Source organism: Mycobacterium yunnanensis, assembly GCF_025823185.1.
Lineage (GTDB): Bacteria > Actinomycetota > Actinomycetes > Mycobacteriales > Mycobacteriaceae > Mycobacterium > Mycobacterium yunnanensis.
In genome coordinates this window covers 514927-572597 of sequence record NZ_JACKVK010000013.1, presented here as the reverse complement: position 1 = coordinate 572597, position 57671 = coordinate 514927, and the positions used below count along the sequence as shown (strand labels likewise).

Below are 57671 nucleotides of genomic sequence, written 5' to 3'. Positions count from 1 at the left end.
TGGGGCCCTGGGGCGTCTTCGCCCAGGGCCTGGCTGCCGCGGCCCCGAGCGTGGCCGTCGCGGTCGTGCCCTTCTCCCTGTTCGTCGCCGCGGGCAGCGGGGCGGCATGGGCAGCCATCGTCGGTCTCGTCATCGTGGTGCTGATCGCCACCACCATCAGCTTCCAGGCCAAGCGCACCGTGTCCTCGGGATCCCTCGGCACCTACACAGGCAACGGTCTCGGGCCCGGCTTCGCCTTTGCAGCGGGTTTCAGCCTGCTGTTCGGATACATCGGATTCGCGGTCACCGGAACGCTGGGCGGCGTGCTCTACCTCGACTCGTTCCTCGAATCGATCGGCCTCGGATCCCAGTCGGCCTGGTTTCGACTACTGCTGGTCGTCGTGGTGGTCGCCGCCGCGGTGTATCTGCCGTACCGCGGCGTTGCGGTGACCGCCAAGTACGAGCTGGCCTTCGAATTGATCGCCATTGCGTCGATCCTGGTCATCATCGTCGGCTCCTATGTCGCCTACGGTTGGCGGATCGACTGGGAGCAGTGGAACCTCAGTCATCTCGGCAGCAGCGCCACGTTCATCGCCGCCGTCACGGCGGTGGGCTCCTACGCAGGCTTCGAAAGTGTCGCCTCACTCGGGGCAGAGGCCAAGGACCCGCACCGCAACATCGCTCGCTCGCTGCTGCGGGTGGTGCTGCTGATCGGAGTGCTGTACGTCTTCGCCACGTACCCGCAGATCCTGCACTTCGGCGCCATCGACGGTGACAAGGCGGTGCTGCCGCAGCTCGCCGACACCGTCGGCGTGTCGTGGGTCAACTACGTCGTGAGCGTCGCAGTGGGCATCGCATTCATCGTCTTCGTGACGGCCGTGATCACCGCGGCGGCGCGATCGCTGTTCACCTTTGGTCGGGAGGGTGCCCTGCCCAAGGTATTCGGCAAGGTGCATCCGACGCACGAAACTCCCTGGGTGGGCGTGGTGTTCGTCGGTGTACTGGCACTCGTATTCGCCACGGTTGCGACGTTCAGCACCGCAGGGCGGCTGGTATTCGACGTGTACGGCGGCTACGTCGCCAACTGGGGTTTCCTCGTCAGCTATCTGCTCGTGGTCGTCGCGACGCCGATCTGGCTGCGACGGATCGGAGCGCTGACACCCGGCCGCCTGGTGGTGTCGGCCGCCGCCACGCTCGGTCTGGCCTACGTCATCTTCAGCAACTTCTACCCGGTGCCGGAGTATCCCTTCAACGTGCTGCCCTTCGTCTTTGGTGGATTCCTGTTGGTCGCGGTCGCGTGGTATCTCCATCTGAAGCGCACCAGGCCCGAGGTCGCCAAGCGGGTGGGCACCATCCAGACCCTGTCCGAGGAGGAGCAGCGCCGTTTGGCCGACGACGGCATCGAGGCGGTGCTGGCGGGCCGCTCAGGTGACGGCGGCTCGCAGCCCCGCGACGACGAACGGATCGCGCCGTGACACTCCTCGACGACCGCACCGTTCGGAACTGGTCGGCGGTGCCGCTCACCACCGCGCACCACGCCCGCATCGCGGACTTCCTCGCCACCACCGATGGGCTGCGTGGCCGCAAGTTCGCTGCCGACTCCCGCGACGTCGCAGAACAATTGGCCTCCAGCCACCATGCCGTGGCGGTCGTCGACGGATCGGACCGTGTGCGCGGTTACGCCGCCCTACATCGAACGCACGGCGTCGAACCGGAACTCATCGCCGACTTCGTCTTCGATCCCGCGACCCCCGACCAGGTAGTCGACGATCTCGTCGACGCAACGGTGGACCGCTTCCACGTCGAGGCACACACCGTTGCCGGTGCGTACCTGCGGGTGTTCATCGGCTCGGACCAAGGCCGGGTGATCGACGCGCTGCGTCGACGGGGTGCGCGCCGGGAAGGTCAGTTCATCCGCACTCGAAAGCCCTTGGGCGACGAAGATCCCGCATCGCTGGACGCCGCATCCGTCGACGGTGTTCGGGTCCTCGACTGGACGCAGGTACTCGAAGGCGGGTTGTCGGAGCGCGTCCGGCGACTGCAGTACGACACCTTCGACGAGCACTTCGGCAACATGTCCAAGACACCGGAGGAGTGGGAGCACCATCTGGGTAGTCGGGCGTTCACGCCCGACTTCAGCCTCGCCGCCGTCGACGACGACGATCACGTGATCGGGTACGTGCTGGGTTCGACCTACACCGCGGGGGCGGCCCCGACACGAGAGGTCAGCGCGCACACCGATTACATCGGAGTACACCGCGACCACCGCCGGCGAGGCATCGCCGAACTGCTGCTCGAGAAGGTCTGGCTCAAGGCGCTGCGGCGGGGTCTTCGAGTCGCCTCGCTCGGCACCGACGTCGACAACCGCAGCAAGGCCCACGTGCTGTACCAACGGCTGGGCTACGTGGCCGTCGAACACGAGTCCGCCTACCGCATCGATCACACGGAAGTCACCACATGACCGTCAAGACGACGTATCTGGCCGCACCCACGGCCTCGGACGGCGAGCTGACCGCCAAGTTCGCGCCGGTGTTCGCGGCTGTCGCCGAGGGCAACGCTGGACGCGAACGCGACCGCGCACTCCCGTTCGAGCAGGTGCGCCTGCTCAACGACGCCGGCTTTGGCACGTTGCGGATCCCTGAAAGCCATGGCGGCCTTGGCGCCTCACTCGAGCAGACCTTCGAGCTGCTGGCCCAACTCGGCGAGGCGGACGCCAACGTGTCGCACATCTGGCGCAACCACCTGGCCTTCGTCGAGGATCGGCTCAACGCGCCAGTGTCGGACGGTAACGACACGTGGATCAAACGGTTCCTGGCGGGGGCGTTCGTCGGCGGTGGATGGACCGAGGCCAACAATGTGACGTTGGCGAAGCTGGCGTCGACGGTCACCGTCGAGGACGACCACTGGACTGTCAGCGGCGCGAAATACTATGCGACCGGCAGCCTCTACGCCGAATGGCTCGACGTCCTCGGTCGCGGCGACGACGGCGAACTGTGGACCGCGCTGGTGCGCGCCGACGATCCCGGGGTGACCCTGACCGACGACTGGAAGGGCTTTGGCCAGCGCGCCACCGGCAGCGGCTCGGCCCACTACGACCGGGTCCGGGCAGACGCCGGCGACGTGTTTCCCGCCGCGGACCGGTTCAGCTACCAGGCGCACTTCTACCAGACGGCGATGCTGTCAGTACTGACCGGAATCACCCGCGCCGCACTGCGCGACGGCAGTGCGGCGCTCAAGGCCCGCGGGCGGAACTATCCGCAGGGCCTGTCCGAGACCCCCACCGATGACGCCCAACTGCTGCAGGTGATCGGCTCGGTGTCGGCTGACGCCTTCGCGGCCTCGGCTGCACTGAATCGGGCGACCCGCACGTTGGATGCGATCGTGGCGGGCCGCATCCAGGGCGACGACCAACATGCCCGGCGGCGGCTGATCGACGCCGAGGTCGCGGTGACCCAGGCCCAGCTGGTCGTCATCGCAGCGGCACTGCAGGCCACCACCACCATCTTCGACGCTCTCGGTGCCTCGGGAGTCTCGGAAACCCTTGGGCTGGATCGGCACTGGCGCAACGCCCGGACACTGGCGTCACACAACCCCCGGGTCTACAAGGCTCGCATCCTCGGTGACTGGCTGATCAACGGCAAGGACCCCGTCCCGGATCTGGCTGCTCGCGGCCGCGGCGGACAGGGCAACTGAGCCCGCCGTGTCAGACCCAGCTCCGATCATCCTGAACGGGTTCTCCATGAACTCGGTATCCCACGTCAACTACGGGCTGTGGCGGCATCCCCGCGATCAGACCCATCGGTACACCACCGTCGACTATTGGGTGGAACTCGCGGGCATCCTCGACCGCGGTCGCTTCGACATGTTCTTCCTCGCCGATGCACTCGGGCTCCTGGACACCTACGCCGGAAGTGCGGCCGCCTCGCTGCGGACGGGCACGCAGTCGCCAGTCGACGATCCGCTCCTGCTGATCTCGGCGCTGGCGGCTGCCACCACCGATCTTGGGTTCGGCGTCACCGTGTCGGCTACCTACGAGCATCCATACCTGCTGGCACGGAAGTTCAGCACCCTCGACCACCTCACCAGGGGCCGGGTGGCATGGAACGTGGTGACCTCGCAGCTCGACAGCGCCGCCCGAAACCTGGGACTCGACAAACAGATTCCGCATGACGAGCGCTACGACCGGGCCGAGGAGTTCCTCGACGTGGTCTTCAAGCTGTGGGAGGCGTCCTGGCAGGACGACGCCGTCGTGCGCGACGCCACCACGGGCGTGTACACCGACCCGGACCGGGTCCACGCGATCGGCCACCGCGGCCGGTACTTCACCGTGCCCGACGCGCACCTCTCCGAGCCCGGACCGCAACGCACGCCGCTGCTGCTGCAGGCGGGAGGTTCGCCTCGCGGTCAGCGGTTCGCCGCCCGCCATGCCGAGGTGGTGTTCGTCGCGGGCGCGGACGCCGACGGAATTCGCCGCAACGTCGCGCACATCCGTGCGTCGGCGGCCGAGCAGGGCCGTGACCCGCGGTCCCTGGACTTCGTCAGTGCGGTGGCCGTCGTCGTCGACGACACCGCACGCGGTGCCACCGCGAAGTTGGCGGACTACAAGTCCTTCTTCGACGTCGAGGGAGCGCTCGCCCACTACTCGGCGAGCACCGGCGTCGACTTCTCGCACCACGACCTCGACGGTGTCATCTCGCATCACGACACCGACTCCAACCGCTCCCTGCTGTCGATGTTCTCCGCGGCCGACAGGGACTGGACGCTGCGCGACGCACTGGCTCCGGCAACGGGATTCGGCCGTTCACACACCATCGTCGGCACTCCCGGCTCCGTGGCCGACGACCTCGAGGCCTGGTTGGCGGCCACCGACACGCAGGGAATCAACCTGATCGGCGTGGTGAACCCGGACAGCTACCGTGACTTCGCCGAGCTCGTCGTCCCCGAACTCGACCGGCGGGGACGTGTCAGGCCGCGGCCGACGACGGCGGCCACGCTGCGACGCCGACTCACGGGGCGCGACCACGTCGCCGACGACCATCCCGCCGCGATCCATCGCCGGGCCCGGCTCGCACGGCGTCACGAAGCCGCCATCCGATGAGTGCAGACATCCGCGTCCTGAGCGACGAGCCGGATCTCGTCGCCGCCGCGAACGTGTTTCGTGCGGCCATGGTCGGCTTTCGACCACTGAACGGAGCCGAGCAGGAGAGGGTCGGCAAGCTCGTCGAACCGGGTCGAACGCTCGGCGCGTTCGTCGACGAAAACTTGGTGGCCACCACGGACTCCGCAGCGAGCACGTTGACGCTCCCCGGGGGCCGGCGCGTCGCCCACGCGGCCGTGACCCACGTCGGCGTCCTGCCGTCGCACACCCGCCGGGGCATCGCCTCGGACCTCTTGACGCGGCAGCTGGTCGAGTTGCGGAACCGGGGAGAGGCCGTCGCCACTCTGCGGGCGTCGGAGGCCACGATCTACGAACGCTTCGGATACGGCGTGGCAAGCACCTCGCAAACGGTGGAGGTCCTCACCGCGCGGGCTGCCCTGCGCGCCGGCGTACCGCCTGGGGATGCGGTCCGCCTCGTTGATCCGACCGTGGCGTGGGATGCATTGCCGCGCATCTACGACCGCACGCGAGCCGTCCGAGCCGGCACCATCGATCGGCCCGCGGTGTGGTGGGAGAACCAACGCCTGCGCGCCGAGGGCGATTCGGCGCCACGCCATGTCGGGCTCATCGGCGAGCCGGGGGCCGAAACCGGTTTCGTGCGCTACCACCCGGTGGGCACCGACGGGTGGTTCACCAGCGGCGAGCGGACCGTGGTGGTCGACGACCTTCACGCACCGACTCGTCGCGCCTACCTGGGTCTGCTCCATTTCCTCCTGCATCTCGACCTGGTCGACAAGCTGGTGTTCACGTCGCTTCCGCTCGACGACCCGCTGCCCTGGTTGCTGAATGATCGCCGGGCGGCGCGGGTCACCGGCACCCGGGACGAGACGTGGCTGAGGGTCCTCGACGTGCGCGCCACACTCGAGGCGCGGGCGTTCGTGGGTGACGGCGCGGTCGTCCTCGCGGTGCACGACCAGATTCTCCCGGACAATTCGGCCACCTTCGAGATCTCCTGGCGTGGTGTCCGTTCCGTCGTGGCGGTCCCGCAGCTGACCGTAGGCGTGGCGGCGCTCGGCTCGCTGTTGCTCGGAGGGGTGCGCTGGGGGGATCTCGCTCTCGCCGGCCTGGTCGACGTTCACGACACCGCCGCCCTCTCCGCCGCCGAGGCGCTCTTCGGATCCTGGCCCGCGCCGCACGCCGGAATGTACTTCTAGCCATGGCACTGTTCGAGGTAACCGATTTGGCCGTGACCCTCCACACCGGAAGTCGCGCCCGTGGACGGCAGGTCGTATCCGCCGTCCGCTCGTTCAGCTTCTCCGTCGACCGTGGCCAGACGCTGGCGATCGTGGGGGAGTCCGGTTCCGGCAAGAGTGCTTCGCTGCTGGCGGCCACTCGGCTGCTCGGCGTCGACGCCGAGGTCACCGGCAGTGTCCGGTTCGACGACCACGACCTCCTGGCACTGTCACCAAAGGCGTTGCGGCGCATCCTCGGTAAGGACATTGGCTTCGTCTTCCAGGACCCGCAGAGCAATCTGCATCCGTTCAAGACCGTCGGCAAGCAGATCGAGGAGGTGTTCCGCGTCCACCGGGCTGCGACTCGACGTGAACTTCGGGCGCGGGTCGAGGGGCTACTCGACGAGGTCGGCATCGCCGATCCCAGCCATGCCTACCGGGCCTACCCCGCCCAATTCTCCGGTGGCATGCGGCAACGCGTCATGATCGCGATCGCGGTGGCGTTGAATCCGGCTCTGATCATCGCCGACGAACCTACGACAGCGCTCGACGTCAGCGTCCAGGCCGGGATCATCGCACTGCTGCGCAGACTCCAGCGGGACCACGGCACGGCGATCGTCTTCGTCAGCCACGACCTCGGCGTGGTCGCCGAGATCGCCGACGACGTCGTCGTCGTCAAGGACGGCCTCGTCGTCGAATCAGGTTCTCGGGAGGCCATCTTCGCCGCCCCTCGCGAGGAGTACACCCGTGAGCTGCTTGCTGCGTCGCGGTTGCACGGCGTCGACGCCGTCGCACCCGCGCCGCCCACGGCGACGCAGGCGGCCGCTCCGCTGCTGTCGGTGCGCGGACTCGCGAAGTCCTACCGCACCAGCATCCGCGGTGCGCGGCGCACGGCCATCGAGGGACTCGACTTCACCATCGGCACGGGTGAGATCGTGGCCCTGGTGGGGGAATCGGGGTCGGGTAAGTCGACGGTCGGCCGAATCGTGGCGGGTCTGCAGTACGCCGACAGCGGCGACATCAGCCTCGACGGCGTGACGTTCCCGACGGCCCTCGCCGACGGTGTCCCACGGCTGCCCGCCCAGACCCGTCGTTCGGTCCAGATGATCTTCCAGGACCCGTACTCCAGCCTGCATCCTCGCCGCACCGTGCGGGCCTCGCTCGCCGCACCCCTCATTGCCCAACGCGTCGCCCGATCCGACATTCCGGGGCGCGTCGACCGAGCCGCCGCCGACGCCCGCGTCGACCCCGGACTGCTGGACCGGTATCCCGCCGAACTGTCCGGCGGGCAACGGCAGCGCGTCGCCATCGCCAGAGCTCTCGTCCTCTCACCCGCCCTGATCGTCGCCGACGAACCGCTGTCGTCCCTGGACGTCACCACGCAGGCCGAAATCCTCGCATTGGTCGCCGATCTCACCCGTCGCAGGAGCACCGCATTCTTGTTCATCACCCACGACCTCGGCGTCGTGTCCTCGATCGCCCAGCGCGTCATCGTGCTCGGGCCCGACGGTGTGGAGGAGACCGGGACCACGGCCGACGTCTTCGGCCACCCGCAGTCCGCCTACACGCGGCGGTTGTTGGACGCCGTCCCGCGCCTGGACGGAGCGCGGGCGTCGTGAGTGAAGTACTTCTGCAGGCCGCAGCGCCTGCGGCGTCGCCACCGTCGGCGCCGGTGACACGCCGATGGCGGGCCGCATTCCGCGATCCCGGCCTGCTGGCCGGCGCGGTCCTGATCGGCGCGGTCGTCGCGGCTGCCCTGCTGGCTCCTCTCGTCGCCACGCTGGTCGGTCACGGTCCCAACGAGCAGTTCTCCGACGAGACCTTGGACGCCTCGGGTCTTCCCATCACCGGTGGCAACGGCTTCCTGCTCGGTGCCGACGGCAGCGGCCGCGACGTCCTCGTCCGAACCCTCTACGGCGCCAGGATCTCCTTGGCCATCGGCATCCCGGCGACCACCATCGCAATGCTCGTCGGAGTCGTGGTCGGGCTGACCGGAGGCTACTTCGGCGGCCGGGTCGACGCGGTGCTCGCCGAAGTGACCAACGTCGCGTTGGCGTTTCCGTTCCTCGTCACCGCGCTCAGCGTCGTCACGCTCAACCGGGGGACCGCAGGCAGCACGCTCGTCGACCCCGCGGTGGTGGTGGTCGGCGTGGTGGCCCTGTTCTCCTGGACCTACTTCGCGCGGTTGGTGCGCAATCTGGTCGTCGAGGTCAAGGCCAGGCCGTACGTTCTGGCGGCGATCGGATCGGGCGCGTCCCACGGTCGGATCCTCCTGCGCGAGATCCTGCCCACCATCCTGCCGACCATCGTCATCTACTGGGCGGTTCAGTTGCCCACCAACATCATTGCCGAGGCGTCGCTGTCCTACCTCGGGGTGGGCATCAGGCCGCCGACGCCCAGCTGGGGCACCATGATCGCCAACGCCCAGGACACCGCGCTGTATCAGACCCAGCCCTGGATGCTGATCGCACCGGCCTTCGCCCTGTTCGTCACCGTCGTGGGCTTCAACCTGCTGGCGACCCGGCTGCGCAGTCGCTTCGATCCGACGGCGTCGTGAGGTGAGCTCGTGACCCGCTTCGCGTTCCTGAGGACGCTCCGGATGATTCTCAACGTGGGCGTGGTCGTGCTGATCACCTTCGGTCTGACACGTGTCGCCTATCAGAATCCCGCGCGCATGCTCGCCCCCGAGAACGCCTCGGACGAGACGGTGTCGGCGATCGCGGCCAGCCTTCATCTGAACGATCCGTGGTGGGTGCAATTGTGGCACTTCGCGTTTCGCGGTCCCGACATCAAGGGCACGCCAACGGGCCTTCTGCACTGGCCACCGAGTTTGGGGTACTCCTACCGGTCGCAACGCCCGGTCACCGACCTGATCCTCGAGAAGATCCCGGTGACGGTCAGCCTCGCGGTGGGCGCACTGATCCTCTGGGCCGCCTTGTCCATCGTGTTGGGCGTCTACGCCGCGCGCAAGCCGGGCGGCGTCTTCGACACCGTCACCAGTGCATTCGCCTACGGCGCGCTCGCCGTGCCGACGTTCGTCACCGGCGTGATCCTGCTCTACGTCCTCTACTTCCAGCTCTCGTTGGCCGGGGTGAAGGTGTTTCCGGCCGGTGGGTACGTGGCGCTCACCGAGTCGCCGGTGCTGTGGGCGCAGCACCTCCTGCTGCCGTGGCTGACGCTGGTGCTCGCCGAGGTGGGCGTATTCCAACGGGTCGTGCGCGCCTCGGTGCTGGAGGTGGCGGGGCGGGACTACGTCCGCACCGCGAGGGCCAAGGGCGTAGCGCCGGGGCGGGTGTACTTCGACCATGCCCTCTCCGCCGCCCTGAATCCCATCCTGACGCTGGGCGGCATCGAGTTCGCCACGATCCTCGGCGGCGCGATCATAACCGAGCAGATCTTCGGACTCGACGGGGTGGGTCGGCTGGCGGTCAACGCCGCCAAGTCCGGTGACGCACCGGTCGTCATCGGCTGCACCCTTCTCGGCGCGGTGATCTTCGTGGTCACCACGTTCGCCGTCGACCTCGTCACCCATGCCCGCAGCGCCAAGTGAACCCCGCAAACGAAGGAGCACGATGAAGTACAGGACTGGCCGGCGAATCGTCGCCGTGATGAGCACATTCGCGGTGTCGATGACCCTGGCGGCGTGCGGCGGCAACGGAGGCACTTCGGCGCCGACTGATCCCGCGGCACTGCACGGCGGCACGTTGAAGATCGCCTCGGTGGGCGACGTCGACGCGCTCGACCCGCTCATCGCCTACTCGGCCGAATCGTGGCAGGTCATCCGCGCCACCACCCGGCAGCTCGTCACCTATGCGGGCAGCAAGGACGGCATTGGTGACGACACCAAGGTGGTGCCCGACCTGGCGTCGAGCTGGGACGTCAGTCCCGACCGCAAGACCTACACGTTCCACCTGCGCGACGGCATCAAGTTCTCCGGCGCGAGCACCCGGCCGATCACCGCCCGGGACTTCGTCTATGCCATCAAGCGATTCCCCGATCCCAACGCCCAGGTCAGTGCGATCACCTATTACAACGCGCTGTTCGCCGGATTCAAGGAGTACGCGGCCGAGTTCGCCAAGGTGCCCGCCGGTGACCTGAACGCGGTGAAGGCCTTCGTCGACACCCATGACATCAGCGGAGTGAAGGCGTTGGACGACAAGACCTTCCAGCTGACCTTGACCCAGCCGGCCAGCGACATCCTCGACATCCTCACGTTGAACTTCGTCACGCCGCTACCCGAGGAGGTGGTGTCGAAGTACTTCGCCGACAGTCTCGAGTTCCGCAAGAACTACGTGTCCAGCGGCCCGTACGAGATCACGTCCTACGACCAGGGCAAGCAACTGACCCTGTCGAAGGTGAAGGGTTACGACGCCGACGGGGACCCCCGCAAGGCCTATGCCGACCAGATCGTCTTCGACACCACCGTGGCCTCGGCCGACGCGGTGTCGCAGCAACTCCAGACGGGCACCGCCGACATCGGGCTGTACGTGAGGGCCTACCCGGCGAACGTCATCAGTCAGTACAAGCAGGGCAACCCGGACCATCTGCACAAGTCGGCGAGCGGGTCGGCGGTCTTCATCAGCTGGAACAATTCCGACGCCCCGAAGACACCTGCGCAGCAGGCGTTTCGGGACTTGCGTGTCCGGCAGGCGTTCAATTACTCCTTGAACCGCAGCGATGTCGTCCGTGGACTCGGCGGCCCGGACTCGGCAATTCCGAGCAACGAGATCCTCACCTCGACGATCGCCGGCTACGCCGACGAGAATCCTTATCCCACGACGGATGACAAGGGCGAACCAGACAAGGCCAAGGCGCTTCTCGCCGAAGCCGGTCAGCCAAACCCCACGGTGAACGTCGCGTTCCGCAGCTCACCGGAATTCGAGAAGATCGCCACCTCGGTGCAGAGCGCTGCGGCCCGGGCAGGCATCACCGTGAAACTGACGCCGATCCCCGCCGACGGGTTCGGTGCGTTCAACGCCTTCCTCAGTGACAAGTCCAAGCTGGACCAGTGGGACCTGGCCATCACCAACTGGACTCCGGACTGGCAGGGCAACAGCGCGCGCATGACCCTCGGTGGCTGGCTGGATTCCGACTTCGCCCCCGGCGGCACCTGGAACGGCGTCACCTACCGCAATCCCGAGCTCAACGCGGCCGTGAACCAAGCCTTCTCGGCCGAGGACTCCACCCCGCACTGGAAGGACGCCAACCTCATCGCGACGAAGGATTTGGCCTGGTTCCCGCTCATCGAACGGGTCAAGTCCATTCCCACGTCGGATCGCGTGACGAACTGGACGTGGCAGTCGTTGGGCAACGGCCCCGACATCACCAACATCGCAGTCAACGGCGGTGGTGAAGGCCGATGACCGCCAACCTTCTGCTAGGCCACGCCCAGGGTGTCGGAGACGGCGTCGTAGAGGTCGTGATACTCGGGGGTGAACCGAAGCTCGCGGGGGTCGCGCGGCCGATCCAACGACACGGTGAATTCCTCGAGGATTCGGCCGGGGCCCGGACTCATCACCACGACGCGGTCGGCCAGCAGCAGCGCCTCGTCGACGTCGTGCGTGACGAACAGCACTGTCGTGCGGAGCTGTTCCCATAGGCGCAGGAAGTCCGCGCCGATCTCTCGTCGGGTGAGTGCGTCGAGCGGGCCGAACGGCTCGTCCATGAGGAACACGGTCGGATCCGACGCCAGTGTCCTCGCCAGGGCGACGCGTTTGCGCATGCCGCCCGACAGCTGGGTCGGCAGGTAGTCGGCGAAGTCGGACAATCCGACCTTGCTCAGGAGGGCGCCGACGCGCTCGGTCTGCTCCGCGCGCGGCTGGCCGGCAATCTGCAGTGGCAGACGGACGTTCTCACCGACCGAGCGCCAGGGCAGCAGCGCATCGTTCTGGAACAGCATGCCGACCCCGACGGGCGGTGACGTCACGTCTTGGCCGCCCACGCGGACCACCCCGCCGGTGGGCGTCACCAGTCCTGCGGCGGTCTTCAGCAGCGTCGACTTTCCGCATCCGCTGGGACCGACGAGTGCGACGAACTGACCCGAGTCGACGGTCAGCGTGACGTCGTCGAGTGCCAGACGCCGTCCGGCGCGGGTGCGGTATGACAGGCTGACGGAGTCGAATTCGACTGCACTCACGGCGAACTCAGCAGACTGAAGTCGAAGGAGTCCGCGAATGACGGGGCGGTGCCCGGTTTCACCTGGCCGACCTGCTGTAGCAGGTCGACGGTGTCCTGGTACACGGCGGCGTCGACGACCAGGCCCGGGGGAGCTTGGTCGAGCGTGGTCTTGAGCACTTGGTCGAGGCTCTCCTGGCTCAGCCCGGGAGCCTGCTTCTTGGCGGTCTCCGCCGTGGTCTTGAAGTCGGTTCCGGCTCGCTCCTGAGTCGCGCGGATGCCCTTGACGAACGCGGCGAGGGTGTCGCGGTGCTGCTGGGCCCAGGACTCCTTGGCGATGACCGTCAGTGCGACGTAACGGAACTGGGGCTTCCACAGCACGCGGAAGTTGCCCGACTGCACCATCGTGGTCAGCAGCGGGTCGCTGACCATGCCTGCGGCGGCACCGCCCTTCTCGACGGTGGCTTGCATGGTGGCGCCCGTGCCGCTGCCGACCACCCGCAGTCCCTTGTAGTCGACACCGTTTTCTTCGGCGGCTCGCTGCAGTTCGGTGTCGGACAGGCTTCCCGGCGCCGTGACGGCCACGGACTGGCCGGCGAGGTCGGCAACCTTCTGAACCGTCGAGGACGACGTCGTGACCAACGAGTACGGCGGTACCTGGCTCGTCACGGCATAGCCCTTGACGTCGAGATCCTTGATGCGGTTGCGGATGATGTGTTCGCCGGCGCCGACGAAGGCGTCGATGCTGCCGCCGCTGAGCGCCTGGACGGCGTCGGACCCGCTGTCGAAGCAGATCTGCTCGGCCTTCGTGGCGCCCAATTGGCCCTCGTCGATGGTCAGTGTTGCCAAACTCAGTCCACCGCAGACGATTCCGACCTTGATGCCGTCGGCCTGCGAGTCGCCGGCGCAGCCGGTGGCGGCGAGCAGCGTGGTCAGCGCAGCCCCGGCCAAGGCCTTGACGGATCTCGTGATGGTTCGGGTCATGTCGACTCCTGGTGCAGAAGTTGGGGGAGCGGTCAGCGTGGAACGACGCGGCGTTCCAACGCCTTCAACAGCTGATCGAGCGCGATGGCCACGACGGTGATCACCGCGAGGCCGGCGAACACGCCGGTGACGTCGAGCAGATTCGACGAGTACTTGATGTAGTAGCCGAGACCCTCGCTGGCAGCGATCAATTCGGCGATCACGGCACCGATGAGCGCGATGCCGATCGAGAGGCGCAAGCCCGTGATGAGCCACGGCACCAGGGAGGGGAGGACGATCCAACGCAGCGTCTGAATGCGGCTGGCGCGCAAGGAGCGGGCAACGTCGACGAGGTCCCGGTCGATCTGCTGAACACCTTGGTAGACGTTGTAGAACACGACGAACACCACCATCGTGACCACCATGGTGACCTTGGACAGCAGGCCCACGCCGAACCAGATGATGAACAGCGGTGCCAAGACGACGCGCGGCAGACTGTAGAGCGCCATCATGTAGGGCAGCAGCCAGCCGCCGAGCAGTACGGACGTGCCCAACGCGATACCGAGCACCGCGCCGAGCGGCACGCCGATGGCCATGCCGAGACCGACCTCGACGAGCGTCTGAGTCAGGTGCGGCCACAACTCACCGGTGGTGACCAGCTCGAGCAACCGTTGGACGATGGCCAGAGGTGAGGACACGTAGAACGAGCGGACGAGCCGGTCCGACGACGCTTGCCACACCGTCACGAAGAGGACGGCGATGGCGATGCGCCCACCGACGACGACCAGGCGATGCCGTCGTTCCTCGCGGCGGTCCCGACGGGTCAACTCGTCGGGGTCACTGCGGTCCCCGGCGGGTGTCGCCGGGCGCCGTGCCTTGCTGCTCACGGGACGGCTCACGTGGCCCTCCCGAGTTGGCCGGCCGGGGTCCGCGCGACGGGGCGGACGGGGTCGGCACTCCAGGCGGAGAACGAACCGACGAACAGCGGCGCCGCGATACCGAGGTGAGCCAGTGTCGCCACCCCGTGCGCCGCCGCCACCCCGCCACCGCAGTACAGACCGGGCACGTCGGCGGCGTCGGACGTGATTCCGTAGAGGGCGCGGAGGGTGTCGGCGTCGCGCAACGTGCCATCGGCGTCGACCGTGTCCCGAGAGCTGGCCAGACCGGCACCCGGAATGTGACCGGCCTCGAAGGCGTCGGGAGTGCGAGCGTCGAGCAGGCGGCCGGCGTCGGCGAGCGCGGCGGCCTGCTCGGCGTCCAGCTGGGCGAGGTGGCCTCCTGTCACGGTGACGTCGCCGGGGCGGGTGTCCGTGGCCAGCGGCCCCACCGGGTGCCCGGCGGCCAGCCAGGCCGGCAGGCCGCCGTCGAGGATGACGACGTCACGGACACCGGCCCAACTCAACACCCACCAGGCGCGGGCGGCGACGAAGCTGCCGTCGTAGTCGTAGACCACCACGGTGGAGTCCTCGTCGACGCCCCACCGGCGAAGCGCGGCCTGCAGATCGTCGACGTGGGGCAGCGGACGCTTGCCCGCCGTCGGTGGCGCATCGGAGCGGGACAGGTCGCCGGTCAGGGTGGCGACGGAGGCGTTGGGCAGGTGGTGATCTGGGCCCGCCTCACCGTCGTCGCGTCGAACTTCGATGAAGCGCAACGTGTCTGGTTCGCTGCGCAGTCGTGCGGCGACGCGGTCGACGTCGACGAAGACGTCGCCGCTCACGACGTCACCGCCGCGCTGAACTGGCTTGCCGGGCGGGGCAGGCCGAGATGCTCCCGCAACGTCGTGCCCTCGTACTCGCGACGATGCAATCCTCGACGCTGCAACTCGGGGACGACGAGGTCGACGAAGCGCTCGATGTTGTAGGGCACCCGGGGTGGGAAGATCATGAATCCGTCGGCCGCGCCGGTGGTGAACCACTCCTCGAGCGTGTCGGCGACGCGGGTGGGGGACCCGACGACCTCCTTGAACATGCCCCCGCGCGCGACCGCGGCCGTCACCTCGGCCAACGTGAGGTCGTCGTGGCCGTACAGCTCGGCGGCATCGGTGAGCACGCGACTCGCGGTCGTCGAGAGGGCCGACGGGTCGAGCACGTCCGTGACGCGCGCGTCGTCGGGGTGCGCCGACAGGTCGACCCCGAGCGCATCGGACAGCTTCGCCCGCCCGGCGGGGCCGGTTCGCAGCAGGTGTTGCAGCGTCGAATATTGTTCGCGTGCAGCCTCGTCGGTCTCTTCGACGTAGACGGCGACCCCTGGGACGATGAGCTGGTCGGCGGGGGCCCGGCCGTAGGCGGGCAGCCGTGACTTGAGATCGGCGTAGTAGGCGCGGGCCCCCTCGAGTCCCAGCGTGGAGGAGTTGGTGAAGCGCAAGTCGGAGAATCGAGCGCCGAGTTCTCGGGATCGTTCCGAGGCGCCGGCGTTGACGACGGGAAGCCGACCTTGGACGGGGCGTTCGATGTTGAGGGGACCGTCGACGGAGAAGAACTCGCCCTTGAAGCCGATCTGGTGCACGCGGTCCGGGTCGACGAACTGGCCGGTGGTGGCGTCCGCGACCCGCGCGTCGTCCTCCCAACTGTCCCAGAGCAATTGCAGAACCTGGATGTATTCGGCGGCCCAGTCGTACCGACGATCGTTGTCCCAGTGCTGATCTCGACCGAAGTTGCGCGCGGCTTCGACGTTCTTGCCGGTGACGATGTTCAGGCCGACGCGACCGCCACTGAGATGGTCGATGGTCGCGGTGGCCCGAGCGACGTTGTACGGATCGGAATAGGTGGTGTTGACGGTGGTGATCAGGCCGATGTGCGTGGTGACCGCGGCGATGTGCGACGCCAGGGTGAGGGCCTCCGGGCGCAGCACCTCGTTGGGATTGGCGAACTGTGAATCCGTCAGCCCCACCAACCGGTCGCCGATGAAGAAGAAGTCGAAGATTCCGCGCTCGGCCGTTTGGGCGGCCGTGCGAAGCAGGGCGGGGTTGGAGTTTCCGTCGGTGAAGGAGCCGGGCAGTCTCCACGCAGCGGGGTGAAAGCCCGTGGGCCAGATGGTCAAACCAAGGTGCATGCGTCGATCGTCGGACATGGATGCTCGCCTTCGGCAGGGGTGGACTGCAACGCGACGGAACGGTCGCAGCGCGGAAGTCACTTCAGATCGCGGTCGTCTCCGAGCCCGATTCGGGCCGCGGCGTGACGACGCAGGTCAGTTAGGACAGAGACAGCTGTTGACCATGAGCAGGTCGACGTAGCGGCGACGAACCAGATCGGAGGCGTCGGCGAATATGCGAGGTACGCATGGCGTGACCAGCTGGCGGAAACCGCTCGACAGAGCGGCCAGATGCAGCCATCGGGTCACGTACACGAGCGTATACGCTGAGTCGAAACGGCGTCAACCGAGCGACGCGTGCGAAAGGAGTCGCCAGATCGCATGAATGCCAACGTCTTCACTGGTGCGACCCGAGCCGATGCCCACTACCTGCGGGTCAAGGGCGACCTGCTGGCGGGACGCTTCGAGCCGGGCACGGTGTTGCTGGAGACCACGCTGGGCCAGCTCTACGGGGTGTCCCGCACCCCGATGCGCGAGGCGCTGGCACGCTTGGCGCACGATCGGCTGATCGACCGCACCGAGCGTGGCTACGTGGTGCGCGAACGCTCCGCGGAGGAAATTCAGGCCATCTACGAGGCACGCATTCCCCTCGAGGGCTCGGCCGCGTCCCTGGCGGCCACGCGCCGTGGCACCATCGACGTCGACAGGCTCGACCACCTCCTCGCGTTGCGCCGCGACGAGCCCGACCATACCCGTCACCCCCAGCTCAACTCCGACTTCCACGTGGCCCTGCGTGACGCCGCCCGCAGTCCCGTGATCACCTCGACGCTCGGTCAACTCGACGACATGCTGACCGACTACCGCCCGGACCGCACGCCGTCGCCCACCACTCGACGCGGCTTGGACGAACACCTCGGCATCATGGCGGCAATTCGAGACGGCGACTCGGCAGGTGCTCGGACGCTGATGGTCAGCCATCTCGAGCGCATGCGGGACATGCGCATCGCCGCCCACGTCAGACGGACGCGCTGACCCGTTGCGCACGCACGCAATCACCGCGATCCAAAGGGTCCCTGAGGAACTCCGCGAGCCCCATAGTGAGCGTGGGAACAGTGTGCGTCGCAAAGTGTGAATCGAGGCCGTGGTGACAGTCTTCATCGCTCCGTTGCAGCCCGAACCGTCGGGCTCCGCCCTCGCGCGCGGGGAGTGGCGAGTCAAGGCCCGATGCCGGACCGTCGCCGAAGAGGTGTTCTATCCTCCCGAGCGCGAGACGCGCCGGGCCCGTCGCGAGCGGGAAACCGTTGCACGACAGATCTGCTGGACATGCCCGGTGCAGGTTCCCTGCCGACGTTTCGCGGTGGCGACGCAAGAGCCACATGGGGTGTGGGGTGGTACCACGCCGCTCGATCGCCGACGACTGGCCGGTGAAGCACGGCCTCGAGATTCGTGAGCAGGCGCAGTTTTCGATCTCGCCGACTGCAAGCCTGGTACGTCCGGCCGTGGTGAGGATCATCTGAGGTATGACCGTCATCGACACCGTCCACCCCGTCGAGCAGGGTTCGCGCCCGCAGCCCACCGTCGTCAGCGGCACCAGCCCGCTGGCCGACGGGTTTCGGAGCCGCTTCTTCACCGACGCCGACTACCGCCGCTTTCACGACCGTGCCCCGCGTTACGACGCCGAGAACGCCTTCTTCGCCGAAGACTTCGCCGAACTGGTCGAGCGCGGCTATCTCAAGGCACCCCTTCCCGAGCGGCTCGGTGGCGCCGGTGTGTCGTTGGCCGAGCTCGTCGCCGAGCAGCGCCACCTCGCCTACTGGGCCCCGGCAACCGCGCTGGCGGTCAACATGCATCTCTACTGGGCCGGTTCGGCCGCCGAGGCTGCCGCGCGCGGCCTGGCCGACGTGGACTGGTTGTTGGACGCGCTGGCGGCGGGACGCGTCTTCGCCGCCGGTCACGGTGAGCGGGGAAACGACGTCGGTCTCGACGATTCCCAGGTAAAGGCCGTTCCCCAGCCCGACGGCTCCTATCGCATCACCGGGCGCAAGGTCTTCACGTCGCTGTCGCCGGTGTGGGACGAGATCGGCATCCACGCCCGCGACGACTCCGATCCGGACAATCCCGTCATCGTGCACACGTTCGTCGACCGCAACGCCAAGGGTGTCCGGATCGAGGAGACCTGGGACGCGCTGGGCGTACGGGCGACCTCCAGCCACGACACCGTGTTCGAGGACGCGATCGCCGAAGCGCACAAGACGGTCGCCACGCATCCGGTCGGACCGGTGTATCCGGAGTATCTCGGCGCCCTTCTCCAGTGGTACCTGCCGCTGGTGTCGAGTGTGTATTTGGGCATCGCCCGCCGGGCACTGGATGTGGCGATCCTCGGCGCTCAAAGCCGAACCTCGTTGCGCGACGGGATCTCCCGACACGCCGAGAAGCCAGCCGTGCAGCGTCAGGTGGCGCAGGCCGAGATCAAGCTCGAGGCCGTCTCGGCGCTGCTCGACTCGGTCACCACGCCGGGGACGGGTGACTGGGCGCCGCTGCGTCCGCTGGCGGCCAAGGAGTTCGCCACCACCACGGCCCGCGAAGTCGTCGACGTCGCGGTCCAGGTGGTGGGTGCCTCGTCGGTGTCGCGCCGGCACGAGCTCGAGCGGCTCTACCGCGACGTGCGTACCGGATCGTTGCACCCGCCGAACACCGATGCCGTCCTGGAGGCGCTCGGCGCCGTGGCGCTGGGGCAGGGCTAAGCGGATCCGGGCCGGGAATGCGGGCCGGGAATGCAGGGGCCCGCCACACGGTTGGTCCCGACGACGTCAACCGCTGAGGTGTCGATGTGAAGTTCTTGTTGCTCACGCTGATTAGCCATACCGACGACCCCGTGACGGGGGTGCGGAAGAGTCCTGCCCAACGGCTCCGAGACGTCGTGGACAAGGCGGTGCTGGCCGAGGAACTGGGTTTCGACGGCTTCGCCGTCGGGGAGCGACACGAAGACCCGTTCATCTCGTCGTCGCCGCCGGTGGTGCTGAGCAACATCGCGGCCCGCACGTCGACCATCAGCCTGTTCACCGGGGTCACCACGCTGAGCCTGCTCGACCCGGTCCGTGCCTTCGAGGACTATTCGACGCTGGACAATCTGTCCGACGGTCGCCTCGAACTCATCATCGGCAAGGGCAACGGCGCGGCGCAGGCGGAGTTGTTCCACGTGACGACCGACGATCAATGGGATCGCAACCGCGAGGGCTACGAGTTGTTCCGTCTGCTGTGGGAGAGCGACCGGGTGATGTGGACGGGCCGGTTCCGGCCCAGTTTGGTCAACGCCAAGGCGTTGCCCCGGCCACTGCAGTCCCACCTCCGGATCTGGCACGGTAGCGCCACCAGTACCGAGTCGGTCGAACTGGCGGCCCGACATGGTGATCCGATCTTCTCGGCCAACGTCACCTACCCCGTCGAGCCCTACGCCGAGCTCGTCGCGCATTACCGGCAGCGCTGGGCGCATTACGGCCGGCCCCCGGAGGAGGCCTTGGTGGGAGCGGGCACGGCCGGTTTTCACGTGGCGCCCACCTCGCAGGAGGCGCAAGCGGCCTACCGCCCGATCTTCGAGGCGCGCCTCGCGGCCCAGCGCCGAATGGGACTGCCCGTGGTGTTCGAGTCTCTCGACGACTTGGTCGAGCGCAGTTCGGCCATCGTGGGCAGTCCCGGGCAGGTGATCGACAAGGTGGGCCGCTACCACGAACGGCTCGGCCACGAGGTGATGCATCTCAGTGCCGACGTCGACGGGCTGCCGCCCGGGCACCAGCGTCGCAGCCTCGAGCTGTTCCAATCCGACGTCGCACCGGTCCTTCGCGAACGATTTCCCAGTCGCCCCCTGATCGCGCAGTCGCACGCGAAGGAGGTCGTGGCGTGAGCGTGTTCGGGCTGGGAATCGAGTTGGACGGCGAGGGCAGCCACCCCGCGTCATGGCGCCGCGCCAACCACCCGCCCAGCGAGTCGCTCAGCGGACGCACCTTGCTGGCGCGCGTGCGCGCTGCCGAGAACGCGGGCTTCACGCTGGCCACCTTCGACGACTCGATCGTGCCTCCGCGCGGCGACGTGCGAGCTCGCGTCGACGCCGTGAACCGTGCCTCGTTCGTCGCCGCTGCGACGTCCACGATCGGCCTGGTGCCGGTCGTCGAGACGACGTACGCCGAGCCGTTCCACACCGCGTCGCAGCTGGCGACCCTCGACTACGCCTCGCGCGGTCGCGGCGGGTGGATCGCCGCCCGTGCCCGAGACGCGGCGATCGCGAGGGCCTGGGGGCGGCCGGCGGTCCGGGCCGACGACCTCGATCGTGAACAGCGCGACTCGGTGACCGTCGTGCGGGCCCTGTGGGATTCGTGGGAGGACGACGCCGTCATCCGCGACTACGCGACCGGCCGCTTCCTGGATCGAGACAAGCTGCACTACGTCGACTTCGAGGGAGAGTCGTTCTCGGTGAAGGGCCCGGCGATCGTGCCGAGACCGCCGCAGGGACAGCTGGTCGTCTTCGGCACCGGCGCCGATCAGCCACTCGTGGACGTCGTCCTCGTCGTCGAGTCCGAACGCGAGGCCGCGGTGGCAGCCGCGCAGCGCAGCCCCGGGCTGGCGTTCGTCGAAGTGTCGGTCGCGCTCGACCTCGCGGGTGTCACCGCCGCGGAGCGTCTGGCCGAGCTCGACCGTCACCACCCCGCCCAGACCCCTTCGCGCCTCCAATACGTGGGTCCCCCAGGCGGTCTGGTGGACCTGCTCGACGACCTGGCACGTCACGCCGACGGAGTGCGACTGTTCCCGGCCGTGATCGACGAGGATCTTCCGGTGCTTGCGCGGTACGTGCTGCCCGCCCTCTTTCGGTCCGGCGTCGCCCACCGTCCGGTGCCAGGGTCGTCGCTGCGCGACAACCTCGGCCTCGCCCGGCCCAGCAACCGTCATGCGAGGACCCCATGAGTTCGTCGGATCGGCATCGCGAGGACGCCCAGGTGCACTTCGGCGTCTTCTTCCAGGGCGTCAACCACACGACGATCTGGTCGGCTCCGGCCAGTGGGTCACAAATCGACTTCGAGACGTTCCGCCGGATGATCGCCACGGCCGAGCGCGGGCTGTTCGACGCCTTCTTCCTCGGTGAGGGGCTGCGCCTGCGGGAGCAGGACGGCAAGATCCTCGACCTGGACATCGCAGGCCGCCCCGACGCCATCGCCCAGCTGTCGACGCTCGCGGGCATCACCGAGCACATCGGACTGGTCGCCACTCAGAACACCACGTACAACGAACCAGGTGATCTGGCACGGCGTCTGGCGGGCCTCGACGTCCTCTCGGGCGGTCGCGCAGGGTGGAATGCGGTCACCACCGACAACGCGTGGACCGGGGCGAACTTTCGGCGCGGCGGATACCTCGACCACGAGCTCAGATACGAACGCGCCGGTCAGTTCATCCGCGCGGCCCGCGCCATCTGGGACTCGTGGGCCGACGATGCGATCGCGACGTCCACGGCAGCCGACGCCTGGGCTCGAGCCGACGCCGTCCGGCACGTCGACGTCTCGACCTCGCAGTTCGACGTCTCCCTCGACGCGACGCTGCCCCGCAGCCCCCAGGGCCATCCGGTGATCTTCCAAGCCGGGGATTCGTCGACCGGACGTGACTTCGCGGCCGCCAACGCCGACGTCATCTTCTCGCGCCACGGTACCCACTTCGACGACGCGCTCGCCTTCGCGACCGACATCCGGGCACGGCTCGTCGCGGCCGGGCGACCGGCCGACGACATCAAGATCCTGCCCGGTACCCAGATCGTCTTGGCGGAACGGGCATCCGAGGTCGAGGAGAAGCGGCGCTGGGTTCTCGACGGTCAGTACACCGGGCAGACCGCGCTGTCCCTGGTCGGGCAGGTGTGGGGGCGCGATCTGTCCGACCGCGATCCCGATGGTCCACTACCCGAGGATGATCCGATACCCGCGCCGATCTCGGTCACGCGCGGTGCAGCCAGGGACGGCAAGGATCCGGTCGCGATCGCCAAGGAGTGGCGGGCCCTGGCCGAGGCCAAGGGGCTCTCGCTGCGCCAGGTCGCCATCGAGACGTCTCTGCGCTCGGGTTTCGTAGGCACTCCCGGTCAAGTCGCCGACGAGTTGGCGCGCTGGGTTCGGGCCGGCGCCACCGACGGTTTCAACATCTCGCCATACCTGGTGCCCGGCGGACTCGACGACATCGTCGAGTGGCTGGTCCCCGAACTCCAGGAGCGAGGCGTCTATCGCACCGAGTACACGTCCAATACCCTCCGCGGTCATCTTGGACTGCGAGATCCGTTGACCCGCAGGGCCGTTCACTCATCCGGCAGCGCCACCGGCTGAACCGGCCATCCCGCCGGCGGTCAGGTCACGGAGACAGTGGTGGCGAACATGCCTGCGCCGGCGACGATCAAGACGCCGTCGACGACGAGCGCGTACAGGCGGGGCCGCATGCTCCTGACGAGGCGGCGGGTGACGAAGGGCCCGATCATCAGTGCCATCCCGATGACGAGCCCCTGCAGCACCAGCTTCGTCACGAGGACCCCAAAGCCGCCGAAGGTGAGCAGCTTGGCCACGTAGAGCACCGTGGCACTGGCGGCCTCCGTGCCGAGGAAGGGTCCTGCCGACAACCCGAACCCGGTGAACACCGGGACGCTCAGGGGGCCGGTCGACAGCACCAGGCCGGTCAGGAAACCCACCACGGCACCGGCGATCGCCAGGTGCCACCAGCGCACGCGCCAGGCCCGCGCCGCCGCCACCCGGCGGACGGGGATCATGGCCAGGAAGAACACGCCGAGCAATCCGTCGACGATCCGCGGTGAGATCGTCAGCAGGGTGTGTGCGCCCAGAACCGCCGCGGGGACGCCCGGTGCGGAGTAGACGGCGACGGCGCGCCAGTGAATGTCGCGCCACCAGGCGATGACTCGGGCGGCGTTGCCGAGGACCGAGGCGATCGCCATCATGGGCACCGCCTCCCGGGGCCCGTAGAGCACCACCAGCACCGGCAGCAGCACCAGAGACGATCCGGTACCGACGACGCTGCCGAGCGCGCCGGCGGCCAGGGCGAGGACGAAGATCAACGACAGAGCCATCACGGACAGGACCTTCTCGCCGGCGTGGGGCACGCCGGCGGAGATCCTCCAGGCTTTTGTCCGTTCAGATGACCGCATGTCGTCGGGACCTGCGGTGGCGCCGCTCGGACCAGTCGCAGGCCGCAGTGCGGCGTGCCGGAACCCTAGGCGCTGTCACCCCCAGCGTAGACGCATTCCGGCACCGCGCCACGGTCCGACGAAAGAATCCCAGCGATTTCATAGCTCGGCCGATGGTGCTCGCGAGGCCATGGTGGAGGCAGAACCTGGTCGTCGCGCATCGCGCCCTGCCCAGATGCCCTGCCATTGAAGGCAACCGACTGGAGTAGCCCATGACAGATCTCGGTCTGGCAGCCCGGCCCAACGTCGGCACGGCCTCCGCCGCCGAGGGAACACCGTTGGCGGGCCGGGACGTGTTCCTGCCGCCGGACGATCGACCCCTCGGCGCACCGGCCCGGCTGTGGCAGCGGCTGCACTGGCCACTGGGCGTCTACACCACGCCCGTGGTCATCCTGGTGGTCTGGGAGATCCTCGGCGTCACCGGGGTGATTCCACCGCTCTACGCACCCGCGCCGACCGACATCGCAGCCACCGTGGTGCAACTGTGGCGAGACGGTGTGCTCGGCCCGGACCTGTTGATCTCGTTGCAGCGCGCGGGCATCGGTCTTGCGCTTGGCTTGACGGTGGGCATCGTCACCGGTGTGCTTGGCGGTTTCCTCCGACGGGGCGAATACCTCTTCAACGGGCTGGCTCAAATCCTGAACACGATCCCGCTGCTGGCCGTGCTGCCGCTGATGATCGTGTGGTTCGGCATCGACGAGTTGACCAAGGTGTTGCTGATCGCGTTTGGCGCCGGAGTGCCGATGTACCTCAACTTGTTCGCCGCCATCCGGGGGGTGGACCAGCGCTTGATCGAGATGGCCCGCACCACCGGAGCGGGACGGGCGCGCATCATCGGGCGGGTCCTGCTACCCGGTGCCCTTCCGGGATTCCTCGTCGGGCTGCGCTTCTCGCTCGCCTACAGCGTCTTGGGCCTGGTGGCCGCCGAGACCGTCAACGCCAACCAGGGCCTCGGGTTCCTGGTCACCCAGGCGCAGACCTACTTGCAAACCAATCAGGTCTTCGTCGGGCTGGTCATCTATTCGGTGCTCGGCCTGCTGGCCGACCAGATTGTGCGGATCCTCGAGCGCGTGCTGTTGCGGTGGCGCCCGAGCTTCGAGGCGTCGTGAGCGCCCCGAACGTGACCGCGGCGAGGCAGCGGACGGGTGTCCTTGCCGAGCAGGTCGTGCGGCGGTTCGGCGAGCGCACCGTTCTCGACCGGCTGGACCTGACCATCGCCGGCGAGGAACTCGTCGTGCTGCTGGGACCCTCGGGGTGCGGCAAGAGCACGTTGCTGCGACTGCTTGCCGGCCTGGACCGGCCCGATGGCGGCCGCATCGAGGTGCCCGCGAAGCGTGCCGTCGTGTTCCAGGGTGACAGGTTGCTGCCCTGGCAGCGGGTCCTGTCCAACGTGACCCTTGGACTGCGTGGTTCGGATTCCGACGAACGCGCCCGTCGCGCGCTGGCAGACGTCCACCTGTCGGGGCGCGAAAGGGCATGGCCGAAGGAGCTTTCCGGGGGCGAGGCGCAACGGGTCGCGCTGGCGCGGGCGTTGGTCGCCGAACCGGAGCTCATCCTGCTCGACGAACCCTTCGCGGCGCTGGACGCCATCACGAGGGTCAGGATGCACGAGTTGGTGCGCGAACTGCGTCGCCGGCACCACGCGTCGATGTTGCTGGTCACCCATGACGTCGACGAAGCGATCGCGCTGGCCGACCGCGTCGTGGTGATGAGCCACGGGCGCATCGGAAGTGCTCACGACGTCCAGTTGTCGGCGGCCGATCGCGAGGCCAGCGTCGCCCGCGAACAACTTCGGCTCGAACTGCTTGGCGACCTCGGACTCGCCAGCGGCCACGTGAACTAGGAGAACGCATGTCCCACCGGAAGTTTCGTCTCGTCGGCACGGCCGTCGCACTGATCGCCACCAGCGTGCTGGCGGCGTGCAGTTCACCGGCAGCGGGTCCGCAGGGCGCGTTGAGCAAGCCGACCGGATCGGCGGTGGCCCACCCCGAGTGGAGTCAATTCTCGTTCACCCTTGGCGACAACGGCGGTGACGGCAGCGAGGAACTCGCGAAGGTCACCGGTGCGTTCGACGACGCGCCGTACAAGGTGAAGTTCGCGCGGTTCGACTACGGGCCGCCGCTGGTGCAGGCGGCGGCCTCCGGCGACATCGACCTGGGCAGTGTCGGTACCGTTCCGCCGATCACCGGGGCCGCGAAGGAGTATGGCTTCAAGATCGTCGCGACGCAGCGTGGGGCCGATCCGACGAAGGCGGCCGAGAACATCCTGGTACCCAAGGACTCGTCGATTCAGAGCCTCGGTGACTTGCGGGGCAAGAGGATCGCCGTTCCCCAGGGCAGCTCCGCGCACGGTTTGGCCTTGCTGGCGCTCAAGAGCGTCGGCTTGACGCCCAAGGACGTCCAACTCGTGTACCTCAGCCCCGCTGCCGGCGCGTCGGCGTTCAACACCGGCAAGGTGGACGCGTGGTCCATCTGGGATCCCCAGTCCTCGGTCGCGGTGGGCCAGGGTGCCCGCATCATCGCCAAGGGCGTACCGCCAATCGACCAGTCGAACAACTACTATGTGGCCACCGACAAGTCCCTCGGCGACCCCGTTCGGCGGGCGGCCCTGGCCGACGTGCTGACGCGTGTTGCCCGAATCTTCAACTGGGCACAGCAGAATCCCGACGAGTACGCCAAGGCGATCTCCAAGGAGACCGGCGTGCCGCAGAAGGATGCCAGGGCGACCGTCGACTCGTTCCCCTTCAAGATCACCCAGTTCCTACCCGAGGACGTCAAGGCCGAACAGGCGCTCAGTGACGCCTTCTTCGAGGCGGGCGAGATCACGAAGAGGGTCGATCTCACCACCATCAGTGACAACCTCCTGCCCGATGGTTTCGACAGCTCGAAATCGTCCTAGCGCCAACGCATTACCAGAGACGGAGACCTACCTGTGAGCACTGCCAGGCGAGAGCTGCACCTCAACGCCTTCCTCATGGAGGCCGGACATCACGAGGCTGCCTGGCGCTTGCCTGAGAGCAATCCACGGGCGGACTTCGATCTGTCTCACTGGATCCGACTCGCCACCGTGGCCGAGGCGGCCAAGTTCGACTCGCTGTTCCTGGCCGACGGCCCGGCGCTGACCGGAAGCGGTGAGTTCCGGCCTCCCGGCCAACTCGAGCCGTTCACCCTACTGACCGCGCTGTCGCAGCACACCAGTCGAATCGGTCTCATAGCGACGGTCTCCTCGACCTACAACGAGCCGTACAACTTGGCACGTCGTCTCGCATCGGTCGACCACGTGAGCGGTGGACGGGCCGGGTGGAACGTGGTCACCTCCGCCGGGGCCGACGAGGCGGCCAACTTCGGGCTCGACGACCGGCCCGACCATGCCGCGCGTTACGCGCGGGCCGACGAATTCCTCACCATCGCCAAGGCGCTCTGGGACAGCTGGGAGCATGACGCTGTTCTGGCCGACAAGGAATCCGGCCGATACGCCGACCCGAACCGCCTGCACGCGGTCGACCACGTCGGGGACCACTTCAAGGTCGCGGGTCCGCTCAACGTCGAACGCCCACCCCAGGGCCACCCACTACTGGTGCAGGCCGGCTCATCCGAGGACGGCAAGAACTTCGCCGCCCGGCACGCGGAGGCCATCTTCACCGCACACCAGACCTACGAGCGCGCCGCGGACTTCTACCGTGACATCAAGACGAGGACCGCCGCGGCGGGTCGCCATCCCGACTCCGTGGTGGTGTTGCCAGGCATCGTGCCGTTCATCGGGTCCACCGAAGCCGAGGCCAACGACTTGGCGCGCCAGTTCGACGACCTCCGCGTACCCGAATACGGGCTGTCGCAGCTGGCCTGGAACCTCGAGGTGGAACCGTCGGTGTTCGATCTGAACGCACCGCTACCCGACTTAATCCTTCAGCGGCCGAAACTGCAAGGCTCACAGAGCAGGTCGGATCTCATCATCGACATGGCCGTGCGCGAACACCTCACCGTGGGGGAGATCCTGTCGCGGCTGGGCGGCGGGCGGGGCCACTTCACCTTCGTCGGAACCCCCGAGCAGGCCACCGACACCGTCATCTCGTGGTTCGAGGGCGGGGCGGCCGACGGTTTCAACGTCATGGCCCCCGCGCTGCCGTCGCAGTTGGAGGTCTTCGTCGAACACGTACTTCCGATTCTGCGCGGCAAGGGCCTCTTTCGCGAGGACTACAGCGGCGCCACGTTGCGCGAGCACTACGGTCTCGCCGTTCCACCCAACCAATTTCGTGCCACTTCCTGAAGGAGTCCGATGACCGAAGCCGCTGCGCTAGAAGCAGTCTCGACGGACGTCCTCGTCATCGGCGGTGGTCCCGCCGGGACCTGGGCCGCGATCAAGGCGGCGCAGGAGGGAGTCGACGTGGTGCTCGTGGACAAGGGCCACACCGGATCCAGCGGGGCGACCGCATCGGTGGGCACCGGTGTGTGGTACGTCGACGACATGCCCGAGTTGCGCGAGGCGGCAATGGCCAGCAGAGAGGCCCTCGGAGGCCACCTCGCCGAGCGTGACTGGATGACTCGCGTGCTCGACGAGACCCATGACCGGATGGACGAACTGGCCACGGTGCAGCGCTACCCGTTCCCGGTCGGCCCCGACGGCAGGTCGTTGCGCGGTGACGTTCAGGGCCCCGAATACATGCGCAGACAACGGACCCGGGTGCAGCGCCTCGGCGTCCGCATCCTCGACCACACCCCGGCATTGGAACTCCTCGTCGACGCCGACGGCGTGGTGTCGGGGGCGGTGGCCCTCGACCGAGCGTCGGGTCGCGCGGTGCGCATCGAGGCGGGCGCGGTCGTCCTCGCCGCCGGTGGGTGTGCCTTCCAGTCCAAGACGCTCGGGTGCGACGTCAACACCGGTGACGGTGCGCTGATGGCCGTCGAGGCGGGTGCGGTCCTGTCAGGCATGGAGTTCTCCAACTCGTTCGCCATCGCACCCAAGGGAACGTCGCTGACCAAGACCGCCTACTACTCGTGGGCCACGTTCTACCGTGGTGACCACAGCGTCATCGAGGGGGCGGGGAGCGCCAGAGGGCGCACGCTGATCGCGGAGACGTTGCGCGACGAACCGGTGTTCGCCCGCATCGACCGCGCCACCGAGGAGGAACGGCGCGCGATGCGCAGGGGACAACCCAACTTCTTCCTCGTCTTCGATCGGCTGGGGATCGACCCGTTCACCGAATTCTTCGAGATCACGCTCGTCGCGGAGGGAACCGTGCGCGGCACCGGTGGGGTACGGATTGCCGACTTCGACTGCGCCACCGACGTTCCCGGCCTCTATGCTGCCGGTGACACCGCCACCCGCGAACTGATCTGCGGCGGCTTCACCGGTGGAGGCAGCCACAACGCGGCGTGGGCGGCGTCGTCGGGGAGTTGGGCGGGCCGCGGTGCCGCGACGTTCGCCAGGAACCGCGGTGCACGCCCCGACGGACTACGGGCCATTGGCGGTGCCGGGTTGCGCCCCACCGGCCCCGTCGGACTCGACCACCGGGCGGTGACGGCCGCCGTACAGCGGCGGGTGCTGCCGCACCAGGACAACTTCCTGCGTCATCCCGCTCATCTGGTTCGGGCCCTGGAGTCACTGCACGACGTGTGGTCTGCCGTGCGAGCGAGTCTTGGTGACACCGGCGAGGACGTCTTCCGTGCGCGTGAAGCCGCGGCGATGGCGGCCCATGCGCGGTGGATGTACCACGCTGCGTTGCAGCGCAACGAGACTCGCGGCATGCACAAGCGCGTCGACCTTCCGCGACAAGATCCCACACAGCGCCACCGGCTACTCATCGGCGGGCTCGACGCATTGTGGACTCGCCCCGAGGCCGTCCGCTCCGCCGGCGCGGACGGGAAGGCGGCGTGATCGAGCTCGTGTCGGCCGAGCGCTGCATCGGGTGTGACAGGTGCATCGAGGTCTGCCCGACGCGAGTCTTCGACCGTGGCCACGACGGGGTACCGGTGATTGCGCGCCAGGACACCTGTCAGACGTGCTTCCAGTGCGAGGCGTACTGCCCGACCGATGCACTGTTCGTCGCCCCGCTGACCGCCCCTGCCGCGGGGGGCTCGCCCCATCGCGACGCCCACGGGCTGGAAGCCGCCGGACTGCTCGGCGGCTACCGACGCGAACTGGGCTGGGGAGGAGGCCGCCCGCTCGGGGCTCGCACGGCCGTCGGACCCGAATATCCGGACTGACCAGTTTCACCACGACCGAACACGACGACATGGAATGGATCTCATGACCGACTACACCCTGCCAGACCTCGACTACGACTACGGAGCACTCGAACCGCACATCTCGGGTGAGATCAACGAGATCCACCACGGCAAGCATCACGCCACCTACGTCAAGGGCGTCAACGACGCGCTGGCCAAGCTCGAGGAAGCTCGTGCCAACGACGATCACGCCGCGATCTTCCTCAACGAGAAGAACCTGGCGTTCCACCTCGGCGGTCACGTCAACCACTCGATCTGGTGGAAGAATCTGTCGCCCAACGGAGGGGACAAGCCAACCGGCGAACTCGCCGCGGCGATCGACGATCAGTTCGGCTCGTTCGACAAGTTTCGGGCCCAGTTCGCCGCCGCGGCCAACGGATTGCAAGGCTCGGGCTGGGCCGTTCTCGGCTATGACACGCTGGGCAATCGGCTGCTCACCTTCCAGCTCTACGACCAGCAGGCCAACGTGCCACTCGGCATCATTCCCCTGCTCCAGGTCGACCTGTGGGAGCACGCGTACTACCTCCAATACAAGAACGTGAAGGCCGATTACGTGAAGGCGTTCTGGAACGTCGTCAACTGGGCGGACGTGCAACGCCGTTTCGCGGCGGCGAGCTCGTCTCAGGGCCTCATCTTCTAAGTCAGGAAGCGTTCCCACGTGACATCACCCGACGGCGTCTCGGTCGACGCTCCTCGCCGCGCCGGACCGACGTTCCGGCAAGCCCTGTTCGTCGCGGTGACGGCGGGGCTCGGATACGGCTTCGACTCCTACGCGGTCAACATCTACGGGCTGGTCCTGCCCGAGATCAAGAAGACCCTGCACATCACCGATGCACAGGCGGGTTACATCGGTTCGATCTTCCTGCTCGGGTACACGATCGGCACCATCGGATTCGGCATCGCCGCGGATCGCTGGGGCCGTAAGGCGACCCTCGGTGCGTCGATCCTGCTCTACGGCATCACCACCGCGCTGGCGGGACTCACCACCAACGTGGCCGCCTTCACCGGCCTGCGGTTCCTCACCGGCGTCGGTGGGGCGGGCGAGCTCGCCGTCGGCGCGCCCTACACGGCCGAGGTCTGGCCCACCAAGACGCGCGCCATCGGCGTCGGTGGCGTCATCTTCTCGCTGTTCTCGCTGGGGTATGTCTTGGCGGCCGCTGTCGCGTTGGCACTGGTGCCGCACTTTGGCTGGCAAGCGGCGTTCGTGGTGGCCATCGTCCCCGCCGTCATCTTGTTCCTGGTCCGCCAGGGCATCACCGAGTCGCACCGCTACACCGAGGCGCGCGCTACCGTCGAGTCCGAGTCCGGCGCCGAGACACCCTCGCTCTGGCAGCTTCCCGGCGTCCGGCGGCGTCTGGTCGTCGGATGGCTCATCTACACCGCCAACGCCGTCGGCTACTGGGGCATGACGCTGTTCCTCACCACCTACGTCGTGGCGAGGTTCCACGCAACCACGATCGAGGCGATTCGCTACGCGCTGGTGTTCTTCGTGCTGCAGGCGGTGTTCGTGTATCTGGGTACCGCGCTGGCGGATTGGGTGGGACGCCGTCCCTCGGCAATCCTCGCCGCGCTCATCGAGATCGGGTCCACCATCCTGGCGGTGACCTCCGATGACCGATCCGAGTACCTCGTCTTCGGTGCGGTGTCGATCGCCACCCTCGGATGGCTGTGGGGAGTGGGCGACACCTACATCTCCGAACTGTTCCCAACCATCCTGCGCGGCACCGGCTTTGGAATTGCCGTCGGCGGCGGACGCCTGGTGTCCGTAGCGGCGCCGACCGTCGTCGGCTGGGGCATCACCAACTACGGTCTGCAGACTCCCTACTTGGCGCTGAGCGCCATCTGGCTGTTGACCATCGCCGGCTACCTCGCCGGGCCGGAGACGCGGGGGCGTGAGCTCGACGACCTGGCTCAGGAGGCCTTCGGAACGTCGACCACGTCCGTCCGGTCCTAGCCGGACCCTCCCGGCAGATGTCGGCGCGCGACGTCCAGCCACGCGTCGAGAGTGGCCGAACCCTCGTAGTCGGAGTCGAGCAGGTAGAGGCTCGGTGCCGGGCAACTCGCCCCGATCTCGACGAGCACCGGACGCAACGTCAATTCCGGGGCCAGTGAGTGCGCAAGCGACCCGCCGAGCATCAGCGGGAACGTCGGGATCTGGTTGAGTTCACCGGCACCGAACTGGTCGAGGAACAACTTCAGCAGCCCGGTGTACGTCGCCTTGAAGGTGGGGGATGCGACCACCAGCAGATCCGCTGAGGTGACGATGGCCTTCGCCTCGGCGACCTTCGGATCGCCCCAGCCCAGCAAGCCCGCCCCCAGGTCGACCACGTCGACGACGTGTTCCGGAGGCGTGCCGGTGAGTTTCGTCGCGACCAGCTCGGCAGCTGCTCTGGTGCGTGACAGTGGCTTTGGGTTTCCCACGACGACGACGGTCATCTTCAGAAGAATCCATTCTGTGGAAGCGGCGTTTCGTTCACGAGACGGGACCCGATCGCGGTCGCCTTGAGGAACGTCGGATTGTGCGTCGAAATCGTGCGGATGTTGCGCCAATGCCGATCGTGGCCGTAGCGCACCTGCGTGGCGGAGGCGCCGCCCACGTCGAGGAGCCGGGCGGCCGTCGCATACGAGAAGCGGTCCACGGCGACCTTGGCTTGTGCCGCGGCCAGCTGGGCGTCCTGCGCGGCATCGGGATCGAACACGCCTGCGCGCTCACTGTCGGAGGCCACCTGCAGCGCGTGGGCAGCCGTGAGCACGATCGCCCTGGCGGCGAAGGCGTCGGCGGCAATCTCGCCGACGACCTGGAGTACCTGCGGGTCGTCGGCCGGTAGCGGTTGGCTTGCGTGGCTGAAGTTTCGATCGCGCCTGCGGGTCAGCGCCACGGCATCCGACCGGACGGCGGCGAGCACCCCTGCGGTGAGTGCCTGCAGGTAGAGCTGGTAGAAAGCGCCGTAATAGGTGGGTTTGGGGTCGGTGTCGCGGGCGTCGACGCGCTGCGTCTCGTCGGCGTCGACGCGCACGTCCGCGAATCGCGTCGTGCCGGTTCCGGTCAGCCGTTGACCGAAGCCGTCCCAATCGTCTTCGACCGTCACACCCGCCCGGTCCGTCGGTACGGTCACACGGTAGGACGCGCCGTCGGCGTCGGCGGCCTGCACGTTCACCCAATCGGCGAATAGCGTTCCCGTGGAATAGAACTTCACGCCGTTCAACCGGAAGCCGCCGGTGTCGTCGCGCGTCAGGGTGGTGTCGAGGTGCGAGGCTCCCGCCGTGCGGCCCACCGGCAGTCCGTTCTGCGCGCTCACGGCGTTGCCGAAGAGCTTGCCGTCGGCCGCCAGGCCCAGCCATCGTCGGGCGGCGACCGGATCGGGGTTGTGCAACTGCTCCTCGACGAAGCCGAAGTGCGCCCGCAGGATGTGCGCGACGTTGGCGTCAGCCGCCGCCAGCTGAATGATCACGTCGAACAGTTCGGGAAGGCTTGCTCCGGCTCCGCCCTGTTCGACCGGGATCCTGAGTTTGCCGATGCCGGCGTCGACCAGCCGAGCCACCTGTTCGCGGGGCAGGATTCGCTCCTGCTCGCGACGTTGCGCGCCCTCGGCGATCTGGGCGAGGAGCTCGACGAACGCCGCCGATTCGTCGGCTGCCGCACCGGCGTCGGGGAGGGTACTCGTCACGGGCGCTGCAGGGAATCGACGGAATGCACGTCATCCAACGCTAGGGGGTGGTGTCACAGACGAGGAGTGTTTGGGCCAACCTGATTCTTTGACCTCACGCGGCGAGTCTCTCCAGCCGGCGCACTCGGGGGATGATTTCTTCGGCGAAGCGCCGCATCTCCGACTCGAACGGCTGGAACTGCAACATGAACGTCTCGATGCCGAGGGCGCCGAAGCGCAGGATCCGTTCGGCCACGGTGTCGTAACTGCCGACGAGGCCGGCGGCCGTGCCCCCGTTGGTGCCGACGTGGGGATGGCGTGCAAAGGTCTTGAACATCTCGGCGTTCGGGTCGGCATTCGAGAGGACGGACTCGGTCTCGGCGACGTCCCGGCTGGCCAAGTCGAAGGCGTAGTCGAGTTCGTCGGCGGCCTCGCGATCGCTCTCGCGGCCGATGACGAACGCGGCCAACCCGAATCGGAGCCGACGGCCGGTGCGGTGGCGTGCAGCGACGTCGTCGACGAGGCGCCGCACGTCCTCCTCGGGCTGTCCGTTGACGAACCAGACATCGGCGAAGTCCTTCGCCAGCTCCCGTGCGGGCTCCGACTCGCCGCCCACGTAGATCGCGGGCCGGTCGCGATACCGGCTCGCCGGCACGAGCTGATAGTCATCGATGTCGAAGTATCTGCCGTGGAACGTCGTTCGTCGTCCCGCGATCAGAGACTGCACGATCGTGAGCCACTCCCGGCCGTAGGCGTAGCGCGCGTCGTGTTCGAGGAACGGCAGCCCGGCGCGGGCGATCTCGGGCTTGAACCACGCGTTGACGACGTTGACGCCGAACCGGCCCCCGCTGATCTCCTCGATCTGAAGTGCCTGCTTGGCCAACACCACCGGGTGGTAGAGCGCGGGTTTGATCGCCGTGATGATCTCGATGTTCTCGGTCAAGGCCGCCAGCGCAGCGCTGGTGGTCCACGCTTCGAGTTGGTCGTAGTGATCCCCGGCGGGATTGACCTCGTGCTGCGCCACCAGCGTGGCGTCGAACCCGAGGCGGTCCGCTTCGACGATCTGGTCCCTGGTGCGCGCCCACGACGCGTCGACCGGCTCATCGGGGTGCTGGCGCGCACCCCACGTGCCGTACACCAAGGCCCAGACTCCAAAGCGCAGTGCTGTTGCGGTCATGACGGTCTCCTGGCGGCGGTGGGCGGGTTGGTCCTCGACGCTAGAGCGGTCAGCCCGGCCGCCGAGATGGTTGCGGTCACCGTGATTTGGTCGACGGCGTCGCCCCGATGTGCGGCAATTGGGCTCGGGGTGATTCGAAGAAGAGATTGCGACACGGAGGTGGGTAATCCGCCCGCATGAGTACATCCACCGTCGCCCAAGGCGACATCAGCGCCGAGGAACTGCAGAGTCGCCTGACGCCGTCGATGGAGGTCCAAATCGTCGACGTCAGGACGCCCGCCGAATTCGAGACCGCCCACATCGCGGGGTCCCGCAACCTCCCGCTCGACGTGCTGCGCGAGCACCGCGCCGAAGCCGCCAAGCGCCTCGGCGGCGAGGTGGTACTGGTGTGCCAGTCGGGGCAGCGGGCTGCGACGGCCAAGGGACTGCTTCACGAGAGTGGTTTCGATGCCGGTCGTGTCCTGCAGGGAGGCGTCGCGGAATGGCAGAAGCGCGGCTTCGATGTGTCCCGGGGCGAGCAGCGCTGGGAGATGGAACGTCAAGTGCGGCTGGTCGCGGGATCCGTCGTGCTCGGGTCCGTGTTGAGCAGTGTGGCTGTGCCCCAGCTCAAGTGGGTTGCCGCGGCGATCGGCGGCGGCTTGACCTTCGCAGCGGTGAGCAACACCTGCGCCATGGCGTCGGCGTTGGCGAAACTGCCCTACAACCGCGGTCCCGAGCAGGATGCCAAGCGTTTGGTCGACGCGCTCGGGGACGGGTAACGGGGCAACCGTGTGGTGTCGAGCGGTCGGAGGGCTGCGGTCGTGAGGACAACGCCGTTGGCCGTGCTCGACCTCGTGCCGATCTCGTCGGGATCGACTGCGGCCCAGGCGTTGCGCAACAGCGTCGACCTGGCGCAACGGACGGAACGGCTTGGCTATTCGCGGTACTGGTTCGCCGAGCACCACCTGAACCCCGGTGTCGCGGGCACGTCGCCCGCGGTGCTGCTAGCGCTCACCGCGGCCGCGACGTCCACCATCCGGTTGGGTTCCGGCGCCCTGCAAATGGGTCACCGCACCGCGCTGGCGACCGTCGAGGAATTCGGACTGCTCGACGCCGTGCATCCCGGTCGCTTCGATCTAGGCCTCGGGCGTTCCGGCGGTAGACCGGGCGCACCGACGAAGCCTACGGCCGTCGAGGTGCCGCAGGTGGTCGGCGGACGTGCACCGAACGGTCTGCCCATCCCACCGTCCTTCGACCCGACACCGTTGCTGAAGTCCCCGAGAATGGCCCTGCAGAAGACGCTCCTGCAGCTACCGGAGGCGAAGCCGCAGGACTACGGCGAACAGGTCGCGGACGTCCTCGCTCTGATCGCCGATGACTACCAGTCGGACACCGGCGAGCGGGTTCACGTCGTTCCAGGCCGCGGCGCAAATCTGCAGATCTGGATCCTGGGCAGCAGCGGTGGCGAGAGCGCGACCGTGGCGGGCCGCAACGGGGTGCGCTTCGCCGCCAACTATCACGTCGCCCCGAGCCGCGTCATCGAGGCCACCTACGGATACCGAGCGTCGTTCACACCCTCGGTCGACCTGGCCGAACCGTACGTCGCCGTCTCGGCCGACGTGGTGGTGGCCGAGACGGAGTCCGCGGCAAGGGAACTCGCCACGGGCTACGGACTCTGGGTGCGCAGTATCCGAACCGGCGAAGGTGCCGTCGAATACCCGACCCCCGACGTGGCGCGCCGCCACGTGTGGTCCGACGCCGATCGCGCTCTGGTGTCCGATCGGGTGGACACCCAGTTCGTCGGATCGGCGGCGCAGGTCGCCGATCAGCTCGAGCTGCTTCGGGACGCCACGGGCGCCGACGAACTGATCATCACCACCATCACCCACGATCATCGGGACCGGGTGGAGTCCTACGCTCTGCTCGCCGAGGAGTGGGCCCGGCGCGCGAATTAGAATCAACGGAGGCCAAACGGTGCCCCTCGGCGCCGATCTGGCCGAGCATTCCCCACATGGGGCAGAACAGATCGGTGGCCGTCGTCGGTGCAGGACAGACCGGCGTGTCGGCCGCAGTCGGATTCTTGAACGCCGGTTTCGACGTCACGCTGTTCAGCGATCGCGACCGAGTGACGCTCCGCAATCGCGGTCCGGCCACCGGGACGGCGGTGACCTTCGCGGAGGCGCAGGCCGCCGAGCGAGAGCTGGGTCTGGACGACTACGTCGGCCGTGCTCCCCGGGTCACCGGACAGAGCACGCGGATGTTCACCGGGGCCGGCACCGAACGGCAGGATGTCCTCGACTTCGACGTCGACTACGACGGGTTCCAGGCGGTGGGCGTCGACACCCGGCTCAAGGTGGACGAGCGGATCGGCGAATTCCTGGTCGGGGGCGGTCGTTTCGTGGTGACCGTCGTCGACGCCGACGTACTCGACGACATCGCCTCGGCACACGACCTCACGCTGGTGGCCACTGGACGCGCCGGCTTGTCGGAATTGTTCGCCGTCGACCGCTCCCGCACCGTCTACGACCGCCCGCAGCGGCGGCTGCTGATGCTCACCGTCACCGGCCTTGGGCATGGCACCGACGTGTTCGCCCATCGCGGACTGGCCGGCGGTGAACACAACACCTTCGCGATCGACACGGAGCAGGGTGAATTGTGGTGGGGCCCGTATCTGCACAAGGACGCTGGACCATCGTGGTCCTTCCTCGGCTTCGCGAAACCGGGCAGCGACTGGGAGCGGCGATTCGGCACGGCACACGACGTCGCCTCCGCGCATCGCGTCGTCACCGAGGTGCACCGCGACTACGTCGAATGGGACCTACCCGAGATCGCCTCGACGACGTTGATTCCGGGCGATCCGCACGCGTGGCTGCGGGGCTCCGTCACACCGACGGTGCGACACGCGGTCGGTGTCACGGCGAGTGGTCATCCGGTGCTCGCACTCGGGGACACCGCAATCTCGTACGACCCGATCGGCGCCCAGGGAGCCCAGGGCGGTCTCATTCAAGCGGCGCAGTTGGTCGCCGCCGCGCGCGGCCATGCGGGTCCCTTCGACCAGAACTGGCTCCATGACCGGTTCGAGCACTTCTGGACCACTCGGGGGGCCGCCGCGGTCCTGGTGACCAGGTTGTTCCTCGGCGATCCCGACTTCGTCCAGTACGGTCAGCTGTTCTTCCCGGCGGCAGCGGCGAGCCCGAGGTTCGGCGCCGCGCTCTTCGGTCTGCTGTCGGATCCGAAACCGCTGCTGGGCATCGGTTCTCGCGCCGCCGCCCGCCATTACGTCGCCGAGAAGGCCGGGGAGTCTGCCGACACTCTGCTGGCGCGTGTGCCCGCGGCCAACTTCCGGTACTCGTCCTACCGTCGGCAGGAGTCCGCGCGGACGTCGGTGGCCTGACGCCCCCGGTGCCTACGGCGCGTCGACGCCGGACACGCCCGCCCGATCGGCGGGCGGTCGGGCGGCCGAGGACCTGAACGCGCCGCGCCACCGTCGTGCCGGGTGGCGTTGGGGAAGTTCGGGTCCGGCGCCGAAGAGTTTGTCGCGCAGCGTGCCCGGCGCATATTCCGATTGGGCGAGCCCCCTGGTCCTCAGCTCGGGCACCACGTGGTCGATGAAGTCCTCGAAGCTGCCCGGGGTGGTGATGTAGCGGATGTTCACGCCGTCGACGCCCGCATCCTGCCATTGCTCGAGCTCGTCGGCGATCTGCTCGGGTGTGCCGACGATCCGGGTGGACTCCTGTTGCTGACGGATCAGATCGGCAATGGTGGGGTTGGTGCCGGGAGGCGCTGCGGCGATGAGGGACTCGATGGTGCTGCGGGTGCCCTGGACGTCGGCCGCGAGATCGCCGATGGGCGTGTCGTGGTCCAGTCCTCCGAAGTCGATGCCGATGCCGCCGCTGCGGTGCGCGATCAAGCCGTCCACGCTGAGGAACTCGTCGAGTTCGGCGGCCCGACGCTTGGCCTCCGCTTCGGTGGAGCCGACCACGAATGCCATCCCCTGGAGGAACTTGACGTCGTCGCGACGGCGTCCGGCGGCAACCGCGCGGTCCCGGGTGTCGTCGATGACCAGACGCGCACCCCGTGGCGACGCCGCGTTGATGAACACCCCCTCGGCGTGCCGTGCGGCGAACGACCTTCCAGCGGTGGACGTTCCGGCCTGGAAGAGCACCGGCGTCCGTTGCGGGGACGGGAAGCTGAGGTGCGGGCCCTGGACCGAATACCGCGGGCCGACGTGGTTGATCTCGTGAACTCGCTCGGGGTCGGCGTGCACACCGCGTTCTCGATCGCGGATCAGGGCACCGTCGTCCCAGGACCCCTCCCACAGCTTGTAGACCACCTCGGCGTACTCTTCCGCCCACTCGTAGCGGGCGTCGTGCTCTTCGCGTTCGGGAAGCCCGAAGTTGCGGGCCGAATTCTTCAGCGCGCTGGTCACGACGTTCCAGCCGATGCGGCCCCGCGAGGCGTGATCCAGCGTGGAGATCTTGCGGGCGAACGAGAATGGATGGTCCTGGAGTATCGAGCTGGTGATCACCAGTCCGAGGTGCTCGGTCGACAGGGCCAGTGCCGAGATGATGGCCGAGGGGTCGTGGTTGGGGATCTGCAGTCCCTCCCGCACGTAGGTGTCCCAGCCACCGCGGTAGTCGTCGTAGACGCCGACGACGTCGGCGAAGAACACCGAGTCGAACGTGCCGCGTTCCAGGAGCTTGACCAGGTCCACCCAGACGTCGAGTTGATCGAAGTCCACGCTGCGTGTTTGCGGATTTCGCCACGAACCGTAGGACACGTGGGTGGCGGTGTTCATGGTGAATGCGTTGAGGATCAGCCGCGGCCGGGTCACGTGGACCTCCAGTATCAGTTGGTGGGAAGGTCGTCGGCCGCGTCGGCGAAGTCGTCGTCGACGAGGACGACGGTGCGCCGCTCACGGTCGAGCAGGGAGGCGGCCACCGAGGCGCGGTACCCGGAGGCGCAGTGCACCCAGATGTTGCCGGTGGGAATCTCCCCGATGCGGTCGAGGAGTTCGTGGATCGGAATGTTCAGCGCACCGCGAATGTGGCGGTCGCGGTGTTCGTCGGTGCGCCGTACGTCCAACACGATCGTGGCGTCGTCGTCGAGGACCTTCGCCAGTTCACCGAAGTCCGCGACGCGGTAGGAACGCAGCTGCTGACCGGCCGCGAGCCTCTCGACCGGTTCGGTTGCCGCTCCGGTCACCCCGTCGACGCCGATCCTGGCCAATTCTCTTCGCGCACCGGCGATCTGGTCGTCGTCGCCGCCGATGAGGGTCAGCGGCGCGCCCCAGGCGTAGAGCCAGCCGAGGTGGGTGACGAACGAATCCGAGAGTTCGAAGCCGAGCGCCCCGCTGAGGTGTCCGGCGGCGAAGGCGGTGCGGTGGCGGAGGTCGACGATCCACTCACCGGCGTCGATGCGGCGGCGCAACTCGACCGGGTCGACGGGCGTCGGCGTGGACAGGTCGACGGGGTCGGGACCGCGCCGGTTGATGACGCCCATGTGCGCGTAGTAGGCGGGGTACGCAGACAGGCCGGCCAACAGCTCCTCGACGTAGGTCCGTTCGTCGCGGGTCAGCGCTGGATTGTCCCGTCGCTGCTGGCCGATGGTGGAGGCGTCGCCGCTGGCCGGTGTCGCCGCGCAGAAACTGCCGAAGCCGTGCGTGGGGTAGACCGCCGCCTCGGCGGGCAGCTGGTCGGCCAGCAGGCGCACCGAGTGGTACTGGGCGCGGGTCAGCTCCTCGGTGTGCTCGTCCCCGAGAAGGTCGGTGCGCCCGGCACTTCCGTACAGCATCGAGCCGCCGGTGAACACCGCCACGACGGTCCCTTCGGCGTCGCTGAGCGCATAGCTGGTGTGGTGGTGGGTGTGCCCGGGGGTGTGGACGGCGCGCAGCCTGAACGGCCCGGCGTCGACCACGTCGCCGTCGGCGACGGGACGGCGCTCGAAGGCCACGTCCTCACCGGCGGGGACGACGTACTCGGCTCCGGTCACGCGAGCCAGTTCCAGGCCACCGCTGACGTAGTCGTTGTGAATGTGGGTCTCCAGCACGTGGGTGACCCGCAGCTGGCGTTCGGCGACCGCGTCTAGCAACCGGTCGACGTCACGCTGCGGGTCGATCACGACCGCGACGCCGTCGGCGCTCACCAGATAACTTCGGTCGCCCAGTCCGGAGGTCTCGACGATCGACACGTCCACCGCACTCACCCCGACGACGGTGCCGAAAGTTGGCGTTGACGAACAGGCTTTGCCTCGGCCTGAATGCAACGACCCGGCGCGGTCAACCCTTCGTGACGAAGCCCTTGGACACCATCCAGTCGCGGGCGACCACGCTGGGATCCTTGCCGTCGACGTCGACCTGCTTGTTCAGGTCGATGATGACGTCGTTGGTCAGGGCCGCGGTGACCGGCGCGGTCACCTCGGCAATCTGGGGATGCGCCTCGAAGAACGACCGCTTCGTGGTCACCGACGGGTTGTAGTGCGCGAAGAACTGCTTGTCGTCCTGCAGGACGGTCAGATCGAGCGCGGCGATGCGGCCGTCGGTCGTGAAGACCTCGCCGAAGTCGCACTGGGTGGCGTCGGCGGTCGCCTGATAGATGATGCCGACCTGCAAGATGGGCGTCTGGGCCCGTCCCGGGTCGAAGCCGTAGGCGGCGGCCATGCCGGGGAATCCGTCCTGGCGGGCGCGAAACTCGGTGTCGACGCACGTCTTCGCAGCGGCCGGGTCGCGCCGGACCAGGTCCGCGTACTGCGACAGCGTGCGCACCCCGGTGCGCTCGACGACGGCCTTGCTGGCCGCCAGCGCGTAGGTGTCGTCCATCGGGCCGGGCTCGAGCCACACCATGTCGTTGGCCTTGAGATCCTCGTCGCGGACGGCCTCGAACTGCTTGCGGGTGTCCGCGATCGGAGTCTCGTGACCGAGGTAGTTGATCCACGCGTTGCCGGTGAATTCGTAGGCGACGTCGACCTGGTCGGACAGTTGCGCACCGCGCGTACTGCGCGACCCGACGATCCCGGTGAGGTCCCGCACGTCAGCGCCGGCCGCCGACAGCGTGTACTCCAGGATGTAACCGAGGATGACCTGCTCGGTGTACTCCTTCGAGCCGACCGTGATCCGGACGCCCTCCAGGCCCGGGGTGGGCTGCACCGAACCCGGCCCGACGCGCAACGGCACGGCGCCACCGGAGCCGAGACCGCAGGCGGCCAGGGTGACGACCAGCGCGGCGGCCGTCACGAGACGCAGGATCGCGCGCCTCATCGAAGTCCCTTGGGATTCAAGTAGAACTCGGCCAGCCCACCCAGCCAGTCCACCAGCAGTGCCAAGCACACCGCCAACACGCTGCCGAGGATGAGCGTGACGTCGTCCTGCAGCTTGTATCCGGTGTCGATGAGGATGCCGAGCCCGCCCGCGTTGACGAGGAACGACAGGGTCGCCGTGCCGACTGCGAGCACCAGCGACGTGCGCAGGCCGGCGAGGATGTAGGGAACTGCCAGCGGCAGTTCGACTCTGAGCAGCAGCGAACGCCGCGAGAGCCCCTGGCCGCGGCCGGCGTCGACCAGCGACCGGTCCACCTCGTCGATGCCGAGGATCGTGCTGGAGAGCACCGGAAGAAGCGAATACAGGGCGATCGGGAGCACGCCGATCCAAAAGCCGGTCTCGGCGGTGAGCAGGAACAGCAGCACCAGCAGTCCGATCGCGGGTGCCGCCTGACCGACGTTGGCGATCCCGATGACCAACGGACGCAGGCGCCGCGCGCCGGGCCGGGTGACCAGAACGCCCAGCGGAACCCCGACGGCGAGCACGATGGCCGTCACCGCCGCGGTGATCAGCAGGTGTTGCCAGATGAGCAGCGACACGTTGGCGACGTTGACGTTCTCCTTCTGGGTCGCGGTGAGGTCGCGATCGAAGGCCCAGAACACGACGGCGGCCCCGACGATCAGCACCAGTACGGGTTGGATCAGCAGACGCAGCCGCTCGGATCGGCTGGTCCCGGCGCTCGGGACGTCGACGGCGGCGGTCACGGAACTGCTTCTCCCGCAGGGGTGTGCGCGAGCGCCTCGTCGCGGAGTCTGGTGATGGCGTCGATGAGCGTGTCCAGGGTGACCACCCCCGCGTAGCGGTTGCCCGACCCGGTCACGACGGCCGAGGCGTGCTGCTCGGCGAGAATGGCCTCCAGTGCGTCCTCGAGCGTGGACTGGGTGCTGACCACGTCCAGCGATTCCGCCACGCTCGCCACGTCGGCCGCGTGGGCCAGCCGGCTCTCCCGAACCCAGCTGACCGGCCGGTCCCGGGAGTCGAGCACGACGACCCAGTCGAATTCACTGTCCGCCAGCACGTTTCGCACGGACTCGACGTCGTCGTCGACGTGTACCGAGGGGTGTGGTCGCAACTCGACGTCCTTGACGCGCAACAGACCGAGCTGACGCAGGGACGCCCCGGAGCCGACGAAGCCGGCGACGGTGTCGTCGGCGGGATTGGAGAGGATGACCTGCGGGGCGTCGTACTGCAGCACTGCGGACTTCGGACCGAGTACTGCGATGCGATCACCCAGTTTCACCGCCTCGCCAAAGTCGTGGGTGACGAACACGATGGTCTTGCCCAATTCGCTTTGCAGCCGCAGCAGTTCGTCCTGCAGTGAACTGCGCGTAATCGGGTCGACCGCACCGAAGGGTTCGTCCATCAACAGGACCGGGGGATCGGCGGCCAGTGCCCGAGCCACCCCGACGCGTTGCTGCTGACCGCCGGACAGTTGGCGCGGGTACCGGTCGGCGTACTGGCCGGGATCCAGCCCGACCAGGTCGAGCAGTTCGTCGACGCGGTCGGCGATCCGCTTGCGGTCCCACTTCAGCAGGCCGGGTACCAGTCCGACGTTCTGCCGAATCGTCATGTGCGGGAACAGCCCCGCCTGTTGAATCGAGTAGCCGATGGACCGGCGCAACTCGGTGGGCTTGATCGACAGGGCGTCCTTGTCGCCGATCAGGATCTTGCCCGACGTGGGCTCGCTGAGCCGGTTGATCATGCGCATCGTGGTGGTCTTGCCGCAGCCCGACGGCCCGACGAAGACCACGACCTCACCGGCGGGGATGTCGAGCGAGACGTCGTCGACCGCGGGTTGGGTGGACCCCGGGTAGACCTTCGAGACGTGGTCGAGTTGGATGCGCACACCGCTGGGGGAGGCGGATGAGTCAGTCACCGAATGCCTTTCGACGTCGTGAGCCTGCCGAGCAGCACCAGCGCCGCGTCGAGCACGAGGGCGAGGATGACGATCAGCAGGGTGCCGGTCAGGGCCATGGGAAGCGCGGTGGGACTCCCGACGCGGGCCAGCCCGGCGAAGATGAGGTTGCCGAGCCCCGGTCCCTTGACGTACGCGGCGATCGCTAGCACGCCCATCGACATCTGCGTGCTGAGTCGCATGGCCGACAGGATCGAGGGCCAGACGAGCCGAAGCTCGACCCGTCCGAGCGTGCCAAGTCGTCCCATGCCGATGCCGCGCGCGGCGTCGGTGAGCGCGGGGTCGAGGGCGTTGAGACCGACGATGGTGTTCCTGACGATGGGCAGCAGCGAATACAGCACCAGTGCGGTGACGCTGGGGAGCACGCCGAGCCCGAACAGCGGGATCAGCAGGCCGAGCAACGCGAACGAGGGGACGGTGAGGATGACGCTCGAGGTGGCGGTGGCCAGGTCGGAGGCAAGCCGGTTGCGGTAGGTCGCGACTCCGACCGCCACGCCGATGATCGTGGCGATCAGCACGCTCTGCACGACCGCGCTGACGTGCTGGTAGGAGTCGAACAGCAACTGGGCCCGGTGATCGGTGACGTAGCTCCACAGCGCCTCCACGACTCGTCACCGTCCCCTTCAGCGCTTGGCGCCCTGTCGTACGTGCGTTCCTCTGTACCCTCGGCAAACTTCGCTGAAACCAGAGGCCCCAGCCGTCCGCGCGAGTGGGCTATCTCTGCGGCGTCGCAGGTTGCCCGTACATCGCCACCACCACGGTGCGGTCGAGGCTGTTCTCCGACCAGACGCCCATCAGCGAATAGCGACAGTCGCGCATGATGGCGAGGTAGTCGGGACGGTCGAACCATTGGTTGATCAACTCGATGCCGCTGATCGCCAGTGCGGGGTTGATCGCGACCGTCTCGGCCACGTTCGTCCCGGGAAAGCCTGCGGCGGCGGCCCTGCTCTGGGGGGTGGAACCGTCGGACCCGAGGTCGCCGTCGAGGCTTCGGTCATTCAGCACGTCGAGCGCGTGCCACTGGGCGGCCAGCTGCAGCGGCCCGTTGGCGACGACGTCGTTGGTGCAGCCCGCATGGTGCTGAACGGTGTACACGTCGGCAATCACGCTCCTGTTCAGCCGCGAGTTGTCGGCGTGGGCGGTCGGGGCAGTGATCATTGCGATCACCGCCGACGCTCCCAGCCACATCGCGGCGGCCCGGAAGCCCTCGGTCACTTCGGCTCGAAATTGGAGACGAGCCACCGGCCACCCACCTTGTCCAACGTCACCAGCACGGTCGACCTGGTCGCCGTCGGTGCGCCCTTCGCGTCGCCGACGGTGGCCGTTTGGTCGACGAACAGGAGTACCTGGGCGTGGTTCTCGGTGGCCGAGACCGACGCAGCGGCAGGCACGGTCGCGACGGTGGACACATGCTGCTGCTTGGCGCCCGGAATCACCACGTCGCGGGTCAGCGACGAGTAGGAGTCGCGGAACGACCCGGTCAACCTGTCCTGCGCGGCGCTCAGTTGACGCTCGACCGAATCCGGCTGATAGGTCAGCAATGCGACGGCCGCCTCCTTGGCCGCCTGCACCGACGCCACGCCGGCCGTCTGGGTCACCCGGTCGTTGGCGTCGGCGAACTTGAGGAATCCCGAGGCCAGAGCAAGCACCAGCGCCAGCCCGGGCAGTATGCCGAAGAAGACGATGCGTGACGCGGAGGCCTTCGACCCGGTCATGCGACGAACTCCACGCCCGATACCCGTGGTCCGTCGTCGGTCCGCTCGACGGTCACCCGCATCCGCCACGACCGCGGTTCCTGCACGGGTGCACCGGCATTGGACGTCTGCACGGTCACGGCGACCAGGATCTGCGCGCCGTCCTCGGACGAGGACTCCACGCCGGCTTCGGTGACCGTGCCCACGGTCTTGGACCGCGCCTGCTTGACCGCGTCGACGAAGGGCTGGCTGCGCTTGGCGAAGTCGTCCCGGAAGCCACCGGTGGACGAGTCGAGGATCCGCTGCATGTCGGCGTCGGCCTCGGCGTAGTCGATCGTGGTCAGGTTGATCGCACCCTGACGTCCGACCTGAAGGAAGAGCTCGCGTTGGTCCACGGCGCGGTGGGCCTCGTACGCGCGGAAGCCCAGCCAACCGGTCAGCGCGGTCAGTACCAGGACGACGGCCACAACCACCGCGTAGGCGATGCGCCGGGACCACGCCGGCTCGGCCGGTGCGTCGCCGTGCTCGGATTCCTCGACGTCGCCGGGTTCTTCGCCGTCCTCGGGTTCGTCGGCGTCTCCGACGTCTTCGGCGTCCTCTGTGTCTTCGATCGGTGGATCGTCGACGATCACGTCGGACATGGTGTCCCTCCTTGGGATTGGCTCACGGCTGGGTGGGCGGCAGCAGCATCGTCTGCCAGGTCTTGGAATCGGGATGGGCCAGATCTGCTTGCCGGTAACGTCGTCCGTCGGGTCCGACGTAGTCCCCGGTGGCCGGGTCGTACGGGATGGCCGCCATCGGCGGTGGCAGCGGCGTGGGACCCGCCGCGGGAAGCGCGGGGCCGGCGGGGGCGGGGAGCATCTCGGGTGGGGGCGTGACGCCGGGCGGGTACTGCGGAACGCCTTGACCCGACAGCGTGGCGTTGGGGTCGCCCTTCCAGTTGTAACCGTCGTTGAGCGGGACGTAGTCTTCGCCGCTCTCGCACAGCTCCACCGTGGGTGCCCGCTTGGCGGGATCGTTCTCGCATGGAATGTTGCGCACTCCGCGGACATTGAGGTCCGAATCTTGGGGAACCCGGCAGTACAGCTCGCCGACGGGCCGATCCGGGGCATCCTGGTCCGACGCCGACCGCTGCTGGCGGACCGGCAGGAACCCGGTGTTGCAGGGGGGTGGTGAATTCAAGTTGAGGTTGAAGTCGAGATAGATCCCCTTGTAGGCCTGCTTGGTTCCGGAGTCGGCGACGGCGATCGCGGACATGACGGCGGTGCCCTGCGGATAGAGCACCAGCATCTGCTCGAGATCGGAGCGGTAGGTGACGGCGATGTCGCCGAGGCTGACCAGGTTGGCCAGCAGCACCGGCAGCGCGGGAGCCACCCTGTCGAACAGCGCCTTGCCCTCGTTCAGTGCCGGGGCGCCGTTGGTGAGCAAGCCCCGGAACGCTTGGTCCTGGGCCTCGAGCTGGCCGGTGATCGCCGCGGTGTGCGCCGCCCACTGGGCGATCGAATCCGCGGTCTGCACCTGCGAATTCAGCACCGGCGGTGACTGGTCGATCAGCTGGGTCAGCGGGTCGACGGTCTTGCCCGCGTCGACGGCCAGCGTGGTCGACCCGTCGAGGATGCGCGACAGCTCGGGCCCCAGCCCTCCGACGGCCGTCGCCGCCTCGTCGACGACGGTGCGCAGATCGTCGTGGGGAATGGCCTGCAGAGCCCGATTCGTCGCGTCGAGCAGATTGCCGATGTCTGGTGGAACCTGCACTCTGCCAACGGGAATGACGTCGCCGTCGTGCAGCTTGGCGGCGTCGCCGGCCGTCGCGCCCTGAGCGGGGGTGAGTTCGACGAACTGCTCGCCGACTGCCGACCGGCTGTGCACGGCCGCGGACACGTCGGCCGGGATGGGGATTGCGCTGTCGAGGTTGAGATCGGCGTCGACGCCATCCCTGGTCACCGCGATCGAGCCGACCCTGCCGATCTCGTCACCGCGATAGGTCACCACCGACGACTGGTACAACCCGCCGGTCGCCGGCAGGCGAAGTGTGACGTGGTAGCGGCCGATTCCCAGCAGAGCCGGGACCTTGACGAAGCCGAACGCCATGATGCCGCAGGCGACCAGCGTGATGGTGGCCAGAATGGCCAGCTTGGTCCACACCGTGCGGGACAATCGGAGCATCTCAGTACCCTCCGAAGTGATAGGGGGCGATGAGCGGGTTGCCCGCGGTGTACGGGCTCGGCATCTGTCCGATCGTCCTGCCCCACTGCAGTTCCAGTTCGGTGAGGTTGCCCTCCCACCTGGTTCCGGTGAACAGGCTGCTGTCGATGCGGCTCAGCGTCAGGTCGACGACCAGGGTGATGTTGGCGAAGTCGCCACGGAACCAGTTGGGGATCGTGCTCTTGACCCAGGGATAGGTCGACAGGAAGTCGAGCCCCTTGGTCAGCGCCGGTCCGGCGTCGGCCAACGAGCGCAGCACCGGGGCGATGTTGCGCAGGTTGGCAACCAGTGCCTCCTTGGATTGGTTGACCGTGGACGCGGCGATGGCACTGAACTTTCCGAGCGCGTCGATGGCGTCGGCGAGTTTCGTCCGCTCGTCGGCCAGGACGGCCAACGCCTGCGGGATGGTGGTCAGCGCCTTGTCCACGGTGGCGTCCTTGGCCGCCACCTGGCCGGCCAGCGAGTCGAGACTTTCGGTGGCCCTGATGATGTCGTCGGTCTGGTCGTTGAGCTGGGCGATGAACGTATCCAGCTGGGTCAGCAGGCTACGCATGTCGTTCTCGCGGCCCGCGAAGGCCTTGGCCAGCGACTGGTTGATCTCCTGCAGCTGGCCCAGCCCGCCGCCGTTGAGCAGGATCGACACCGAGGCCAGGGTCTGCTCGGTGGTGGGATACGTGCTCGCCGAGGAGAGCGGAATCACCGAGCCGTTGCCCAGCTCGCCCTCCGGCGGCGCATCGGTCGGCGGGGCGAGCTCGATGTGCATCGAGCCGAGCAGGCTGGTCTGGCCCACCTTGGCGGTGCTGTTGGCGGGCAGGTGCACGTTGCCGTCGATCCGCATCGTCACCAGAGCGTGCCAGTCCTGCACTTCGATCTTGGTGACGTTGCCGACGTTGACGTCGGCAACGCGGACCCGCGTGTTCTGCTGGATCACCACCACGTCGGGCAACTGCGCCTGGATGGTGTAGGAACCGTCACCGCTGCCCTCGGTTCCCGGCAGGGTCAGCGAATTGAGGCCTCGCCATTCACATCCGGGGATCGTCGACAGGCACGCGATCGCGAGCGCGGCGGCCAGCAGGCGCCTCATGGCGTCCCCTGTTGCGGTGGCGCCGGCGGCAGCATCAGACCCTGCAGACCCTGGCTGGGGTCGGTGGGTACCGCGGCTTCGGCGGGAAGCGGCGCACCGAGGTCGGCGGGCGCGTCCGGCGCCGCGGGCGGTGCCGGTGGTGTCTGTGGCGGCAGATGGGGGTTGAGCCACGGCTCGCTGTAGGTCAGTTCGTTGGGTCGCGCCGCGGCCCCCACGAAGGGATTCACGCCAAGTGGCGGAAAGTTGTACTGCCGGTTCTTGATGATCGGCGCCAGGTACTGGACGCAGAGCTTCGAGGACTGTTCGTAGTTCTCTCGCGAGGCGGCCTGAATGGAGCTGCAGATGAATTGGACGGTGTTGGCGAAGTTCCCTGCTGCCAGGATGCCGGTGACCGCGCTCTGGGCGGGTTGGTAGATGTTCATGAAGTTCTGGAACACCGTCGGTGCGATGTGCAAGACCTGTTTGACGTCACCGCGACTGTCGTTGAGCGCCTTGGTGATCGCGGCGAGATGGTCGACCGTGGTGCCGATGCCCTCCCGGTTGTCGGCCACGAAGCCGCGCAGATCGGACACCACCCCGTCCAATCCCTTGGTCGCGTCGGCGATCTCGTTGGGGGAGTTGGACAGTACGGTGGTCACGTCGGCAAGGTTGACGTTGAACGCGGCGAGTAGATCACTGCTCGAGGACAGTGCCGAGACCAGCAGCTGCAGATTCTTCACGGTGCTGAAGATGTCGGTGCTGTGGTCACCGAGCGCCGAGACCGCCTGCGACAGCTTGAGTACGGTGTCGCGAGCGGTGCCTCCCTCACCGCGAAGGTTCGCCGCGGCGCTGCTGATGAACTCGCCGACGGAGTTGGGCCCACCGGGCGTGACCGGCTGCAGGGAGTCGGTGAGCTTCTCCAGCTGTTGGCGGAAGTCGTCCCACTCCACGGGGACGGCGGTGCGTTCCTGCGGAATGCTGGTGCCGGAAGCCATCTTCGGTCCACCGGAGTACGCGGGCACCAGCTGGATCGCCCGCGCGCTGACCAGCGACGGCGACAGGATGGCCGCCTTGGCGTCGGCCGGCACCGAGTACTTCGAGTCGATCGAGAAGGTCACCTTCGTGTTGGCGGGCAGGGGTTGGATCGCGTCGACCCGGCCCACCGCGACGCCCAGGATGCGGACTTCGTCGCCGGTGTAGAGCCCGTTCGCGTTGGCGAAGTAGGCGGTGAAGGTGTCCTTGCCGACGTCGTTCCACCACGGTGTGGCGACGACGCTGATCGCCACCGCCAGGGTGACGATCAGCACGGACGCGATCGCGATGCGCGCCCTCTGCAATGACGGTAGGCGGCCGGCCACGGTCACTGCCCCCCACCCGATGACGGCGGGACCTCGTTCGGCGCAGGCAGATACACCGGGCTGGGCGACGGTGCGGGACTGGCCGGTCCGGCGATGCCAGGCGGTGGCAGCGCGGGCGGACCCGGTGGCGGACCGCCGGGCGGCGGCGCGGGCAGCGGTTCCCGGTACGGGTAGCGGCCCGGGAATTGGGCGGGGGCGTTGGGGTCCTGGTTGCCCGTGATCGCGTCGGGCAGGTTCAGTCTCGGGTCCCCGCCCTGCCCGGTACGCGGGAAGGGCATCGGCAGTGGCGGAGTGGCGGGCTGCCCGGTGGCCGGGTCGACGAGTTCGGATGGCAGCTTGGTGTTGGGGTCCAGCCCGAGGTCGGAGAACGCGGCGTCGATGAACGGCTGGGAGAACTGACCGGGCACCAGATTGACCAGCGACGCCTTGAAGAACGGGCCCGAACCGAGGACTTCTCCGAACGACATCGCGTAGCGGCGCAACAGGAACAGGGTGCGTTGAAGTTCGGCCTTGTGATCGTCGAGGATCGAGAGCGCGCCGTTGAGCTTGTCCAGCGCCGGCTTGAGCTGGGTGCGGTTGTCACCGATGACGGCCGACAGCTTCTGCGACACCGCCGTCAGGTCGACCATCAGCGCGTCGATCGAACTTCGTTGGGTGAGAAGCTCTCCCAATAGTGCGTTGGCGTTGACCACCAGTTTGGCGATCTCGTCGCTGCGCTTGGCGAGGACGCCGGTCACCTGGTTGGCGTTGGCCAACAGATTTCGCAACTCGGCATCGCGCCGGTCCAGGGTGCTGGAGAAGCGGGCGACGCCCTCGAGGGCGATCTTGAGGTCCGGCGGAGTGTCGCGGAACGTGTCCGCCAGGGTGGTCAGCGACGAGGACAGCTGCTGGGTGTCGAGCCCGCTGATGGCCGCGGTCAGATCACCGAGGGCGGACGGCAGATCGTAGGGCGACGTGGTGCGCTCCAGCGGGATCGTGCCCTGCAGGGTTCCCGTGCCGCGGGGGGTCACCTCGAGCATCTTGGTGCCCAGTACCGTCTCGGTCTTGATCGCCGCCTCGGTGCGGTCGCCGAGTGGCACCCCCTTGCGAACGGTGAAGTCCACCAACACCTTGTCGCCGTCGAGTTCGACGTCGGAGACCTTGCCGACCTGCAGGCCGGACACCCGGACCTCGCTGCCGGGCTTGATGCCCCCGGCTTCGGCGAAGTACGCGGAGTAGTCGGAGGTGCCCTTGATGAACGGCAGCCTGTCGTAGGAGAAGGCCGCGACGACGAGTGCGAGCAGGATCAGTGTGCCGACGGTGCCGACGGCGGCCTTGTTGCGTTCGCCGAGGGGTTTGATGGTGGGTCGCTTCACTTCGGTGTGCACCGTCCCGAATCCTGGCCCGCCAGTTTGACGAAGACCGGTTGGCCCCCCTTGCCGTTGACCTTCAGGATGGCGTCGCAGAGGTAGAACCCGAAGTAGTCGCCGTAGAGGCCCTGTCTGGCGAGGATCTGGTAGGCGTCGGGCAGGGTCTTGACGAGGTCGTCGACGTAGGCGTGATCGGCTTCGATTTGTCCGGCGAAGCGGTCGGTCTGCAGCACCGTGTCCTTGATGGGCTGACGGGCGTCGGCGAGCAGGTCTGCCACCGACCCGGCGGCGGCGTCGACGTAGGCCAGGCCGGTGGTGATGTCGTCCTTGCGGTCGGCCAAGGCCTGGGTCAGCCGTGACAGCTCGTCCAGTCCGTCGGCGAATTGGTCGTTGCGCTTGGCGAACGTCGCGAGCACGGTGTTCAGGTTGTGGATCACTTGCCCGATCAGCTCGTCGCGGCCGGCGAGCGTGGTCGTCAGTGCCGACGTCTGAGCCAGTACCGACGAGATGGTGCCCCCCTGGCCCTGAAAGACCTTGAGCAGCTCGCCGGAGAGGGCGTTGACCTGATCGGGATCCAGGGCCCGAAACAGCGGTCGGAACCCGCCGATGAGCGCGTCGACGTCGAGTGCTGGCGAGGTCCTCGTCAGCGGGATGGTGGCTCCGGCGGCGAGCGGCCGCACCGAGCCCGGCCCCTCGTCGAGTGACAGGTAGCGATCGCCGATCAGGTTCTCGTACCGTACCGCCGCCTCGGTGCCCTCGGTCAGCTTCAGGTTCCGGTCGACGGCGAAGTCCACCGTGACGGTGCCGTCCGCGTTCAGCGTCAGGTCACTGACCTTTCCGATCTCCACGCCGGCGATGCGAACGAAGTTGCCGCCCTTGAGGCCTGACACGTTGGTGAAGACTGCCCGGTAGTCGGTACGGGAGTCGAACCGGAACTGGCCGAACACGGTCACGAGGGCGAACATGAAGACCAGGCAGATCGCGGTGAACAAGCCGACTCGCGCCAGCGTGCCGCCGATGCGCTTGCGCTTCATCGCGTCCTCCCGTCGGTAGTCGTGCGCTGAGTCGTCACGGCGGCGGTGACACCCCCGGGTACAGCGGGGCCCCGTCGGCCCCGTACTCCGGTGCGCCGTAGGGCGGCGCGCCGGGGTAAGCGGGCGCCGGCCCTGGCGCAGGTGGCCCCTCGTACCGGATCCGGGGTGGCTCGGGGGTGCCCTTGGTGACGGGGAGGTAGTTGGCGAGGCCGGGAAATCCGATGCCCGGGTTGGGCCGGATGTCCAGTCCGGTGCCCCATCCGGTGTCGGTCACCAGTGACTTCACCGGGAAGTTGGCGCTGACGTCGGGGAGCGACCCGCAACTGGGCCGCCCGCCGGGTCCACCCGTCGCGTTGACCTTGGGGAGGTTGTCCGGATACCGGTAGGCGTCGTCGCCGAACAGCAGCGCCGCGTCCATGATGACCGACTTGCCGTTGCCGCCGAGCGCGTCTCGGCCGCCGTGGTCGAGGAACCATTGCGCGCCTTGGAAGAGGCACGTGTAGGTGGGGGAGTACTTGAACAGCAGGTCCGTGGTGGGGACCAGGACGTGGGACGTCCGCACGAATGCGGGTTCGTTGGTCGCCAGGACCGAGGTCGCAGATTGAGAGAATCCGACCGAGGCGAGCAGCAGTTCGTCGAGCGCGCCCTGCTGGGTCACCAGGGTGGTGCTGATGGTCGACGCCGAGTCGAGCGTCGACAAGATGTCCTGCGCCGCATCCGAATACGCCTGAGTGGTCTGCCCGAAGAGCTGCCAATCCTGCTTGACGGTGGGCATCCGCGGATTGACGGCCAGCAGCACTTCGTTGGCGGCGGTGATGGCCTCGCCGATGCGTTCACCCTTGCCACGCAGGGCCTCGGCGAACGCCGAGAGGATCGAGTTCAGCTTCGCCGGGTCGACGGCCTGGACCACCGCCTGCAGATTCTGGAACACCGTGTTGACCTCTACGGTGACGTTGCGGGACCGGACCACCGCGCCGGACTTCAGCGGCTGCGGGCTCGGATCCGGCGGCACGATGAGGTCGACGTACTTGGCGCCGAACGCGGTGCTGGACTTGATCTCGGCCTCGACGTTGGCCGGAAGGTACTGGAAGGGTCCTGGGTCCAGCTTCAGCTGAAGCGTGGACAGCGGGGTCCCGTGCGAATTGCCCTGCGTGCCCAGGGAACTCACGGTGCCGACTTGAACGCCGCGGAGCTTGACCTTCGCACCGTTCTCCATCACCAGTCCGATGCGGTCGGAGACGATGGTGACGGGGACCGTCGTCCGGTAGGTGCCGGAGAACAGCACGGCGGTCATGGTGATGAGGCCGACGACGACGAGCACCAGAACCGGGGCATACCAGATCGGGTCGATTCCGCTGCGGCGCGTGGAGTTCTCCATCCTGTCAGCCCGCCAGGTTGAAGTTGCCGGACTGGCCGTACACGGACAACGTGATGGTGAGGAGCACGAAGACGGTTGCGGTGACCGACGTGCGGACGGCTCGTCCCACGGCCTCGCCTACGCCGGCGGGACCGCCGGTCGCGTTGTACCCGTAGTAGGTGTGCACCACCATGACGGCCGCGGCCATGGTCAGGGCGGCGACGAACGACCACACCAGATCGGTGGGTTGCAGGAACGTCGAGAAGTAGTGGTCGTAGACGCCCCGCGACTGCCCGTAGATGACGGTGGTGCCAAATCTGGTGGCCAAGAAGGACATCAGCACGGCCACGGTGTACAGCGGGATGACGACCAGGACACCGGCGACGATGCGGGTGGCGACCAGGTAGGTGACCGCGCGGATGCCCATCACCTCGAGGGCGTCGATTTCTTCGTTGATGCGCATGGCGCCCAGTTGTGCGGTGGCGCCGGCACCGATCGTGGCGGCCAGTGCGACACCGGCGGTCGCAGGTGCGATGAATCGGACGTTGAGGAAGGCGCCGAGGAACCCGGTGAGGGCCTCGATGCCCACGTTGGACAGGGTGTTGTAGCCCTGCACCGCGATCAGCGCGCCCGTCGACAACGTCAGGAAACCGATGATGACGACGGTGCCGCCGATGACGGCCAGAGCGCCGGTGCCCAGCCCCATCTCGGCGATCAGGCGCAGCACCTCTGCCGGATAGCGCCGCACCGCGTCGGCCGTCGACACCAGTGCGTTGCCGTAGAACGCGGTCTGTTCACCGAGAGCACGCGTCGCGTCGACGGCCTTGCGCAGCGGACCGTCGCTCATTGCGTCGGGGCAATCTTGACGCCCATGGCGGTGGCCAGGATGTTGATGAAGAACAGGGCCATGAAGGCGAACACCACGGTCTCGTTGACCGCGTTGCCGACGCCGGTGGGCCCACCGCCCACCGAGAGGCCCTTGTAGCACGCGATCAGGCCGGCCGACAGGCCGAAAAGAAGCGCCTTCACCAGTGAGACCACCACCTGCGGTAGCCCCGTCAGCAGCGTCAGACCCGCGACGAAGGCGCCGGGGGTGACGTGCTGGACGTACACCACGAAGACGTAGCTGCCCGTCAACCCGACGATGGCGACCACCGAGTACAGCATCAGGGCGACGAACGTGGCGGCGATGACTCGCGGAACCACCAGGGCCTGGATCGGGTTGACGCCGATGACCTTCATGGCGTCGATCTCCTCGCGGATCGTGCGCGCGCCGAGGTCGGCGCACATCGCCGTCGAGCCTGCGCCGGCGACCACGATTGCCGTGACGACGGGGCCCACCTGCGTGACCGAGGCCAGCGCCGCCCCGGCGCCCGACAGGTCACCGGCGCCGATCTCCAGAAGCACGATGTTGAGCGTGAACACGATCAGCACGGTGTAGGGGATCGACAGCATGATCGTGGGGAAGATGGACACCCTCGCCACGAACGCAATCTGCTCGAGGAGTTCCCGCCAAGCGAACGGCCGCCTGACGCTGGCCGCGAAGGTCTCACCGCTCAGGACGAAGAAGTCGCCGACCGCGTTCATGGGCTTGAGCAGCGGCGACGTCGTCACCATCGGATCACCGCAAACCATGACCGAGGTCGTCGGTGGTGATCGGAAGGCACTGCAGCAACGTAGACGGCGATCGCCGGGGAGCGGAGGTTTGTGATCAGCGGGAGGAAAACCGGCGCAGCGCGTGGTGCGCGCGGCCAAGCAGGGCGCGGGCGGACACGAATCGCAGACGTTCGTCGAGGAGACGGTCGACCTGCCAGGTCGGAAACGACCAGCCGTCGTCGCGAAGCGCCTGCTGCACCTCTGCGGTCAGCGCCAACTCGTCGTCGATCGAGTCCAGGTCGCGCACCGCCTCAAGCTAGGGGTGAGCCAGGGGCGTCGCGAGGTTTTCGGCAGGCGTGATTCTTATTCGCGTATCGGTGTCCCCGACTTTGCTCGAGACAGGCTCGCCGCCAACGCGATCCGACCATACGTGCCGGAGTGTCGAACGCGTACCGGAGGTGTGAGATCTGTCGCTACGAACTCCCACGATTGGGCCGCTCGCGCGCGGAGTGACAGCATGGAAACATGGTTGTAACACGCCGTCACCTGTCATGTGGTCGGCGGGTGCGCCGATGATGACGTCCTCCGCCGCACTCCGGGTCCGCTGGCTGATGGGCGCCATGGGCCGCAATCGGCTCGTCCGCGCGAGCGATCGCGTCGAGGCCTTGAGCGTTCTGATCATCCTGGCGGCGGCGCTCTTCGCCATCCCGATGGCCCAACGGGAAGGCGACGAGGCATACGTCGAGCGCATCCAGCTGATCGCTGCGCAACAACAGTCCCGGCACTCCGTCAGGGCAATCGCACAGACGGACAGCTCGAGTCCTTCGCCTCGCCGTTCACTGTCGTCGGTGGCAGTTCGCGTGGAATGGCCGGAGGGTCAACGCCGCCGATCTGAAGTGGTGACGAGCCCGTCATTCGTCAAAGCGGGTGCACCAGTCACCGTGTGGCTCGACGACACGGGTTCGGTGGTCAGCGCCCCGGACCGCCCCGAGGACGCCAAGACCGTCGCCACGAGCCGAGCGTGGGGCATGTGGGTCGGCATCGTCGGATTCTGCACGCTCGTAGCCCTCGTGCTTCGTCGCCGTCTCGACCGCCACCGTACGGAATCGTGGCAACGTGAGTGGACGTTGCTGGCGTATGACGACGACGGTTGGGCCAACCACGATCGGTGATCCGTGCGGCGGGGCTACTCCACCCGAGCCGTCACTCCAGTGTCACCTGTGACCGCTTGGCGGCAATGCCAGCTCCAAGTGCGAAGACCACTACGAGAAGCACGACCGCGCCGATGGCGACTGGCGTGGACCCCCCGACGAGGTCGGGTAGGTTCTGCAGGACCAACACGAAGACCCCTGCGAGACCGATCAATCCGATGCCGGGCGCGACGAACGCGCGCCACGGCGACTCGCTCGTGTCACCAGCTCGTCGTCGTGCGGCGAAGAAGGCAAGCACCGCAACGCTGGTCGCGATCAACAGGATGATGATGCCGACGGTCGAAATGCCGGCTAGCCAGGTGTAGAACTGCGTCACCGGATCCAGTCCGAGCAGGATGCCGCCCACGATGAACACGAGCACGACGATGCCGTCGAGACCAGAGGCGAGATGGGGTGACGCGTGGTTCCGGTGTGCCTCGCCGAGCGAGGCGGGGAACACGTTTCGGTTGGACAGCGTGAACACATAGCGGGCGACGACGTTGTGGAACGACAGGATGCAGGCGAAGAGGCTCGTCACGAACAGGACCTGCACGATGTGCAGACCCGCCGTCCCGAGGTACTGCTCGGTGGCGCCAGGCAAGAGCCCGGTCGGATCGTCGGCTGCCTGCGCCACGACCTGGCTGTCTCCCCATGCAGTGATCAGCGCCCACGTCGACACGGTGTAGAACACGCCGATCAGGATCAGCGCCAGGAACGTTGCGCGGGGAATGGTGCGCAGCGGATCACGCGCCTCGTCCCGGAAGACGGCGGTGGCCTCGAAGCCGATGAAGCTCAGGAACGCGAACAACAGGGCGATTCCCGGTGCGCCGGAGACTATTTCGCTGGGGTTGAGAAAACCGGTGGACAGTCCCTCGTGACCTCCGGTGACGGCGACGACGGCGTCGAGGGCCAAGACGATGGCCACCTCGCCGATGA

At 67.8% G+C, this 57671-nt stretch carries 55 protein-coding genes (2 of these 55 only partly in view); 27 read left to right on the top strand and 28 right to left on the bottom strand.

Features of this window, described 5'->3' with window-relative positions:
• The 9 genes in view from H7K45_RS26370 to H7K45_RS26330 are tightly spaced (at most 22 nt apart) and all read left to right on the top strand, a layout consistent with a single transcriptional unit that may run on beyond the window.
• On the top strand, nucleotides 1–1454 hold the 3' portion of the coding sequence (locus H7K45_RS26370) for an APC family permease (protein WP_263999040.1). The gene continues 49 nt to the left of window position 1, outside the view; 1454 of the gene's 1503 nt are visible here — the last part of the coding sequence; its start codon lies beyond the left edge, outside the window; it ends in the stop codon at nucleotides 1452–1454.
• Nucleotides 1451–2440 (top strand): GNAT family N-acetyltransferase, encoded by a 990-nt coding sequence (locus H7K45_RS31595; protein WP_263999039.1) that lies wholly within the window; start codon nucleotides 1451–1453, stop codon nucleotides 2438–2440. The genes H7K45_RS26370 and H7K45_RS31595 overlap by 4 nt, the downstream gene beginning before the upstream one ends.
• Nucleotides 2437–3672 (top strand): acyl-CoA dehydrogenase family protein, encoded by a 1236-nt coding sequence (locus tag H7K45_RS26360; RefSeq protein ID WP_263999038.1) that lies wholly within the window; start codon nucleotides 2437–2439, stop codon nucleotides 3670–3672. Before H7K45_RS31595 ends, H7K45_RS26360 begins: the two co-directional genes overlap by 4 nt.
• A 7-nt stretch (nucleotides 3673–3679) precedes the next feature.
• Complete coding sequence (locus H7K45_RS26355) at nucleotides 3680–5077, top strand: NtaA/DmoA family FMN-dependent monooxygenase (protein ID WP_263999036.1); 1398 nt, start codon at nucleotides 3680–3682, stop codon at nucleotides 5075–5077.
• Nucleotides 5074–6291: a GNAT family N-acetyltransferase gene (locus tag H7K45_RS26350; protein ID WP_263999035.1), complete on the top strand. Its 1218-nt coding sequence runs from the start codon at nucleotides 5074–5076 to the stop codon at nucleotides 6289–6291. The genes H7K45_RS26355 and H7K45_RS26350 overlap by 4 nt, the downstream gene beginning before the upstream one ends.
• Nucleotides 6292–6293: 2 nt before the next feature.
• Nucleotides 6294–7928 (top strand): dipeptide ABC transporter ATP-binding protein, encoded by a 1635-nt coding sequence (locus tag H7K45_RS26345; RefSeq protein WP_263999034.1) that lies wholly within the window; start codon nucleotides 6294–6296, stop codon nucleotides 7926–7928.
• Nucleotides 7925–8866, top strand: a complete 942-nt coding sequence (locus tag H7K45_RS26340) for an ABC transporter permease (RefSeq protein ID WP_263999033.1) — start codon at nucleotides 7925–7927, stop codon at nucleotides 8864–8866. The genes H7K45_RS26345 and H7K45_RS26340 overlap by 4 nt, the downstream gene beginning before the upstream one ends.
• Before the next feature lie 9 nt (nucleotides 8867–8875).
• Complete coding sequence (locus tag H7K45_RS31590; protein ID WP_263999032.1) at nucleotides 8876–9859, top strand: ABC transporter permease; 984 nt, start codon at nucleotides 8876–8878, stop codon at nucleotides 9857–9859.
• A 22-nt stretch (nucleotides 9860–9881) separates the two neighbouring features.
• Nucleotides 9882–11672, top strand: coding sequence for an ABC transporter substrate-binding protein (locus H7K45_RS26330; protein ID WP_263999031.1), 1791 nt, complete (start codon nucleotides 9882–9884; stop codon nucleotides 11670–11672).
• A gap of 14 nt (nucleotides 11673–11686) precedes the next feature.
• Here H7K45_RS26330 and H7K45_RS26325 read toward each other — a convergent pair whose 3' ends face one another.
• From H7K45_RS26325 to H7K45_RS26305, 5 genes are read right to left on the bottom strand one after another with little or no spacing between them, the layout of a single operon-like run.
• Nucleotides 11687–12445, bottom strand: coding sequence for an ABC transporter ATP-binding protein (locus H7K45_RS26325; RefSeq protein ID WP_263999030.1), 759 nt, complete (start codon nucleotides 12443–12445; stop codon nucleotides 11687–11689).
• Nucleotides 12442–13407 (bottom strand): ABC transporter substrate-binding protein, encoded by a 966-nt coding sequence (locus H7K45_RS26320; protein WP_263999029.1) that lies wholly within the window; start codon nucleotides 13405–13407, stop codon nucleotides 12442–12444. Before H7K45_RS26320 ends, H7K45_RS26325 begins: the two co-directional genes overlap by 4 nt.
• 32 nt (nucleotides 13408–13439) lie before the next feature.
• Entirely contained in the window at nucleotides 13440–14285 is an 846-nt protein-coding gene (locus H7K45_RS31585) for an ABC transporter permease (RefSeq protein ID WP_263999028.1), read from the bottom strand.
• Nucleotides 14282–15103 (bottom strand): sulfurtransferase, encoded by an 822-nt coding sequence (locus H7K45_RS26310; RefSeq protein WP_263999027.1) that lies wholly within the window; start codon nucleotides 15101–15103, stop codon nucleotides 14282–14284. The genes H7K45_RS31585 and H7K45_RS26310 overlap by 4 nt, the downstream gene beginning before the upstream one ends.
• Nucleotides 15100–16455: an NtaA/DmoA family FMN-dependent monooxygenase gene (locus tag H7K45_RS26305; RefSeq protein ID WP_263999026.1), complete on the bottom strand. Its 1356-nt coding sequence runs from the start codon at nucleotides 16453–16455 to the stop codon at nucleotides 15100–15102. The genes H7K45_RS26310 and H7K45_RS26305 overlap by 4 nt, the downstream gene beginning before the upstream one ends.
• Before the next feature lie 342 nt (nucleotides 16456–16797).
• On the opposite strand from H7K45_RS26305, the gene H7K45_RS26300 reads away from it, so the two are divergent.
• The 6 genes from H7K45_RS26300 to H7K45_RS26275 all read left to right on the top strand — a co-directional run bounded on the left by H7K45_RS26300 (nucleotide 16798) and on the right by H7K45_RS26275 (nucleotide 22766).
• The gene (locus H7K45_RS26300; RefSeq protein WP_263999024.1) at nucleotides 16798–17448 is read left to right on the top strand and encodes a GntR family transcriptional regulator; all 651 of its coding nucleotides are present in this window, start codon (nucleotides 16798–16800) and stop codon (nucleotides 17446–17448) included.
• Nucleotides 17449–17557: 109 nt separating this feature from the next.
• The gene (locus tag H7K45_RS26295) at nucleotides 17558–17866 is read left to right on the top strand and encodes a WhiB family transcriptional regulator (protein ID WP_308206434.1); all 309 of its coding nucleotides are present in this window, start codon (nucleotides 17558–17560) and stop codon (nucleotides 17864–17866) included.
• A gap of 70 nt (nucleotides 17867–17936) precedes the next feature.
• A complete protein-coding gene (locus H7K45_RS26290) occupies nucleotides 17937–19160 on the top strand; it encodes an acyl-CoA dehydrogenase family protein (protein ID WP_263999022.1) in 1224 nt (407 codons plus the stop codon).
• A gap of 86 nt (nucleotides 19161–19246) precedes the next feature.
• Nucleotides 19247–20317, top strand: a complete 1071-nt coding sequence (locus tag H7K45_RS26285) for an LLM class flavin-dependent oxidoreductase (RefSeq protein WP_263999021.1) — start codon at nucleotides 19247–19249, stop codon at nucleotides 20315–20317.
• Nucleotides 20314–21372, top strand: coding sequence for an LLM class flavin-dependent oxidoreductase (locus H7K45_RS26280; protein ID WP_263999020.1), 1059 nt, complete (start codon nucleotides 20314–20316; stop codon nucleotides 21370–21372). Before H7K45_RS26285 ends, H7K45_RS26280 begins: the two co-directional genes overlap by 4 nt.
• On the top strand, nucleotides 21369–22766 hold the full coding sequence (locus H7K45_RS26275) for an NtaA/DmoA family FMN-dependent monooxygenase (RefSeq protein WP_263999019.1): 1398 nt from the start codon (nucleotides 21369–21371) through the stop codon (nucleotides 22764–22766). The genes H7K45_RS26280 and H7K45_RS26275 overlap by 4 nt, the downstream gene beginning before the upstream one ends.
• Before the next feature lie 20 nt (nucleotides 22767–22786).
• Here H7K45_RS26275 and H7K45_RS26270 read toward each other — a convergent pair whose 3' ends face one another.
• Nucleotides 22787–23548: a sulfite exporter TauE/SafE family protein gene (locus tag H7K45_RS26270; protein ID WP_263999018.1), complete on the bottom strand. Its 762-nt coding sequence runs from the start codon at nucleotides 23546–23548 to the stop codon at nucleotides 22787–22789.
• A 296-nt stretch (nucleotides 23549–23844) separates the two neighbouring features.
• Here H7K45_RS26270 and H7K45_RS26265 point away from each other — a divergent pair, with 296 nt between their 5' ends.
• The 8 genes from H7K45_RS26265 to H7K45_RS26230 are packed head-to-tail and all read left to right on the top strand — an operon-like array spanning nucleotide 23845 to nucleotide 31810.
• Entirely contained in the window at nucleotides 23845–24741 is an 897-nt protein-coding gene (locus tag H7K45_RS26265; protein WP_263999017.1) for an ABC transporter permease, read from the top strand.
• Entirely contained in the window at nucleotides 24738–25475 is a 738-nt protein-coding gene (locus H7K45_RS26260; RefSeq protein WP_263999016.1) for an ABC transporter ATP-binding protein, read from the top strand. The genes H7K45_RS26265 and H7K45_RS26260 overlap by 4 nt, the downstream gene beginning before the upstream one ends.
• 8 nt (nucleotides 25476–25483) lie before the next feature.
• Complete coding sequence (locus H7K45_RS26255) at nucleotides 25484–26530, top strand: aliphatic sulfonate ABC transporter substrate-binding protein (protein WP_263999015.1); 1047 nt, start codon at nucleotides 25484–25486, stop codon at nucleotides 26528–26530.
• A gap of 33 nt (nucleotides 26531–26563) precedes the next feature.
• Nucleotides 26564–27898, top strand: a complete 1335-nt coding sequence (locus H7K45_RS26250; RefSeq protein ID WP_263999013.1) for an LLM class flavin-dependent oxidoreductase — start codon at nucleotides 26564–26566, stop codon at nucleotides 27896–27898.
• A 9-nt stretch (nucleotides 27899–27907) separates the two neighbouring features.
• Entirely contained in the window at nucleotides 27908–29506 is a 1599-nt protein-coding gene (locus H7K45_RS26245) for an FAD-dependent oxidoreductase (RefSeq protein WP_263999012.1), read from the top strand.
• A complete protein-coding gene (locus H7K45_RS26240) occupies nucleotides 29503–29835 on the top strand; it encodes a 4Fe-4S dicluster domain-containing protein (RefSeq protein ID WP_263999011.1) in 333 nt (110 codons plus the stop codon). The genes H7K45_RS26245 and H7K45_RS26240 overlap by 4 nt, the downstream gene beginning before the upstream one ends.
• A 43-nt stretch (nucleotides 29836–29878) precedes the next feature.
• The gene (locus tag H7K45_RS26235; protein WP_263999010.1) at nucleotides 29879–30496 is read left to right on the top strand and encodes a superoxide dismutase; all 618 of its coding nucleotides are present in this window, start codon (nucleotides 29879–29881) and stop codon (nucleotides 30494–30496) included.
• Between the two features lie 18 nt (nucleotides 30497–30514).
• A complete protein-coding gene (locus H7K45_RS26230; protein ID WP_263999009.1) occupies nucleotides 30515–31810 on the top strand; it encodes an MFS transporter in 1296 nt (431 codons plus the stop codon).
• Here H7K45_RS26230 and H7K45_RS26225 read toward each other — a convergent pair.
• The 3 genes from H7K45_RS26225 to H7K45_RS26215 form a co-directional block, all read right to left on the bottom strand.
• Nucleotides 31807–32292 (bottom strand): NADPH-dependent FMN reductase, encoded by a 486-nt coding sequence (locus tag H7K45_RS26225; RefSeq protein ID WP_263999008.1) that lies wholly within the window; start codon nucleotides 32290–32292, stop codon nucleotides 31807–31809. The two genes, H7K45_RS26230 and H7K45_RS26225, sit on opposite strands and share 4 nt — an antisense overlap.
• Nucleotides 32293–32294: 2 nt before the next feature.
• Entirely contained in the window at nucleotides 32295–33524 is a 1230-nt protein-coding gene (locus H7K45_RS31580; protein ID WP_263999007.1) for an acyl-CoA dehydrogenase family protein, read from the bottom strand.
• Between the two features lie 94 nt (nucleotides 33525–33618).
• A complete protein-coding gene (locus tag H7K45_RS26215) occupies nucleotides 33619–34680 on the bottom strand; it encodes an LLM class flavin-dependent oxidoreductase (RefSeq protein WP_263999006.1) in 1062 nt (353 codons plus the stop codon).
• 176 nt (nucleotides 34681–34856) lie between these two features.
• On the opposite strand from H7K45_RS26215, the gene H7K45_RS26210 reads away from it, so the two are divergent.
• Genes H7K45_RS26210 through H7K45_RS26200 form a run of 3 tightly spaced genes read left to right on the top strand, consistent with a single transcriptional unit; the run spans nucleotide 34857 to nucleotide 38053 of the window.
• Entirely contained in the window at nucleotides 34857–35438 is a 582-nt protein-coding gene (locus H7K45_RS26210) for a rhodanese-like domain-containing protein (RefSeq protein WP_263999005.1), read from the top strand.
• 42 nt (nucleotides 35439–35480) lie between these two features.
• A complete protein-coding gene (locus H7K45_RS26205) occupies nucleotides 35481–36614 on the top strand; it encodes an LLM class flavin-dependent oxidoreductase (protein ID WP_263999004.1) in 1134 nt (377 codons plus the stop codon).
• A 56-nt stretch (nucleotides 36615–36670) separates the two neighbouring features.
• A complete protein-coding gene (locus tag H7K45_RS26200; RefSeq protein ID WP_263999003.1) occupies nucleotides 36671–38053 on the top strand; it encodes a styrene monooxygenase/indole monooxygenase family protein in 1383 nt (460 codons plus the stop codon).
• A gap of 12 nt (nucleotides 38054–38065) precedes the next feature.
• Here the strand turns inward: H7K45_RS26200 and H7K45_RS26195 are convergent, their stop codons facing one another.
• From H7K45_RS26195 to H7K45_RS26110, 18 genes are all read right to left on the bottom strand, one after another.
• A complete protein-coding gene (locus tag H7K45_RS26195; RefSeq protein WP_263999002.1) occupies nucleotides 38066–39493 on the bottom strand; it encodes an LLM class flavin-dependent oxidoreductase in 1428 nt (475 codons plus the stop codon).
• A 14-nt stretch (nucleotides 39494–39507) separates the two neighbouring features.
• Entirely contained in the window at nucleotides 39508–40854 is a 1347-nt protein-coding gene (locus tag H7K45_RS26190; protein WP_263999330.1) for an MBL fold metallo-hydrolase, read from the bottom strand.
• Nucleotides 40855–40936: 82 nt separating this feature from the next.
• Entirely contained in the window at nucleotides 40937–41914 is a 978-nt protein-coding gene (locus tag H7K45_RS26185) for a glycine betaine ABC transporter substrate-binding protein (protein WP_263999001.1), read from the bottom strand.
• Entirely contained in the window at nucleotides 41911–42678 is a 768-nt protein-coding gene (locus H7K45_RS26180) for an ABC transporter permease (protein WP_263999000.1), read from the bottom strand. Before H7K45_RS26180 ends, H7K45_RS26185 begins: the two co-directional genes overlap by 4 nt.
• On the bottom strand, nucleotides 42675–43850 hold the full coding sequence (locus H7K45_RS26175; RefSeq protein ID WP_263998999.1) for a betaine/proline/choline family ABC transporter ATP-binding protein: 1176 nt from the start codon (nucleotides 43848–43850) through the stop codon (nucleotides 42675–42677). The genes H7K45_RS26180 and H7K45_RS26175 overlap by 4 nt, the downstream gene beginning before the upstream one ends.
• Complete coding sequence (locus H7K45_RS26170) at nucleotides 43847–44494, bottom strand: ABC transporter permease (RefSeq protein ID WP_263998998.1); 648 nt, start codon at nucleotides 44492–44494, stop codon at nucleotides 43847–43849. The genes H7K45_RS26175 and H7K45_RS26170 overlap by 4 nt, the downstream gene beginning before the upstream one ends.
• Before the next feature lie 109 nt (nucleotides 44495–44603).
• Nucleotides 44604–45077: a CAP domain-containing protein gene (locus H7K45_RS26165; protein ID WP_263999329.1), complete on the bottom strand. Its 474-nt coding sequence runs from the start codon at nucleotides 45075–45077 to the stop codon at nucleotides 44604–44606.
• Nucleotides 45078–45100: 23 nt separating this feature from the next.
• Nucleotides 45101–45604, bottom strand: a complete 504-nt coding sequence (locus H7K45_RS26160) for an Rv1363c family protein (RefSeq protein WP_263998997.1) — start codon at nucleotides 45602–45604, stop codon at nucleotides 45101–45103.
• A complete protein-coding gene (locus H7K45_RS26155) occupies nucleotides 45601–46224 on the bottom strand; it encodes an Rv1363c family protein (protein WP_263998996.1) in 624 nt (207 codons plus the stop codon). The genes H7K45_RS26160 and H7K45_RS26155 overlap by 4 nt, the downstream gene beginning before the upstream one ends.
• Nucleotides 46225–46246: 22 nt before the next feature.
• The gene (locus tag H7K45_RS26150) at nucleotides 46247–47749 is read right to left on the bottom strand and encodes an MCE family protein (protein ID WP_263998995.1); all 1503 of its coding nucleotides are present in this window, start codon (nucleotides 47747–47749) and stop codon (nucleotides 46247–46249) included.
• Nucleotide 47750: 1 nt separating this feature from the next.
• Nucleotides 47751–48872 carry an MCE family protein gene (locus tag H7K45_RS26145; RefSeq protein WP_263998994.1) on the bottom strand — a complete coding sequence of 374 codons (1122 nt, stop codon included), beginning with the start codon at nucleotides 48870–48872 and terminating at the stop codon, nucleotides 47751–47753.
• Nucleotides 48869–50215, bottom strand: a complete 1347-nt coding sequence (locus tag H7K45_RS26140; protein WP_263998993.1) for an MCE family protein — start codon at nucleotides 50213–50215, stop codon at nucleotides 48869–48871. Before H7K45_RS26140 ends, H7K45_RS26145 begins: the two co-directional genes overlap by 4 nt.
• The gene (locus tag H7K45_RS26135; protein WP_372512668.1) at nucleotides 50212–51549 is read right to left on the bottom strand and encodes an MCE family protein; all 1338 of its coding nucleotides are present in this window, start codon (nucleotides 51547–51549) and stop codon (nucleotides 50212–50214) included. The genes H7K45_RS26140 and H7K45_RS26135 overlap by 4 nt, the downstream gene beginning before the upstream one ends.
• 11 nt (nucleotides 51550–51560) lie before the next feature.
• The gene (locus H7K45_RS26130) at nucleotides 51561–52592 is read right to left on the bottom strand and encodes an MCE family protein (RefSeq protein WP_263998991.1); all 1032 of its coding nucleotides are present in this window, start codon (nucleotides 52590–52592) and stop codon (nucleotides 51561–51563) included.
• A 34-nt stretch (nucleotides 52593–52626) separates the two neighbouring features.
• Nucleotides 52627–53970: an MCE family protein gene (locus H7K45_RS26125; protein ID WP_263998990.1), complete on the bottom strand. Its 1344-nt coding sequence runs from the start codon at nucleotides 53968–53970 to the stop codon at nucleotides 52627–52629.
• Between the two features lie 4 nt (nucleotides 53971–53974).
• Nucleotides 53975–54796 carry an ABC transporter permease gene (locus tag H7K45_RS26120; RefSeq protein ID WP_263998989.1) on the bottom strand — a complete coding sequence of 274 codons (822 nt, stop codon included), beginning with the start codon at nucleotides 54794–54796 and terminating at the stop codon, nucleotides 53975–53977.
• Nucleotides 54793–55566, bottom strand: coding sequence for an MlaE family ABC transporter permease (locus H7K45_RS26115; protein ID WP_276070519.1), 774 nt, complete (start codon nucleotides 55564–55566; stop codon nucleotides 54793–54795). The genes H7K45_RS26120 and H7K45_RS26115 overlap by 4 nt, the downstream gene beginning before the upstream one ends.
• A gap of 94 nt (nucleotides 55567–55660) precedes the next feature.
• Nucleotides 55661–55852, bottom strand: a complete 192-nt coding sequence (locus H7K45_RS26110) for a hypothetical protein (protein WP_263998988.1) — start codon at nucleotides 55850–55852, stop codon at nucleotides 55661–55663.
• Nucleotides 55853–56117: 265 nt separating this feature from the next.
• Between H7K45_RS26110 and H7K45_RS26105 the strand changes: the two genes are divergently transcribed.
• Complete coding sequence (locus H7K45_RS26105; RefSeq protein ID WP_263998987.1) at nucleotides 56118–56717, top strand: Rv1733c family protein; 600 nt, start codon at nucleotides 56118–56120, stop codon at nucleotides 56715–56717.
• A gap of 31 nt (nucleotides 56718–56748) precedes the next feature.
• On the opposite strand, the gene H7K45_RS26100 is transcribed toward H7K45_RS26105, so the two are convergent.
• Nucleotides 56749–57671, bottom strand: partial view of an APC family permease gene (locus H7K45_RS26100; protein WP_263998986.1) — the 3' portion only. 535 nt of this gene lie beyond the right edge of the window; 923 of the gene's 1458 nt are visible here — the last part of the coding sequence; the start codon falls outside the window, past its right edge; the stop codon is at nucleotides 56749–56751.

What these genes read in the sequence shown, in the direction of transcription:
- H7K45_RS26360 (WP_263999038.1), top strand. Translation starts at nt 2,437, where the DNA reads ATGACCGTCAAGACGACGTATCTGGCCGCACCCACGGCCTCGGACGGC.
- H7K45_RS26350 (WP_263999035.1), top strand. Translation starts at nt 5,074, where the DNA reads ATGAGTGCAGACATCCGCGTCCTGAGCGACGAGCCGGATCTCGTCGCC.
- H7K45_RS26345 (WP_263999034.1), top strand. Translation starts at nt 6,294, where the DNA reads ATGGCACTGTTCGAGGTAACCGATTTGGCCGTGACCCTCCACACCGGA.
- H7K45_RS26330 (WP_263999031.1), top strand. Translation starts at nt 9,882, where the DNA reads ATGAAGTACAGGACTGGCCGGCGAATCGTCGCCGTGATGAGCACATTC.
- H7K45_RS26320 (WP_263999029.1), bottom strand. Translation starts at nt 13,407, where the DNA reads ATGACCCGAACCATCACGAGATCCGTCAAGGCCTTGGCCGGGGCTGCG.
- H7K45_RS26305 (WP_263999026.1), bottom strand. Translation starts at nt 16,455, where the DNA reads ATGTCCGACGATCGACGCATGCACCTTGGTTTGACCATCTGGCCCACG.
- H7K45_RS26300 (WP_263999024.1), top strand. Translation starts at nt 16,798, where the DNA reads ATGAATGCCAACGTCTTCACTGGTGCGACCCGAGCCGATGCCCACTAC.
- H7K45_RS26290 (WP_263999022.1), top strand. Translation starts at nt 17,937, where the DNA reads ATGACCGTCATCGACACCGTCCACCCCGTCGAGCAGGGTTCGCGCCCG.
- H7K45_RS26275 (WP_263999019.1), top strand. Translation starts at nt 21,369, where the DNA reads ATGAGTTCGTCGGATCGGCATCGCGAGGACGCCCAGGTGCACTTCGGC.
- H7K45_RS26265 (WP_263999017.1), top strand. Translation starts at nt 23,845, where the DNA reads ATGACAGATCTCGGTCTGGCAGCCCGGCCCAACGTCGGCACGGCCTCC.
- H7K45_RS26255 (WP_263999015.1), top strand. Translation starts at nt 25,484, where the DNA reads ATGTCCCACCGGAAGTTTCGTCTCGTCGGCACGGCCGTCGCACTGATC.
- H7K45_RS26245 (WP_263999012.1), top strand. Translation starts at nt 27,908, where the DNA reads ATGACCGAAGCCGCTGCGCTAGAAGCAGTCTCGACGGACGTCCTCGTC.
- H7K45_RS26235 (WP_263999010.1), top strand. Translation starts at nt 29,879, where the DNA reads ATGACCGACTACACCCTGCCAGACCTCGACTACGACTACGGAGCACTC.
- H7K45_RS26225 (WP_263999008.1), bottom strand. Translation starts at nt 32,292, where the DNA reads ATGACCGTCGTCGTCGTGGGAAACCCAAAGCCACTGTCACGCACCAGA.
- H7K45_RS26215 (WP_263999006.1), bottom strand. Translation starts at nt 34,680, where the DNA reads ATGACCGCAACAGCACTGCGCTTTGGAGTCTGGGCCTTGGTGTACGGC.
- H7K45_RS26210 (WP_263999005.1), top strand. Translation starts at nt 34,857, where the DNA reads ATGAGTACATCCACCGTCGCCCAAGGCGACATCAGCGCCGAGGAACTG.
- H7K45_RS26200 (WP_263999003.1), top strand. Translation starts at nt 36,671, where the DNA reads ATGGGGCAGAACAGATCGGTGGCCGTCGTCGGTGCAGGACAGACCGGC.
- H7K45_RS26185 (WP_263999001.1), bottom strand. Translation starts at nt 41,914, where the DNA reads ATGAGGCGCGCGATCCTGCGTCTCGTGACGGCCGCCGCGCTGGTCGTC.
- H7K45_RS26165 (WP_263999329.1), bottom strand. Translation starts at nt 45,077, where the DNA reads ATGTGGCTGGGAGCGTCGGCGGTGATCGCAATGATCACTGCCCCGACC.
- H7K45_RS26160 (WP_263998997.1), bottom strand. Translation starts at nt 45,604, where the DNA reads ATGACCGGGTCGAAGGCCTCCGCGTCACGCATCGTCTTCTTCGGCATA.
- H7K45_RS26155 (WP_263998996.1), bottom strand. Translation starts at nt 46,224, where the DNA reads ATGTCCGACGTGATCGTCGACGATCCACCGATCGAAGACACAGAGGAC.
- H7K45_RS26150 (WP_263998995.1), bottom strand. Translation starts at nt 47,749, where the DNA reads ATGCTCCGATTGTCCCGCACGGTGTGGACCAAGCTGGCCATTCTGGCC.
- H7K45_RS26145 (WP_263998994.1), bottom strand. Translation starts at nt 48,872, where the DNA reads ATGAGGCGCCTGCTGGCCGCCGCGCTCGCGATCGCGTGCCTGTCGACG.
- H7K45_RS26130 (WP_263998991.1), bottom strand. Translation starts at nt 52,592, where the DNA reads ATGAAGCGCAAGCGCATCGGCGGCACGCTGGCGCGAGTCGGCTTGTTC.
- H7K45_RS26125 (WP_263998990.1), bottom strand. Translation starts at nt 53,970, where the DNA reads ATGGAGAACTCCACGCGCCGCAGCGGAATCGACCCGATCTGGTATGCC.
- H7K45_RS26120 (WP_263998989.1), bottom strand. Translation starts at nt 54,796, where the DNA reads ATGAGCGACGGTCCGCTGCGCAAGGCCGTCGACGCGACGCGTGCTCTC.
- H7K45_RS26115 (WP_276070519.1), bottom strand. Translation starts at nt 55,566, where the DNA reads ATGGTGACGACGTCGCCGCTGCTCAAGCCCATGAACGCGGTCGGCGAC.
- H7K45_RS26105 (WP_263998987.1), top strand. Translation starts at nt 56,118, where the DNA reads ATGATGACGTCCTCCGCCGCACTCCGGGTCCGCTGGCTGATGGGCGCC.